Raw genomic sequence first — 56,059 nt, forward strand, 5'->3', positions numbered from 1 at the left:
TGGCAAGGGCTTGCTGGATTCATCCCGCACGGCACGTCCTTTCGGAAAAGTGACTGCAGGATGATGATAGCTTAGCTTGTCGTGGACGAGAAGCGCGCAATCTCCAGTTTGGCGATGGCGTTGCGGTGCACTTCATCCGGCCCGTCGGCCAGGCGCAGGGTGCGGTTGCCCGCCCACTGGTAGGCCAGCGGGAAATCGTCCGATACGCCGGCCGCGCCGTGGGCCTGGATCGCCCAATCGAGCACCTGTTGCGCCACATTGGGCGCCAGCACCTTGATCATGGCGATCTCGGACTGGGCGACCTTGTTGCCGACCGTGTCCATCATGTAGGCCGCTTTCAGGGTCAGCAGGCGCGCGGTATCGATCCTGATGCGCGATTCGGCGATGCGTTCGCGCCACACGCCCTGGTCCGACAGCCGCTTGCCAAATGCAACTCGCGAGGTCAGGCGCTGCACCATCAGTTCCAGCGCACGCTCGGCGACACCGATGGCGCGCATGCAGTGGTGGATGCGGCCCGGACCGAGGCGGCCCTGGGCGATTTCAAAGCCGCGCCCTTCGCCGAGCAGGATGCTGGAAACAGGCACGCGCACGTTTTCGAACACCATTTCGCAGTGGCCGTGCGGCGCGTCGTCGTAGCCGAAGACCGGCAAGGGACGCAGCACCGTCAGGCCCGGCGCATCGGCCGGCACCAGGACCATCGACTGCTGCGCGTGGCGCGGGGCGCTGAAATCGGTCTTGCCCATGGCGATATACACCTGGCAGCGCGGATCGCCGGCGCCGGAGATCCACCATTTGCGGCCGTTGATCACGTAGTGGTCGCCGTCGCGCTCGATGCGCGTTTCGATATTGGTCGCATCGGACGATGCCACCGCCGGTTCGGTCATCGCAAAGGCGGAGCGGATCTCGCCGCGCAGCAGCGGTTCCAGCCAGCGCTGCTTGTGTTCTTCCGTGCCGTAGCGCTCAAGCGTTTCCATATTGCCGGTATCGGGTGCGGAGCAGTTGAACACTTCCGCCGCCCACGGTACGCGGCCCATGATTTCGCACAAAGGGGCGTAATCGAGGTTGGACAGGCCTTCCGGGGCGCGGCTGGAGCGGGGCAGGAACAGGTTCCACAAACCCTGCTCACGGGCCAGCGGCTTGAGGCGGTCAATCAGCTCGGTGGGAATCCAGCGGTTGCCTTTCTCGCGGCCGTTGCGGTCCACCTCCTCATGGAAGGCTTTCTCGTTCGGGTAGATGTGCTGGTCCATGAAGGCCAGCAGGCGCGCCTGCAATTCCTTGGTTCGCGGGGAGTAGTCGAAGTCCATGCCGATTCCTTATTCGATTGCCTTGCCCTGGGCATAGACCCAGCCCATGGCCGCCATCGGGTGGGCCAGCTTGCCTGATTCCAGTGCCTGGGCGCTGGATGCCGTGCCGTCCACGTAGCGCTTCATGATGCCCTGCATGATGCTGGCCAGGCGGAACATATTGAAGGCGAGGTAGAAGTTGAAGTCCTCCAGGCGGATTGCCTTGCCGGTGCGTTCGGCGTAGCGCGCGATGTATTCGCGCTGCGAGGGAATGCCGAGCGCCTTCAGGTCCAGGCCGGCGATGCCGCGGAACTTGCCCGGCTCGATGTGCCAGCTCATGCAGTGGTAGCTGAAGTCCGCAAACGGATGCCCGAGCGTCGACAGTTCCCAGTCCAGCACTGCGAGGATGCGCGGCTCGGTCGGATGGAAGATCATGTTGTCGAGGCGGTAGTCGCCGTGCACGATCGAGGTGTCCTCGCCGGGCGGGATGTTGGCAGGCAGCCAGGCGATCAACTGGTCCATCGCCTCGATGGTCTCGGTCTCGGATGCCTTGTACTGCTTGCTCCAGCGTTCGATCTGGCGCTGGAAGTAGTTGCCCGGCTTGCCGTAATCGCCAAGCCCGATGGCGTTGTAATCGATGGTGTGCAGCTGCGCGATGACGCGATTGAGTTCATCGTAGATCGCAGCACGTTCGGCAGGCGTCATGCCGGGCAGGGACTGGTCCCACAGCACGCGGCCTTCGACAAATTGCATCACGTAGAAAGCGCGGCCGATCACTTCTTCGTCCATGCACAGGCAGTATTGGCGGGCCGCCGGGAAGCCTGCCTTGTGCAGCGCGTCCATGACGCGGAATTCGCGTTCGATGGCGTGGGCGGATGGCAGCAGCTTGGCCGCCGGAGCCGGCTTGGTGCGCAGGACGTACTGCTGGCCGCCGACCGTCAGCTTGAAGGTGGGATTCGACTGGCCGCCCTTGAACTGCTCGACCTTCAATTCGCCCTGCGGATAGCCTTCCACGTGCTGGCGCAGGTATGCGTCCAGCGTGGCGGTGTCGAAACGGTGGCGCTCCGACACCTCCTTGGTGCCCATGAATTCTTCGAACATAATGCCTCCTTCCGAACGATCGTACTATTTTTATGGGCGGGAAAGCAAGCGGGATTTGGAATATTCCTTGAACAACTGCTCCATGGTGGTGCTGCGGGTGGCCGCTTGCAGTGGCGCGGGCGGGGCGAAGTTCGAAAACCGCACGATCCAGTCGTGCCGTTCCTGGCCCACGTCGAGGGCGTTGATGCAGCCGGCAGCCTGCGACAGGTTGCCGAGGAAAAGGCGCTGGCCACCGGTCAGGGCATAGGACAGGATGGCGCGATTGACGCCGCCGTGCAGGACCAGCAGCACGGTATCCCAGCCATCGTCGGCCAGCAGCCTGGCGATGGCGGGATGGATGCGGTCCATCAGCTCGCCGACCGATTCGCCGCCGAGGAAGCGGCGCTGCTCCGGCACCACGCCCTCAAAAGCGCCGGTGAAGGCTTCCCGCAGTTGATCGTCCGGGATGCCGGACAGCTTGCCGCCGCGGATTTCGGCCAGCTCGGGCCAGGTTTCGAGCTGTACCTGCTGGCCGGTTTCCGCCAGCACGCGCTGCGCAGTTTCGACCGTGCGCGGCAGGCCGGAGACGATGACGCGGTCGAACTTGATGCCATCGGCGGCGAAGGCCTGGCCGGCGGCCGCAGCCTGCGCGCGGCCGGCCTCGTTGAGGGGGACGGTTTCGGGCAGGTAGGGTTTGCCGGCCTGGTCGAAATAGGTGACGCTGCCATGCCGCATCAGGAAGATGCGGCGCCGTTCAGGGTTTGCTGTCATAGGTCCGTTAGAAGAAGATTGCGAGACGCGTAATGATGGTTCCGTTATTAGTATAAGGCCCAGTTGCGCGCACGTTGCCGGAATCGGGTTTGCCGTCATCCAGCTTGGCGTCGATCTGCTCGGCAAAGGTGTCGGGCAGGTTGTCGAAGCGGATGCCGTTGCCGCCACGGCCACCCACGACGTCGTTGTAGATGTACACCGCGCCGCCCTGGGCGCTGGTCATGAAGTCGGTGGTGCCGTTGTAGGAACCGGTGATCAGGCCCGCCAGTGCCAGATGCTGCGGCGCCAGCTGGTATTCCGTGATCTGGCCGTCGCCGTTGCCGTTGCCGGCCGCGCCGGGAACGTGGGTGGTGGCCAGGATATCGTCGCCGGGCAGGGCGCGGAAGCGGTCCTGGTAGGAGTTGACGGCCGCCTGCAGGGCAGTAGCCTGCTGGATGATGCTCTTGACCTTGGCGCTGTCGATCAGGGCCTGGCCTTTCAGCACGCCGCCCAGCAGCAGGCCGATGATGACCAGGACGATGGCGATTTCAACGAGGGTAAAGCCGCGGTGTCTCATGGCGCTCTCCTTGGGTTGCATGTCATGGCAGCCTTTGCGCTGCGAGCATTCGATTGAACAGGATGTTGGGCGACAGCCAGACGACGATGTCGTCGTAGGCGCCGCCCGCGGCGGCGGGATTGTCGGCGCGGTCGCGTGCAATGAACATGCGGCCGTCGGCCTGGAAGTTTGCCTTTTCGTCGACATTGCCCTGGCCCATGTCGGCCGCCTGCACGCCGACGTCGCTGAAGGCGCCGAAGCCATTGCGCCCTTGCGACAGCACGACCGCGGGAATATCGTTCTGCCCGCTGGCCGGCACCAGCGCGCCGCTGGCATCGCGGCTGGCAATGGTGATGTCGCGCGGGGTGCTGAGGCGGAACAGGGCGCCGCTGTCGCTGAAGGATGGCGTGACGCTGTACAGGTAGAGGTGTTGCCAGGCGTCGAGCTTCGGCAGGCCCAGGGTTGCCCACGGCAGGAATCCGAGACGTCGTTCGTTGCTGCAGCGCGTGCCGCTGCGGTCTTCCAGGCCATTCGAGGCGGAGATGGCGGGGCAGGGAAGGTAGCCGTTGCGGGCGGCGAATCCGGCCAGCGCATCGCGCGCTTCTTCCAGCGCCCTGCTGGTGTCGGCGGTGCGCCGTTGTTCCATCTGCGCCGACAACGGGGCCAGCATGCCGCCCAGCAGCAAGCCGACGATGACCAGCACGATCGCCATTTCAACCAGGGTGAAGGCTGTCTGCTTTCTCATGGCAGGGTCTTGGCGGCGGCCATCCTTTCATAGAGTGCTTGCAGCGGCACGGCGGCGAGCAGGTCGTCGAAGGCGCCGCCGGGAGCATTCGCCTGCGCACTTCGCGGGCGCTGCATGAAATCGGTGGCGGCCTGCAGGTTGCCGGCTTCGTCCTGGCTGCCAGGCACATCGCTGGGGCCACGCGAGAAGATGACGGCCGGTGCGCACTGTGCGGCCAGCGAGCAGTTATCCTGTCCGGCGACGAAGAACAGCGTGCCGCTCGCGTCGCGCGACAGCACGCGTTTGCTGGCGATGAGCGCAGTGCGTGCCAGGGGCGCGACCGTGAATGCTGGCGTTACGCTGTAGCGCAAATGGCGGCCCCAGTTGTCCGCGGCCGGCAGCCCGAGATCCATCCATGGCAGGAGGCCGGTGCAGTCGGCCTCTGTGGCGCAGGGCGCTGTCCGTTCGCGCCCGGCCTCGCCCATCCCCGGCGCGGGTGCGGCCGGTGCGGGACGCGGCAGGCGGCCATGGGCCGCGGCGAAGCCGACCAGCGCCTCGCTGGCCTGCGCCAGCAAGGCGTGGGTGCGCTCTTCGCGGGCGCGCTCACCGCTGCCGCCGCTGAATGCCGACAGCAAGACCGCCGACAGCGCCACTGTGGCGATCAGCAATAGCGTCAGGAGCGCTGCGCCGCGCTGTCTAGCGTGCCGCTTCATGGACCTCTCCCGTTGCCGGGTCATAGCGCTGGCCGGGCTTGAGCACGACGGACCGCCCGTCCGCCTGCAAGGTGACCGAGCCGCGCATCACCCCGCCCGGCGGCGCGGCTTGCGCTTCGCCGTTCACAATGATCATCGTGGGCCCATTGCTGCGGCGGATCACGCCCCCCAGACGAAGCCCGGGCGGCGCAGTCTCGCCAGCGCCTGGGCCCCCAGGCGTTTCGGCTGCCGCCGTGCCAGGCGCCGCAGCCGGCGGACATCCAGGCGCAGAGCCAGGCTGGCAATGCGCCGATGCCTCCATTCCCGGTGCGACAGGAACCGGGCCGGCTGCTTGGGCGTTGCCTCCCGGTGCCGGGACGGCCGCCGCTCCGGGAAGAGTGCCCTGGTTGCGCTGCGTATCGAGCTGCGCACGTTCGTCCGGGATGGTAAACAACCTTCCCATGCTGACGAAACCCTGCGCGCCGGCCTGCGTCGCCAGCAGCAGGAGAAGTGCCGGCAATCCCGTTTTCATGACGACCCTCGCTGCGGCTTGGCCGAAGCGGAAACCGGCGTCAGCGTCAGCCAGTTCAGGGTGCAGTCGGCATTCAGGGTCGGCGACAGCACGCCCGCCACAGGCGCGGCGCCGGCGGCGCGGCGGATGACGCAGTCCTGGACCGCAAAGGTGCCTGACAGCCGCAGATCCGACAGGAAGTTCAGCAGATCCAGTTCATGAAGGAGATCCATATGCAAGGCCATCCTGCTGCCCAGCAAGGCATACTCGCCCGTCGGCAAGCTCGTCTCGAGCCGGTACGGTTGCTGCACCTCGATCTCGTAGGTCAGGGGCAACAGGCGCCGCTGTTCCTGGATCTGCCGGATCGCCTCCACCCAGTCGAGCCGGCGTTCGGGTCCCACCAGGCCCCGGCGCCGCAATTCGACGAACTGCGGCTGGTACTGGCGGATTTCTTCCTTTTCCGTTTCGGCATGGGCAAGCCGCAAGCGCGCGGCATCACGCTCCAGCAGCGCCGCAGCCTCCTCGAAATGAACGCGCCTCAGGTGCCACGAGCTCGCGAAGACCGCGGCAAGCGACACTGCCAGCGTGCCAAGGAACGCCAGCACGGCGTTGCGCAGCAAGGAGAACTCGCGTAACACCGTCATGGCGACCACCTGAGATTCAAAGTGAATTTGGCGCGCTCGCCCAGCCCAGCCGGCGAACCGGCCTTGCCGCTCAGCTTCACGTTGGGCCGTATATCGAAGGGCAGCTGTTCGATTTCCACCACCATGCCGGGCGTGCGCGCCAGTTCCTGCGCAAAGCGGTTCATGCTGAGCAGCACGCTGCGATAGTCGTCCTGCTCCACCAGGACCTCGGCCTGCAGCCGCACCTGCTGCGGCGGCGCCTTCGGTATCCCGATCAGCATGGACGATTGCGGCGCCACCAGGGCCGGCGTGGTGGCCGCACCGGGAAAGGCGCTGCTGGCGGTCACCGGCACGACGCCCGGTGCGTTGACCCGCCAGTCGAGCTGCGTGAGACGGATCTGCGGCGAACGCTCCAGTGCTTCGCTCAGGATGGCCATCGCTGCCTGCGGCCATGGCCCCTGGCGAGCCACCATCTGCGCGATCTGTACGGCCGCCTTCATGTTGGCGGTCTTGTCGACAGCCGGCGGCATGCTCGACATGCTGCGTCGATAGGCAGCCGTGAACCCCTGCGTCTCCTGCTGCAATGCCTGCGTATGGCTGCGCGCCAGCGAGTAGCCGGCAATGTTTGCGCCGGTCCACAGCAGGCAGCAGGCCGCCATGACCGCACTTGAAGCGTACAGGCTTCGGCGTGTGCGCCACAGGCTGTAGTAGCGCCGGCGCGGCCCGAGCGGATAGTGGCTGGGCGGCGCCGTGCGCGCGGCCAGGCCAAGGAATACTTCATCGGGATTGTCGCAAGCAGCCAGCCGTTGCAGTGACGCCGCTTCTCCCAAAGGCATGACCCGCCAGTCCAGCAGCGGCGAAAGATTTGCCGCCGGTGGCGACGCGATCCGTGCCAGCGGTAGCAGGGCCAGCACCTGCAAGGGCACGTCGCGCCCCAGCATGTGCGCGCCGACGAGGAACTGCCGGGTGCGTTCGGCTTCCTGCTCGGCGTTGACTGCCGCCTGGGCGAGCCGGGAGAAGCGCACCTTGCCGTGCTGGAAAAAGGTCTGCCGTATGCCGCTGCCATGCTCGGTCACCAGCAACAGTTGCGCCTCCTGCCGCGCCTGTTCCGGCAGCAAGGCGCCACTGAGGAGGGCAGGCGTATACAGCGCCGCCAGCGGCATGCGCTGGCTTTCCAGCGCGTCGAGCCAGGGCGCCAGGGTGGCCGGGTTGGTCAAGGCCGAAAGGAGCACGATATCGTCGCGCCGGCCGCCTTCCTCGCGGCCCTGGATGTGCGCGCAGCGGAAAGGCGTGTCGCGCCATGACTGCGCCAGGCGGCGTTCGCGCATGGCCAGGCCTGCGCGGCCGGCAACGTGCGGCAGCAGGTGGCGCTGGAAGTCCTCTTCCACCAGGTCGGCCAGCATCAGGGCCGGCGTGTCCTGGCGGCCATCGAGCCAGGTGGCGAAACTTGCCCAGCCATCCGGCGACGGATCGAAGCACGGCCCCGTCCCGAGCCTGCCGCGCTCCCAGAGCCAGCAGCACAGCCGCTCGCCGGTCAGGTGGAGGAGGAGTTTGCGGGTCATGGCATCAGATCCTGATTGAGCTGATGGTGTCGTAAATCGGGCCGAGCACGGACAGCATGATCCATCCCAGCAGGATGCCGAGGATGACGGTCATCGCCGGTTCGATCATCGATTGCATGCGTTCGATCCGTTCCCGCACTTCGCGGTTGTAGAAGTAGGCCACGTTGCGCAGCGTCGCATCGAGAGCGCCGGTCGATTCCCCGACGCGCAGCATGCGCACCACCAGCGGCGGAAACAGCTCGACCTGCCTGAAGGCTGCCGCAACGCTGTGTCCCTCCGAAATCAGTTCGCGCGCGCGGCGCATGGCGGCTGCCACGACGCGGTTGCCTGCTATTCCCTCCGAGAGCCGTATGCATTCGAGCACGGGAATTCCCGCGGCATACATCAGCGCAAAATAGGTCGCAAAGCGCGCCATGATCAGCTTTTGCAGAACCGGGACGGTACGTAGAAGCAGGCGGTCGAAGGCGAAGGCCGTGCGCTCGTTGGTGCGCAACTGCCAGCGCAGGAGCCACCAGGCCGCAAAGGGCAAAGCCAGCAGCAGATACCAGTAATGGATGAAGATGTCCGACAAGGCAATCAATGCGCGCGTGTGCAGCGGCAGTTCCTGGCCCATGTTCTTGATGAAGGCTGTCAGCTGTGGAACCAGGTAGATCATCAGGAAAAACAGTACGCCGCTGACGATCACCAGTACGAAAGCAGGGTAGGTGATGGCCTTGCGCGCCTGTGCCGCCAGCTCGTCCTGCCACTTCAGGTTCTCGGCCAGGTCGCGGAAGATCTCGTTGACCTTGCCGCTTTGCTCGCCGGCCCTTACCAGGCTGGTAAAGCCCTGGTCGAATACTTCCGGATAGGAGGCCAGGGCGTTGGAGAGCTGCAGGCCGCCTTCGATCTTTTCGACCAGGTCGGTGATGATTTCCCGCAGCCGCAGGTTGTCGGCGCTGTCGCGCAAGTCGCGCAAGCCGTCCAGCATCGGCACGCCGGCACTGCTCATTTGCTCCAGGTGGAAGCAGAAGTTGATCAAGTCGCGCCGCGTCACGCGCTGGCCGCCGATGCGCAGCTTGCGCCGGCGTGTTTCGCGGTAGTCGATCAGGTCGAGCGCCATGCGCTGCAAGCGCAACTCGAGGTCCGGCACATTATGCGCGTCCATATTCCCCGGCACGATGCTGCCGTTGGCGTCCATGGCGCGGTAGATGAACTGGGGCATGTCAGCTCAACCTGTCAGTGAGGTCGACCACGCGCGAGACTTCGTCCAGCGTGGTCAGGCCTTCCATCACACGGCGCATGCCGTCGTCGACCAGCGAATGCAGGCCGGCGGCGCCGGCTGCATTGCGCAATTCGCGGGCCGGCGCCCGGCGCGCCACCATGTCGTCGAGTTCACCGTTCATGCGCAGCAGCTCCATGATTGCCATGCGCCCTTTGTAGCCCTGGTGGGCGCAGCGGTCGCAGGCGCCGGCGCGGTAGATGGTGGCCGGCGGATGGTCGGCCGGAAGCCCCAGCAGCCGCCGTTCCAGCTCGTCCGCTTCGACTGCCTGCCGGCAGTGGGGGCACAGCTTGCGCACCAGCCGCTGGGCGATGATGCCGATGATATTGCCGGCCAGGACGTCGGCTACCACGCCCAGGTCAAGCAGGCGCGGGATGGCGCCGACGGCGGAATTGGTATGCAGCGTGGAATAGACCTGGTGGCCGGTCATGGCTGCGGCCAGCGCCATGTCCGCGGTTTCCTTGTCGCGGATCTCGCCGACCAGGATCACGTCGGGGTCTTGCCGCATCATGGAGCGGATGCCGTCTGCGAATCCCAGCTTGGCCGATTCGTTGACCGAGGTCTGGCGGATCTGGTGCATCGGGTATTCGACCGGGTCCTCCATCGTCATGATGTTCACGGATTCCGTGTTGATGTGGTTCAGGATCGAATACAGGGTGGTGGTCTTGCCGCTGCCGGTGGGCCCGGTGACCAGGATCAGGCCGTCGGGACGGGCGATCATCAGTTTGAGCACATCGAGTTCGTGCTCGGCCAGGCCCAGCTTTTCCAGTGGGACGATCCCTTTTTGCCGGTCCAGCACGCGCAGCACGATGTTTTCGCCGTGGGTGGTGGGCTGGCTGCTGGCGCGGAAATCGATCTGGCGGCCTGAGAACTGGATCGATATGCGCCCGTCCTGCGGCGCGCGCGTTTCGGCGATGTTCATCTGGCTGATCACCTTCAGGCGCACCGCCATCGCAGGCCAGTAGGAGCGGTGCAGGCTGCGGATCTGGCGCAGGATGCCGTCGATGCGGTAGCGCACGCGCAGGAAGCTGTGCTCGGGCTCGAAGTGGATGTCTGAGGCGCTGTTCTGTACGGCGTCGGCCAGCAGGGCGTCGATCAGGCGCACCATGGGCTGGCTGTATTCGTCGGAGGAAGCGTCCAGCGTGACCTCGCCGGTTTCGATTTCATGCAGGATGCCGTCGATCGACAGCTCGAAGCCGTAATAGTGGTCGATCGCGTACGCAATGTCGGAGTCGTTGACCAGCAGCGGCACCAGCGTGATGCCTTTGACCAGCATGGCGCTGATCTGGTCCAGCGCGACGATGTTGGTGGTGTCGGACATGGCCAGCACCAGTTCGTCGGTGGCCCGTTCATACACGATGGGGAAGACGCGATAGCGCTTGGCCACCTCCTTGGGAATCAGCTTGAGCGCGACGGCGTCGACCACCAGGCTTTTCAGGTCCGCCGAGCGTGTATTGAGCTTTTCGCTGAGCGCCTCGCGCATCGTCGCTTCCGTCACGAAGCCGAGCGCGATCAGCAACTTGCCCAGGGGTTCGTTGTTGCGCGTTTGCTCGGTCAGTGCGATCCGGAGCTGGTCTTGGCTGATGACGCCCTTCTGGATCAGCAGTTTGCCGAGCGGGATTTTCTGCGTGTCGGCCATTGTGCTTTATTGGGGCGGCGTTTCGAGGGCTTGCAATCGCTTGCGGACTGTATCGACATTGAAGCCGGGAGGGCTGGCCTGCGCCAGTTCGAGCGCGCGCCGGTAATAGGTTTGCGCAAGGCGCGGCTGGTTCATGCGGTCCAGGCCAACCCCCAGGTTGAAGGCGTAGTCGGCGTTTTCGGGCATGGCGCTGAAGGCGCGGAAGTAGCTTTGCTGGGCTTCCGGCCAGCGTCCCTGGCGCGCAAACAGGTTGCCAAGGGCGAATTGCACTGGGCCGGAGTCGGGATGCTGGCGCGCCAGCCCGCGCAGCCTGGTTTCATCGGCCTGCAAGTCGCCGGGCCGCAGTTCGGTGAGGCCTGCCAGGGCTTCGGGGTCGTTGGGGTCCAGTTCGAGCAGGCGCAGGTAATTGCCCGATGCCTGCCTGCCATCGTGTTCGCGCAGCGCCACGGCGGCCGATCCGAGCAGCGCGTCGCGGTTGTTGGGGTCTTGCAGCAGGGCGAGATCGTATTGCTGGCGGGCCGTGGCCAAGTCGCCGGACTGCAGGGCAGCATAGCCGTTCTGCACGGCAGGCACAACCTGTACCGATCCTGTCCCGCGTACAAACTGCACCTTGCCTTGCTCGCCGACGGCGGTTTGTACGGTGGCGGCGCGTTCGCTGCCGGCACCTGCTTCGCCCTGGGGCCGGGCAGCCGGTGCCGAACGGCGTACCTTGAAAGTCTCTTCTGCGTGCGCGCGCGTCGCGGCTGATTCATGGGCCGGCGCCGGAGTGCCTTCCGCGCGGACCTGGCGGGCCGCGCGTTCGGCGGCATCGCGCATCGCTTCCGCACGAATCGCGGGGTCCGTGATGGCTGCCAGTTGCTCGGGCGTCGGGATGGTGACATCGGCAGCAGGCCTGGTGGCCGGTGCTTTTGCACCGGGAGCCGTCGCAGTGCCGGTGGCCGCTGCGCTGCTGTCGGGTGCGCCTGTGGCGGCAAGGCTGGCAGTACCGTTCGCAGCTGCGCTTCCGGCGCCTGAGGCTGCGGCCGTGCTGCCGCCTTCGGCTGCTCCGGCGACGCTGGCGGGCGCCGTGGCCGGCAGGACTGGATCAGCGCCCGGCGGCGTGACGTAAGGCGTCACAGGTATCGGTGCTCCCTGCTGCGCGCCGGCTTGTGCTACTGGCGCTGATCCGGGCGCCGGCATCGGAACCATGGGCAAGCGCGCTCCGGGGCCCGGGGCCGACACTGCACGCCAATAGATGAAGGCAAATACTGCAAGCAAGGCAGCCAGCGTCCCTGCCAGGAGGGCAAGCCGGCGCTGGGGCGAGGCGGCTGCACGGGACAAGCCCGGCCTGCGTGCGGGACCAGGACGGGCGGCAGGGTCCCCGCCGGGGCCGACGCCAGGACCGGCGGCGCCAACGCTGTTGCCTGCGGCGTAGCCAGGGGATGCCGATGCGCGCAGGCTGTCGCCGGTGCTGGCCGCTGGCGGCAGGCGGGATTCGGCCGCTGGCCGCATTGGCTCATGGCGTGCCTGCGGCGGTACCGGATCATGCACGGCTTCCTGCGCCGCCATGACAGGCGGCTCGGCATCGAGAGGTTCGAGCCGCCACACATCGGGCATCACGGCAAATGCCGGCCCGCCCTCGATTGGCGGAGGTGATCGCACGGCATCGGCGCCGAACGGCTGCTGCTCCCGCCCATGATCGAGCTCTGCGTCATGACCGTTCCGGGCGCGTTCAGCCTTGCGCAAGGCCTGCATCAGCAAGCTCATAGCTCCCCCGCCGGCCGCGCGGGCATGAGATAGCGGTAGTTGCGGTATTCGCCTGCCAGGCTGGCGTCCTTCACGACGACAGGCCGCAGGAAGATCACCAATTCGGTCTTGCTGGCAGTCTCGTTCCGGTACGAGAACAGGTTGCCGAGCAGCGGCACGGAGCCGATCAGGGGGATGCTGTCCTTCTTGTTGTCGACCGAATCCTGCATCAGGCCGCCCATCACGGCCACCTGGCCGCTCTGGACTTTCAGGATCGATTCCATTTCGCGCGCCTGGATCACCGGCACCCGGCTCTTGACGTTCTGCTTGCTCAGTTCAGGATTGGGGTCTTCCACGTAGTCGACAATCCGTGTAATGGTCGGCCGTACGTTCAGCGTGACTTCGTCCTCTGCCGAGATTTGCGGCGTCACGCTCATGACGAACCCCACGGGCACGGTCTCGACCTTCGATTCATAGGTCGCGGGCGTCGCGATGGTGCCGGTGGACGTCAGCACGGCCGGCGTCACTTTCAGCGTAAAGAAGATGCTGTTGTCAACCACCTTCAGCAAGGCAGTCTGGTTATTCAGCACGCTGATCTTGGGACTGCTCAGCACTTTCACCTTGCCGAATGACTCAAGCAACTGGATGGTAGCCGTGATATTGCCGAAGCGCGTGGTCGGGTTGGCATAGTCGAAGATGAAGATCCCGGCCGAACCGTTCGGCGCCACGCCCGATGGCAGTGGCGTGGTGCCGACCTGTCCCTGTCCCAGCTTGCCGTTGTTGTTGATGCGCGCCCAGTTGATGCCCTGCTGGTACTGGTCGCTGAGCTTGACCTCGATAATGGTCGCCTCGATCAGCACCTGGCGCTTGGCAGTGGACATGATGATGTCGAGGAATTCCTGCACCTTTTCATGCTGCCGGCTGGTGGCGCGCACGGACAACAGGCCGCCTTCGGGATTGGCAATCACCGATGGCGCATTGCGTCCCTGCGAGGCTGGGCTGGCGCCGAAAGCGGTATTGGCGCCCGGCCCGCCGGCCGGGGTTCTTGCTTGCGCGGCAGCCGCCTGGGCGCCGGGATAGCCGGCATCGGGCGAGGCGCCGGCCTGCATCTGCTGGACCATGGCGTTGGCCTGTTCGCGCATCTGCGCAAGAGGGTCGGTGAGCTGGTCATTCAGCGTGGTCGGGCGCAGCATGTCGCGCACGTTCTTTTCCAGGCTGTACCAGAAATTGTTGTCCGAGCGATTGGCAACCGAGGTGGTCGAATTGTTGTTGCCGCCGTTGCCGAGTGAGCTGCTGCTTGCCGGCACCGGGTTGGAAGGCGTGCCGCCGCTGCTGCTGTAGGCCGAGCCGCCCGTGGTGGAAATCTGCGTCGCGATGTTCACGCTGCTGTTGGTACTGCGGGCGATATTGACGTAGTCGATCTTGTAATGGTTCCAGTAAGGCTGGTCCGGCAACACAAGCAGGTTGTTGCCCTGCAATTCGTAGCGCATGTCGACCTGCTTGCTGATCCGTGCCAGCAATTGCGGCAGGGTCTGGTCCAGCGCGTTCAAGGTCACCGTTCCTTCCACGGCGGGATGCACGTCCACATTTAGTCCCGCGTCGCGCGCCAGCGCAAACAGGACCGACTGCACCGGCACGCGGTGCACCGACACGCTATAGGTCTCCTGCCGCGCTGCCGGCCGGGGCGGCGCAAGTGCGGCGCTTTGCTGCACCGGTTCCGGAATCGCACCCGCCACCGGCTCTGGCTCGGCCACATGGGTTGGAGACAAGGGAAGTTTCGGCGCCGCACAAGCCGCAAGCAGGACGCATAACAGGGAAGCCGTCAGGTTCTTCATGCTGATCGCCGCCTGAAGCAAGTTGCCAGGAGTTTATCGAAAACGATCATACTGCGATTGCCCGGAACCGCCGCGCACGAATAACGGCTGTCCTCAATCGCCTGGCGCACGTGGTACGAATTTACAAAAGGAAAATCTTCGGCATAGGCTGCCATCAGCGATTTGTCGGCCAGCACATTGATGCGCCGAACGATGCCCTGCGAGCCGCGTGCGATCAGGCGCACGGCGCCACGGGTGAACAGTTCGGGACCCTGGTAACCGGCGGCCCGCAAGCGATGCGAGAGGAAATAGGGGATCTGGTCGCGTGGCATCGGCGGCACATTGAAGCTGTGCGTGATGCGTTCACGCAGTTGCCGCATGCGCGGCAGTGCCAGGTGCTCATCGAGTTCGGGCTGTCCGAACAGCACGATCTGCAGCAGCTTGCTGCGGGCGGTTTCGAGGTTGGTCAGCAGGCGCACTTCTTCCAGCGTTTCAAGCGGCATGGCTTGCGCTTCTTCCACCAGCAGCACGACCCGGTGCGCGGCCGCGTGGCGGGCGATCAGCTCCGCGTGCAAGGCGCGCAACACCTGATCGGCGCGGCGGCCAGTGGTGTTGAGTCCCAGCTCGGCGGCAATCGCGTGCAGGACTTCCTGCGGGCCGAGCGTGGGATTGACGAGGTAGAGCACGTCGACGCCGCGCGGCAGGCGCGCTTCGAGCATGCGGCACAGCATGGTCTTGCCGCAGCCCACCTCGCCCGTCACCTTGACGATGCCTTCGCCCTGGGTGACCGCGTAGAGCAGGGCGGAGAGGATCTCGCCGCGCGTATTCCCGCTGTAGAAAAAAGCGGGGTTCGGCGTAATGCCGAAGGGGGCCTCGTGCAGGCCAAAATGTTGCTGGTACATGGCGGCGTGCAGGCATCGGGTGGGTTGGAATAGGCCCTGCAATTGGAGCACGTATCGCAAGAATTCGTCGCCCTCCAGCCACGCTATGTGGTGAATCTATTAACGAGTTTTGCTTTGCTTGCACGATTCGTTCGCATACAATGCCAGCAAATATTGGATACGGGGAAGCGGTATGACGAGGCCGGAAAAGGTTCGTTTGGGTGAAATCCTGGTGCAGCAGAAACTGCTGTCGGAAGAACAGTTGGGCATGGCGCTGGCGGAGCAGAAACGCAGCGGCCGAAAACTGGGGCGGGTGTTCGTTGAACACGGCTTTGTCACCGAGGAGCAGATTTCCGGTGCGCTGGCGCGCCAGCTCAATATCCCGTATATCAACCTCAAGTTCTACCAGATCAGTTCGGAGCTGGTGCGGCTGTTGCCGGAGACCCAGGCCCGCCGCTTCCGCGCCCTGGTGCTGGAAGACCGCAAGGGATCGATGCTGGTCGGCCTGTCCGATCCGACCGACCTGTTTGCGTATGACGAAATCTCGCGCCTGCTGAAGCAGTCCATCGAGCTGGCCGTGGTCAACGAAACGGAAGTGCTGGCAGCAATCGACCGCATCTACCGCCGCACCGAGGACATCTCCGGCCTGGCGCGCGAGCTGGAACAGGAAATGGGCGAGGGCTCGGTGGACTTTGGCGCGCTTGCCGCCGCCAGCCCCGGCCTGGAAGAAGCGCCGGTCGTCAAACTGCTGCAATCACTGTTCGATGACGCCGCCCAGGTGCGCGCATCGGACATCCACATCGAACCGCAGGAAAGCAGGCTGCAAATCCGCTTCCGCATCGACGGCGTGCTGCACCTGCAGACGGAAGCCGATATCAAGATCGCGCCCGCCCTGGCGCTGCGCCTGAAGCTGATGTCCGACCTGGATATCTCAGAGAAGCGCCTGCCGCAAGACGGCCGCTTCGCCGTGCGGGTCAGGAACGCGCGCATCGACGTGCGTATCTCCACCATGCCGACGCAGTACGGCGAATCGATCGTCATGCGTTTGCTGAACCAGAGCGGCATGACCTTGCGGCTTGACGCCATCGGCATGCCCAAGCAGCTGCTCGAGCGCTTCCGCGCCATCGTGGCGCGTCCGAATGGCCTGGTCCTGGTGACCGGCCCGACCGGCAGCGGCAAGACCACCACGCTGTATTGCGCACTGGCGGAATTGAATTCGATGGAGAAGAAGCTGATCACCGTCGAAGACCCGGTTGAATACCGCCTGGCAGGCATCAACCAGGTGCAGGTCAATGAAAAGATCGAACTCGATTTCGCGCGCGTGCTGCGTTCGGCCCTGCGCCAGGATCCGGACATCGTGCTGGTCGGCGAGATGCGCGACCAGGAAACCGCGCAGATCGGCCTGCGCGCCGCCATGACCGGCCACCTGGTGCTCTCGACCCTGCACACCAACGACGCCGCAAGCACGCCGCTGCGCCTGATGGACATGGGAGTGCCGCGCTACATGGTGGGCAGTTCGCTGCAAGCGGTGCTGGCACAGCGCCTGTTGCGCGTGATCTGCGAGTCCTGCACCACGCCCTACACCCTGACGCCAAACGAGCACGAATGGCTCAGCCTCGAATTGAAGGACAAGGTCGACCTGGGCAGGTACTTCCATGGCAAAGGCTGCTCGCATTGCAATGGCCTCGGTTATCGCGGACGCACCGGTATCTACGAGCTGCTGGAAATGACCCAGTCCGTGGTCGACGCGGCCAATGATCCCGATCCGGCCACGTTCCTGAAGGCGGCGACGCAACAGATGGCTGGGCAGACGTTGCGGCGCCAGGCGGTACAGCTGGTGGTGCAGGGACGTACCACCGTTTCCGAGGCGATGCGTATCAGTAACCAGCTAGAGGATTGAGTTGCCTTACTTTGCATACAAAGGCCGGAATGGCCGTGGTGAATTGCTCGCCGGCGTGCTGGAAGGGGCCGACAGCGGGGCCGTTGCCGACCAGCTGTTCGCAACGGGCGTGACGCCGGTCGAGATTACGGAAACCGCCGACCGCGCGCCGGGCAAGTCGGGGCTGGCCAACTTGTGGGAACGGCTGACGGAAAAGAGCGTCAATTCGATGGACGTGCAGCTGTTCAGCCGCCAGATGTACACCTTGCTGAAATCGGGCGTTCCCATCATGCGCGGCCTGGCAGGCTTGCAGGAATCGGCGATCAGCAAGGCCTTTGGCCGCGTGATCGCGGACCTGCGCGAGTCGCTCGATGCCGGCCGCGAACTATCGGCGTCCATGCGCCGTCATCCGGAAGCGTTCACGCCGTTTTACCTGTCGATGATCCGGGTCGGCGAAATGACCGGCCGGCTGGACGAAGTCTTCCTGCGCCTGTTCGACCACCTTGAATTCGAGCGCGACATGAAAGAGCGCGTGCGTACCGCCTTGCGTTATCCGACCTTCGTGATGATCGCGATGGCCGTGGCGATGGTGGTGATCAATATGTGGGTGATCCCCGCTTTCGAAGGGGTGTTTCGCAGCTTGAATGCCGAGCTCCCGCTGATGACGCGCATCCTGCTGGCGACGTCGAATTTCACCGTGCAGTACTGGCCGTTCTTCGCGGCGGCGCTGGTGGTTGCCGGGTTTGGATGGCGCTCATGGATCGCAACCGAAAAAGGGCGCTATAAATGGGACCGATGGAAGCTGCGCCTGCCGATCGCCGGCAAGATCATCCACAAGGGCACCATGTCGCGCTTTGCGCGGAGCTTTTCGCTGTCGGCCCGCAGTGGCGTGCCGATCGTGCAGGCCCTGACGGTGGTGTCGCAGACGGTGGACAATGCCTACCTGGCGGCCCGCGTTGAGCAAATGCGCGATGGCGTCGAGCGCGGCGAAAGCATCCTGCGCACTGCGGTGGCGGCAAACGTGTTTACACCTGTGGTGCTGCAGATGATCGCCGTCGGTGAAGAGACCGGATCGCTGGATGACCTGATGGAAGAAATCGCAGCGATGTATGAGCGCGAGGTCGATTATGAGCTGAAGACCTTGTCGGCACAGATCGAGCCGATCCTGATCACCTTCCTGGGCATCATGGTGCTGATCCTGGCGCTTGGCGTGTTCCTGCCGATCTGGGACCTGGGCAAAGTCGCTTTCAAAAAATGACAAGGCTAAGCAGGTTCCGGCGGTTCGAAGGGTTGGCGTGGTTGATCGTTGGTTTGGCGCTACTGGCGGTTTTCCTCAGCAAGATTCCGTTCTACACTAAAAGCGCAGAAGAGCGGGCAATAGATGTGACGCTGGCACAACTGCGCGCCGCAGTCGAATTGCATCGCCTAAGATCAACCGCAACAACTGATGATCTCGAGGGTAGCAATCCCATGCAATTGCTCGAGGTGAAGCCCGTCAACTACGACGGCGAGTTTGCAAACCGTGGCAGCGCTCCTGCACGACCGGGAACGTGGTTCTTTGATAGGGAGTCGAAAGAGCTGGTCTATGTTTTACTTGCTCCGGAGAAATCTTCATTGAAGCAACAACAAATGCTCTATTTCAAGTTAGAATTGCGCCGCTTGCCCGAACGAATTGTCAGGCCTTCAGAGCTGCCCGCAGAAAATGCCGGTGTTGTTCTGAATCAACTAAATGACTAGCCACGAAGCTGGTCCATATGATTTTTGAACTCATGGGAGAAGTGATGAAAAAGTTTCCAAATTCGATGCCCCGCTCGCAGCAAGCTGGCTTTACCCTGATCGAACTGATCGTTGTGATCGTGATACTCGGCATCCTGGCCGCCACTGCGCTGCCGCGCTTCATGGACGTCGGCAGTGAGGCGCGCGCTGCGAGCGTCGCAGCAGTGCGTGGTTCGCTGAACGCTGCAAATTCGATGGTCCATAGCCGCTGGCTGATCTCGCAAGGGAGCACGGTCAAGATGGAAGGCCTGGATGTCCCGGTTGATACCGCCGGCTATCCAACTGTCTCGGCTACCGTAAATTCCCACATCGCCGACATGGCCGGCATCAATAGCAACGACTATACGACCATCGCCCCAAGCTCGTCGGGGACCACTAGCCCTACGACCTCGAGTAGCGAGGTTGCTTTTGTACCGAAGAGCGTGGCAGGTACCACTAAAGCTGCCAAGTGCTACGTGAAATTTACAGCAGCGATCATCTCTTCGGCGACTCCGCCGGTTGTAACGCCGCCTGCCATTTCGACGGACACGTCCGGCTGCTAAGCCGCCAGGCACTATAAGGAATCGATGGCAACCAGCGGAGCTTCGCCTGGGCGCGGCTTCACAATGGTCGAGCTGATCATTGTGCTGGTTGTTGTCGGCATTCTGTCGGCAGTCGTGTTCGGCCGCTTTTTCGTGCGCGGTGACTACGACGCGGCGGGATTTGCAGCGCAAATGAGGGCGACGCTGCGCTACGGCCAGCAGCAGGCCATTGCGCAGAACCGGCCGATTTATGTGTATCTCGACAGCACGAGCGTGGCGCTTTGCTTCGCCGCCACCTGCAGCGCCGCCAATCACGTGCGCGATCCAGGCGGCGGCAACAGCTTCAGCGGTGGACAGTGCGGCACCGACCGCTCGTGGGCCTGCGTGGCCCCGCCGGCCAATGTGGTCCTGGGACTGTCGCCGGCGGGCGCAGCAAACAACCATTTCTTTTTTGACGCTTCCGGCAAGCCGCAGTTGTCTTCCGGCGCGGAGTTCAGCTCCCTCAACCTTCAGGTGAGTGCCGGCAACACACAGCAGGCCGTCCGGGTGCAATGGGAAACCGGCTATGTCTATTAGACACGATCGCCAGTCGGGCCTGACTTTCATCGAACTGATCCTGTTCATCATCATTGTCGGCATTGCGGCTGCAGCCATCCTGCGCACGCTGGCCAATACCAGCAATGCCAGCGCGGACCCGCTACGCCGCAAGCAGGCCTTGCTGATTGCCGAAGGCTTGCTGGAGGAAGTCGAGCTTGCCGCGTTCACGTTCTGCGATCCGCTCGACACCACGGAAAACCCGACAGCGCCGGCCGACTGTGCGACGCCGGAAGCGGTCGGCAACGAGGGTGGCACACGGCCGTACAACAACATCAATGACTATGTGCCGAGCCTTGGGATGCCATACGCCGCCTTCAATAACGGGGCCGGAAAGCTGGTCGATGCCGCCGGCAACGAGCTGGGCGTGAGCGGCTACGCAGCGACGCTGACCTTGCGCGCCGAGCCGCTGAACGGCATCCCGTCGACCGCCGCCGTGGCGACGCAGGAAGTGCTGCGCCTGACGGTGCGCGTGACGCACGGCCCGCTGGCAAGCGACTTCGTGGAGCTTGACACCTATCGCACACGCCATTCGCCGCAGGTGGCGCAATGAAGCGGGCAGCGGGCTTTACGCTGATCGAGATGATCGTTGTGATCGTCTTGACCGGCATCGTGGCCGGCATGGTTGCCGTATTCCTGCGCGCGCCGGTGCAAGCCTATGTCGACAGCGCCGCGCGCGCCGAGTTGAGCGACGCCGCCGATATCGCGGTGCGGCGCATTGCGCGCGAGGTGCGCAGGGCGCTGCCCAATAGCCTGCGGGTCAGCGGCGGCGGGGCCACCGTGGAGTTCTTTCCGACCAAATCCGGCGGACGCTATCTTGCCGAAGAAGACGACGAAGGCGCCGGCTACCTGGACTTCACCGATAGCACCAAGCGCAGTTTTACCGTAGTGGGCCAGATGCCTTCGCCTGCGATCGTGCCGGGAACCGATTCCATCGTGGTGTACAACCTGGGACCCGGCATCGACCGCGCAGATGCTTATGCTGGCGACAATATCGCCCTGGTCAGTTCCGTGGCGGGCAATGTCGTGACCCTGGCCAGCAATCCTTTCGCCAGCGCGGGCGCCACTGCTCCCATCCTGAGTTCGCCGGCGCGCCGCTTCCAGGTGGTGACCGGCCCGGTCAAGTTCGTGTGCGACCTGGCGAACCGCCAACTGGTCCGGCAATGGAACTACACGCCGCCGGCGACAGCCGATACTGCGATCCTGGCGACCAATGTCACGGCTTGCCGCTTCACCTACGAGGCGAATATCGCCAATACCCGCTCCGGATTGCTGGGCATTAGCTTGACGCTGGCGCGGCCGGACATGCCGGCGGAATCGGTGCAGCTATTCCACCAGATCCACGTGGACAACCCGATATGACAAGCATGCGCCAATATTCGCGGCAGCGCGGCGTGAGCCTGGTAGCGGCCATTTTCCTGGTCGTCGTGCTGGCATTCCTGGCGGTGGCGATCGTCAGCGTCACCTCCACGCAGCAGGCGGCCTTCGGGCTGGACGTGCAGGGCACGCGCGCTTACCAGGCCGCGCGCTCGGGCGTGGAATGGGGGCTGCACCGCCAGTTGCGCAGCAATGCCTTGTGTCCGGCAGCGAGCGGCGCCTCGTCCACGTCGAGCTTTGCCATGCCCGCCAACACTACCCTCAGCCCCTATACTGTCACGGTGACCTGCACCACGACCGTGCTGGGAGCGATCAAGCGCTATCGGATGCGATCGGTCGCCTGCAACCAGCCTGCGGCGGGCGCTTGCCCGAATGCGAACAATAGTTCCGACTACGTGCAACGCGTCATCCAGGTCGATTTCGGAGAATGAAGAAGTGAATAGCCTGTTGTGCCTTCGCCGCCTGCTGCACACTGTCGCCATGCTGATGGCGCTGGTGGCGAGCGCGCACGCTGACACCACCATTTCGCTGTTCAAGAGTTTTGCCGGCAACGTCAATTTTGTCGGGGCCGAAAGGACGCTGCGCAAGGCATCCAATACGACCAATCCTTGCACCATCTATGCGGCCAACGAGACCACGGACGTGACCTTGAGCGGGATTCCAACAACCGCCAAGATCCTCAGCGCCCAGCTTTACTGGGCCGCTTCTGGCACCACCACCGACTACGCCGTGGTGTTCGAAGGCAAGGCGATTACCGCGCCTGCCTCGCGCCAGTACAAGAGCGCTACCGTGGGCTACGATTTTTTCAGCGGCGCCTACGATATTACGGCCGAGGTCACAGCCAAGCGCAATGGCAAATATACGTTTTCCGGCCTGACCATCAATAACTCGGCGAAATGGTGCGATGTGCAGGCCGTGGTTGGCGGCTGGTCAATGGTGGTGGTCTACTCGCTGCCAAGTGAAACATTCAGGGTGCTGAACATCTATGAAGGCTTCCAGTACATCCAGTACAGCAGCGTGAGCCTGTCGCTGTCGAATTTCAAGATTCCGCCGCTGACGACCCAGACCGGTCGTGTGGCGCACATCACCTGGGAGGGCGACGCGACGCTGAGCAGTACTTCGAGCGGCGAATTCCTGACTTTCAACGGCTATTCGATGTCGAATAGCGTGAATCCGCCTGGTAACCAGTTCAATTCGGTCAGCACCATTGCCGGCACGGACTCGGTTTCCTATGGTATCGACTATGACTCGTACACGGTCAGCAGCCCGGTGATCCAGTCCGGGCAGACCAGCGCGACCACCGTGTACCGTTCCGACCAGGACTTGGTGCTGCTGAGCGCGGAGATTATCGCGGTACCGAATACGCCGGTGACCGACCTGGGCATTTCGATCTCGCGCGACCAGGCGCCGACGCTTGGCCAGACCATGGTGTACACGGTAGATGTCACCAATTACGGACCCGCGGCCGAGCCCGGAACCGTGCAGGTGGTCGACAACCTTCCTTCGCAAGTCAGCCTGGTGTATGCGGGCGGCGATGGCTGGACCTGCGCCCAGGCTGGCCAGAAAATTACCTGCAACTACAACACGCCGCTGGATGTGGGCGCCAGTGCGCCGCCGCTGCAACTGACCGTGATGGTCAACGCCGTGACCAATTCGCTCAGCAACACCGTCACCGTCAGCGGAAGCGAGTTCGACAACCAGATGTCGAACAACAGCGACACCGATACCGCTTCGGTCGCCGTCGCGCCTTATGTCTTTACGCAATCGAAGTGCACCAAGGGCGTGGCCTTCGGCAGCACCGGGCAATGCCTGTTCATCGACTGGAAGAGCGTAATCGCCGGCGACGATATTCCGGTCTATATCACGCTGGTCAATTCTTCCGGCGTCCCGACCGCGCCAAGTACGACCTTGCCGACGGTGGTGTCGATGCGCTTTGGCATGTCCTGCCAGGACCCGGTCAAGGGATCGTCGGAGTTCGCATCCTTCCCCGACCGCGCCTCGCTGCTGCCGAAATGCGCCGAGAGCAGCGCCACGCCAAGCGGTGCGCAATGGTCGCTGTACCGTGCCCTAGTGGTCGATGCCAATCAGGCCAGCATCAGCAGCCCGCTGACGTTCAATTATTTCGATGTCGGCCGCATCAAGCTGTTCATGCAGGATTCGACAGGCAAGACCGGGGCCAGCGGGCCGGTGGTCATGCGTCCGTACATGCTGGAGATGGAGGTCTTCAAGACTGCCGCCAATGGCGCCCGCACCGACAATCCGGGCGCCAGCACCGCCAGCGGCGGCAAGTTCGCTGCCGCCGGCGAGCCGTTCACGATCCGCGTCGGCGTGCGCACCCGGGACAAGACCAGCGGCACCAAGTATTTTGCACAGAACTTCGGCAACGAGATTTCACCGCGCAGCGTGAACTTCGATCCGAATCCCAGCGATGGGCTGAGCTTCACCGACATGGTGACGCAGCCAGAGCTGCAAGGCAGCCTCGATCCGTTTTCGCTGGGCCGCTCAAGCGGCACGTTCAAATATCCGGAGGTCGGCATCATTACCGTGAAGGCGACCCTGGCCGGCAACGACTACCTTGGCAGCGGCGGCATCAGCCCGGCCACCACCAATATCGGCCGCTTCGTGCCCGATCATTTCAATACCGCGGTGGAAGCCCCGGATTCGCTGGGCCCAATACTGCCGTGCCCGGCCGACGTTCCTTGCTCCGCCACCAGCGGCATGGTGTATTCGGGGTTGCCGTTTGCCGCCACGGTGACGGCGCATGACGTGGACGGCAACCTGCTGAAGAACTACCGCGGTGCATTTTCCAAAGCCCTTTACATGTGCGGCGCGGGCAACCAGACCCTTGCTCCGCCCAGCGGCGGTGTGTGCCCCGTACTGGTCTTCGGCGCCAGCGCGCCCGACAACGCGCTGCGGCGCGACAAGAAAGCGGCAATGGTGAAAGACAGCGGCGACATCGATTTCGATAACGACGACGGGACCCTGTCGCTATCGGTCGACTACAAGCTGGCGAACCCGTATTCGATTGCCGGCGCCGCAAACACCGGCCGCCAGGCGCCGGTGCTGGTGTACGTACGCGCGACCGATGCCGACGGTGTCAGCTCGCTGTATGGCTACGACGCCGCGCGCGACCTGGTCGAAGGCCAGGTGGTGCTGGTCAACGCGCGCCTGCAGCTGCCGAATCTTTTCGGCTCGGAGCTGCAGTACCAGCCGGTCAACGCGACCGTGCAATATTGGAACGGTACGCGCTGGGCCACCAGCGCCGGGAATTCCATGGCGGACGTGGTCAATCCGGCCTTGTTGCGCTTTACGAACTGCAAGAAAAACCTGCTGTCCGGGACTGCATGCAAGACCGTCCTCGGCGCGACCTCGACCGCGCTGCGGTCCATCAGCAATGGCCAGACGCGCTTCCTGATGAGCGCGCCGGGGGCGGGCAATAGCGGCACGGCGGATTACTACTTCGACCCTCTGCTGGCGCCGGAATGGCTGCCCAGTACCGTGGGCAGGGCAACTTTTGGCATTTATCGCAACACACCTGTCACCTATATAAGAGAACTGTACTGACACCGGGGCTGAACGATGGCAAAATATGGCATATTAATCAAACAATTACGGTTGTTTCTTCATCTAAAAGTTTGAAGACAGGGCGCAATGCGATTCTTTTCGAAAGCTAAAAAGGAAAAAGACGCCTGGCTGGTCTTTGCGCCTTTGCCGCAGGGTATGGCCCTGGCGACGATGCGCCGCCAGGGCGCCAGCACGCCAGTGCTGCTTGGCTGTGTGGAGGCGGGGCTGGAAGGCCAAGGGGCGGAAGAAGCCCTGGCGCGTGCGGCGCGGTCGCGCAACGCCGCGCGATTCCGCTGCAGCACGCTGCTCGCCCCCAGCGATTACCAGCTGTTGACGTTGGAGGCGCCCAATGTGCCGCAAGACGAACTGAAAACCGCGGTGCGCTGGCGCATGAAAGACATGCTGGATTTCCACGTCGATGACGCGACCTTCGACGTAATGGCCATTCCGGTGGAACGCGCCAGCGGCCGCACGCCGAGCATGTTTGTGGTGGCGGCACGCAACAGCGTGATCCGCCAGCGCCAGGAACTGTTCTTCGGCGCCGGGATCGACCTGGAAGTGATCGACATCCCCGAGACTGCCCAGCGCAATGTATCGGCCCTGCTGGAACAGGATGGGCGCGGCCTGGCCCTGCTGTCGCTTGGCCCGCAGGGCGGCCTGTTGACCGTTACCTACCTGGGCGAGCTGTACCTGGCGCGCAGGATCGATGTCACGCCGGCGCTGCTGGAAGAAGGCGATGCCGATCGCCGCCATGCCGCGCTGGATCGGCTGATGCTGGAGGTGCAGCGTTCGCTCGACCACTTCGAGCGCCAGTTCGGCTTTGTTTCAATCTCCAGGATGGTTCTGGCCCCTGGTTGCGGCGAATCGCTGCTGAATTACCTGTCGTCGAATATGTACATGCCCGTGGTCCAATGCAAGCTGGAGGAAGTGATCGACTTGTCCGGGGTGCCTGAATTGCTGGACAGCGCGCAGCAGGCGCATTACTTCTTTGCCCTCGGTGCGGCATTGCGCCAGGAAGTGATCGTGCCATGAGCCAGCAGATCAACCTGTTCAACCCGATCTTCATGCGCCAGCGCCACAGCCTCAGTGCGCGCGGCATGGCGTTGGCCCTGTTGGCCTTGATCGCCGGCACCATTGCGATCGTTCTGTTCGCGGGCCGGCAATTGCAGCCTTTGCGCGAGCAGGCGTCGCAGCAAGAGAGCCGATTGAAGGAGCGGCAGGCCCGCATGCAAGCGGTGGCTGTGGAGTTCGCGCCGCGCGCCAGCGACCCGCTGCTGAAGACGGAGCTCGAGACCAAGGAAGCGCGCCTGAAATCCTTGCGGCAGGCGATGCAGATGCTGCACCAGGCTGAAGGCGAAGGCGGACAAGGCTTTGCGGAATATTTTCGCGCCCTGGCGCGCCAGAGCGTCAACGGCTTGTGGCTCACGGAAGTGACGGTGCAGGGCGAGCGGCGCGAGGTGAGCATGCAGGGCCGTGTGCTGCAAGCGGCCCTGGTGCCTGCCTACCTGTCGCGCCTCGGTGGCGAACCCGTATTGCGCGGCAAATCCTTCCGGACCCTGGAATTGGGTCCTGCGCCAGCGCAGGCGCCGGCTGTCGATGCAGCGGGACGCGTGCCGCTTGGCACGCTGCCTCCGGTAGCAGGCAGCACCGCAGCCAGCGCATTGGCCGCTGCCGCCCCTGCACCGGTCGAAGCGCCACCGGCACGTTTCCTTGAATTCCGGCTGCGCAGCACGGCTGCCGCGCCTGGCGGGGGGAATCCATGAAGGCCGCGCTGCTGAGACTGGAACAACGCATCGATGCGATGCCGCTGCCGCGGCGCGTGGCCCTGTTCGCTGCGGGGATCCTGCTGGTTGCAGGTATCGCATGGTTCGGAAAATTCGGACCCATGCTGGCGGAGCGCCAGTCCCTGCAGGCCTCGATCCAGCAAGGACAGGCCCAAGTCGACGCGATTGACAAGCAGATTGCCGCTGCGCTGAAGGCTTATGAATCGGACCCGAACGCCACCATGCGGCGCCGTCTGGCCGCAGTGCAGGAAGAAGCCCGCGCCACCAGCGAGGATTTACTGAACCGCAAGCAGGGCATGGTGCAGCCGCAGCGCATTGTCCCGCTGCTGCAACAGATGCTGGCCGGGCATCCCGGGCTGAAAGTGGTTGGGATGAAGACTTTGCCGGTCAGCGGCTTGCGGGACGGACAGTTCGACCAGGCCGGCACAGCTGCGCCGGGCACGGGGCCGCAGCCGGCCAGCCAGGCCCCGGCGATCCTGTATCGCCACGGTGTCGAGGTGGTGGTGGAGGGCAGCTATGCCGACCTGCTGGGCTATATGGCAACGCTGGAAAAAGTGACGCCGCGCCTGATATGGGGCAGCGCGCGCCTGAACGTGATCAAGCACCCCGAAACCAGCCTGACATTGACGGTGTACACATTGAGTCTCGACGAAACCTGGGTGCAGATATGAGAAAGATCCTGGCCGCCCTGGCGGTCCTCGCCGCCATCCCGGCGCTGGCGCAAACGGCGTTGCCCGACCCGACCAGGCCGCCGCCGGAAGTGCTGGCGCCGCAAGCGGAGCGCAGCGGCCCGGCCGCGGCAGTGCCTGCCGCCGGACCGCAACTGCAGTCGGTGCTGCTGGCACGCCGCCCGGGCGGACGCAAGCTGGCGGTAATCGACGGCGCCATTGTCCCGCTGGGCGGGAAGGTAGGCGGCGCCGTGCTGGTCGAAGTGCGCGAGGGTGCCGTCGTCCTGCAACGCGGGAAGCAAAAACAAGTATTGAAATTGGTATCATCGGGACAGGATAAGGCGCGACAGCCATGACAGAGAAAACGAGCATCTCGAAAGCTTCACAATTTTGCCGGCTGGCGATGGGCAGCGGCGCATTCGCGATGCTGGCAGCATGTACCCAGACGCCGATGCGCGACACCTACAGTTCCATCAGCAAGGAGGTGAAATCCGCCGCGCAGTCGGCTGCGACCGCGCCCGTCCCGCAGCAGGTTTCGGACGCCTTGCTGCCGTCGGCCGAACAGCTGGCAGGACAGTTGCCCAAGGCACGGCCGGTGCTGGAGGAACGCTTCAATGTGGCGTTCAACGACGTGCCGGCAAACCAGTTCTTCAATTCACTGGTGGCGGGCACCCGTTACAACATGCTGGTGCATCCTGAAGTCAGCGGCAATATCACGGCCAACCTGAAGGACGTCACGATTGCCGAGGCGCTGGAAGCCGTGCGCGAAATGTATGGCTACGATTACCGGATCGAGGGCACGCGCATCACGATCAAGCCGCTGACCATGCAAAGCCGGATGTTCCAGGTGAATTACCTGACCGCATCGCGCCGCGGTTCGTCGAACCTGCGCGTGACGTCGACCTCGGTGCAAAATGCCGGCAACAACGGCAATAACAACAATAACAACGGCGACCAGAACAATAACAACCGCCAGAACCGCAACAACAATAACGGCGATCCGAATTCACCCAATGCCAACGTGCTGGATGAAGCGGCCAATGTCACCACGCGTTCGGAATCCGATTTCTGGGCCGAGCTGAAACTGTCGCTGGAAGCGATCGTCGGCGCCGGCAAGGATGGGCGCGCCGTCGTCATCAGCCCGCAATCGGGCCTGGTGGTGATCCGCGGCATGCCGGAGGACTTGCGCAACGTCGACCGCTACCTGAAAGCGACGCAGCTGGCGGTGGCGCGCCAGGTCATCCTCGAGGCAAAAATCCTGGAGGTGGAGCTGAGCGAAAAGGCGCAGTCCGGCATCAACTGGGCGGCTTTCGGCTCGCGCATTTCGGCCGGCATGGTCGGTCCCGGCACGACGCTGGCGCCGCGCATCAATGGCGTCAATTCCCTGCTGAGCCAGCCGAACGGCATGTCCGGTACGCCCGGCACGACCCTGGCGACGGCCACCAGCGCGGCTGGGTCGCTGTTTGGCCTGGCATTCCAGAATTCCAATTTTGCCGCGCTGATTTCCTTCTTGGAGTCGCAGGGCACGGTGCATGTGCTGTCCAGCCCGCGCATCGCCACGCTGAACAACCAGAAGGCTGTGCTGAAGATCGGCACCGACGAGTTCTTCGTCACTGGTGTGAGCACCACCACCAATACCAATGCGACCGGCAATGGCACGGTGTCGCCGAACGTGACGCTGCAGCCTTTCTTCTCCGGCGTGGTGCTGGACGTGACGCCGCAGATCGATGACAAGGGCAACATCATCCTGCACGTGCATCCCTCGGTAAGCCAGGTGTCGACGGTGAACAAGAATATCAACCTCGGCAATGCCGGCAGCCTGAACCTGCCGCTGGCGGCGTCGGCCACTTCTGAAATGGATAGCATGGTGCGCGGCGAGAACGGCAGCGTGGTGGCGATCGGCGGCCTGATGCGCCAGTCGACCAGTGCCGACCGCTCGCAGATTCCGGTTGCCGGCCGCATTCCCGTGATCGGCAGCCTGTTCCGCAGCACTGCGGACAGCATCCAGAAGCGCGAGCTGGTGGTCCTGATCAAGCCAACGATTGTCGATACGGCCAGCGACTGGAGCCAGGACCTGATGGAGAGCAGCCGCCGCATCGAGCTCCTCGATCCGAAGCAGACCACGGGGCGCCGCTGATATGTACGAGAGCCACTTCGGCTTGCGCGAGGCGCCATTCGGCATTACGCCGGATACCAGCTTTTTCTTCAAGAGCCCGCACTCGCAGGAAGCGCTGAACACCCTGCTGGTGGCTGCGCGCAGCGGCGAGGGCTTCATCAAGATCACGGGCGAAGTCGGCACGGGAAAGACCCTGCTGTGCCGCACATTCATGAAAACGCTGGGCGAGGATTTCGTCACCGCCTATTTGCCCAATCCGCTGCTTGAGCCGCGCACCCTGATGCTGGCCCTGGCCGACGAACTGGAATTGCCGCTGGCGAGCGATGTCGACCAGCACCAGCTCCTGAAGTCGCTGACCGCACGCTTGCTGGAGCTGGCAGGGCAGGGCAAGCGCGTGGTGCTGTGCATCGACGAGGCGCAGACGATTCCGCGCGAGAGCCTGGAGGCGCTGCGCCTGCTGACCAACCTGGAAACCGAGAAGCGCAAGCTGCTGCAGATCGTGTTGTTCGGACAGCCCGAACTCAATGAACACCTGCAGGCGCAGTCGATCCGCCAGCTGGCGCAGCGCATCACATTCCAGCACGACCTGGGCGGGCTGACGCGCGACGACATGGAATACTACCTGGCGCACCGGCTGCGCGTGGCGGGGTTTACGGGCGCGCGCCTGTTCAGCAAAGGCGCGGTGAGCAAGCTGTTTGCCGCCAGCCGTGGCATACCGCGGCTGGTCAACATCATCGCGCACAAGGCCATGCTGGCCGCCTACGGCGAAGGGCGCCAGCGCATTGATGCGCACCACGTCAAGCTGGCCGCCAGGGATACCGCCGTGGCGCGCCAGCGCGGCTGGCCGTGGCTGGCCACGGGTCTTGCCCTGGCCGCACTGGCTGCTGCGGGCGCATTGCTGTCTTACCGGTTGACTTTATGAGCCTGATTAACAAAATGCTGCAAGACCTGGATGCCAGGGGTGGCGCGCCAAAAGGGGCCGGCCTGTCGGATTCCGTGCAGGCAGTCCAGCAACGGTCTTCCCGAAATCATGTGGTCTTGATTGCTGCTGCGGCAGCGATTGTCGTCGTATCGGTGGCCGGTTTTGCCGGCTGGCGCTATCTGCGCAATGCGCCGGCGGATGCGGTACCTGCGCCTGCCACAGGAGTGATCCGGCAGGCGACAGTCGCGGAAAAGCCGCAAGCGACGCCACCTGAACAAATGGTCGATGGCTTGCAACTGCCCGCCGCAAACGAGGCCGCGGCCCCTGCGCCGCCAGCGGCTGGCGCCAGGGAAGGAGCGGAAGCAGGGGCTCCGGCACTGGCCAAACCGCCTGGCGCCAGCCTGGTCAAGCGCGATGACAGCGGCGCGGCAAGCAAGGCTCCGGTGCGCCGTCGCGAAGGCGCCGGACCGGCGGCCGTGCCGTCGCCATTGCGCGCCGCGGCCAATGCCGGTGGTGCGGTGTCGCCTGCATCGCGAGAGGCCGGTTCACAGGCATCAGCGACGGCACTTTTCCAGCGTGCACAGGGCAAGCTCGCGTCCGGGCGCGTAGCGGAAGCCATTGTGGACCTCGAAGCTGCGCTCGACATCGACCAGCGCTACCTGGCGGCACGCGAGACTCTGGTTGGCGTACTGGTGGAGTCCGGCCAGCAGGCCGATGCGATGCGCCATTTGAGGCGCGCACTGGCGCTGAATCCGGAGCAGTCGGGCATGGCCATGCTGCTGGCGCGCCTGCAACTCGAGCACGGCAGCGGCGCCCTCGATACACTGGAACAAAGCCTGCCTTACGCGCAATCGAATCCCGACTACCGCGCGATGATGGCCGGAGTGCTGGAGCGGGCTGGCCGTCATCGCGAGGCCGCCCTGCATTATCAGGCGGCCGTGCAGCTGCAGCCGGCCAATGGCGTCTGGTGGATGGGGCTTGGGATTGCGCTGCAGGGCGACAAGCGTAACGCGGAAGCAAAGCCGGCCTTCCAGAGTGCGCTGGATTCAGGGCGCCTGTCGCCTGAACTGCAAGCCTTCGTCGAACGGCGCCTCCAGCAGCTCAATTAAAGCGCGGCCTGAGCGCCCCAGATCTGCTTCATGCTGAAGCGCAGTTCCGCCTGGTCCTCGGTGAGGGCCTCGAGGATTGCGCATTGCGGCTGGTCGGTGCGGCGTTGCACCGACGCTGGCAGGGCCTTGCCGGCCGCATCGCGCATGCAGTGCACCTCCAGCGCGCCGTCGCCGCTGTCGCGCCCCGTCACCACGCCCAGTTCTCCGTTCGCCAGGCGCACCAGCACGCCGGGCGGGTATTTGCCGAGCTGGCGGTGGAATTGCTCCTGCAAGACCGGATCGGCTGGATGCAGAGGGTCGTGCAGGAGCTTTTCGAGCGCCTCGTCCGGCAGCATGGAGCAGCGGTAATTGCGCGCCGAAACACGTGCGCAATAGCGATCGGCCAGGCTAAGCAGGCGGGCGTTGTGAGTGATCTGCTCGCGAGTCATGCCGGCCGGGTAGCCGCTGCCGTCGTCGTTCTCATGGTGCATCAGGACGCAGGAAATCCACTCGTCATCCTCAACGCCTGCATACTTCAGCATTTCCGCGCTGTCTTCCGGGTGCCGGCGCACGATCGCCATTTCTTCGCTATTCAGCGTGCCGGGCTTGCACTGGAAGTTGTCGTGGTGCCGCAGCATGCCGACGTTCATGGTGAGCGCGGCGGCAGTCAAGGAAATCACTTCATCGGATGCCTTGTCCAGGCCGCGCGCGATCAGGATCACCACGATGGCGGTTTCAATGCAATGGCGTACCGCATACGTGCCGGCGATCTGGTTCAGGAACAGGCAGGCCAGTGCGATGTCGGGGTTCATTTCGACCGCGCGCACCACTTCGCGCGCGATGTTGCGCAAATCGGCATCGGCATTGCGCTCGTTGCGCAAATCCCCCAGCAGCTTTTCCAGGCGCTTGTTGGCGAGGTTGAGTTCATGCAGCACGGACGGAGGCGGCTCCAGCCGCGATCCGCCTTCCATGCCGAGGTCCTGCAAGCTGTTGAGGTACTGGTTCATGGTTTTTCCCCTCGTGTTACACGCGCGCCAGTCGCTTCAATGCAAGCGCCAGCGTCTCGTCCTTCTTGGCAAAGCAGAAGCGCACAATGCCCGAATCCTTGCCGTTGCGGTAGAACGCCGAAACCGGAATGGCGGCGACCTTGATTTCGCTGGTCAGCCATTCCGCGAAGTCCGCTTCCGATTGCGCGGAAATGCGGTCGTAGCGCACGCACTGGAAGTAGGTGCCATCTGCAGGCAGCAACTCGAAGCGGCTGCCTTCCAGGCCTTTGCGAAACAGGTCGCGCTTGTGCTGGTAGAAGGCGGGCAGTCCCACATATGGCGCGGGATCGGCCATGTAGCTGGCAATGCCGTGCTGCATGGGAGTGTTCACCGAGAACACGTTGTACTGGTGGACCTTGCGGAATTCGAGCGACATCATGGCAGGCGCGGCGACATAGCCAACCTTCCAGCCCGTGACGTGATAGGTCTTGCCGAAGCTGGAGACCACGAACGAGCGCTCGGCCAGGTCCGGGTAGCGGCACATGGACTCGTGGCGCTGGCCGTCATAGACCATGTGCTCATACACTTCATCGGACAGGATCAGGATCCCGGTGTCGCGCACGATTGCGCGCAGCGCCTCCATGTCGGCCGCGCGCAGCACGCTTCCGGTTGGATTGTGCGGCGTGTTGATGATGATCATGCGGGTGCGCTCCGTCACGGCTGCATCCACTCGCGGCCAGGGCACGCTGAAGCCGCCGTGCGGCGAAAGGTCCATCTGCACCAGCACCGGCACGCCGCCGGCCAGTTCGATGGCGGGCAGGTAGCTGTCGTAGGCTGGCTCGATCACGATCACTTCGTCGCCGGGGTGCACGCTGCACAGGATGGCCGTGGTCAGCGCTTCCGTCGCACCCGGCGTGACGGTGATCTCGGTGTTGACGTCGTAATGGTGGCCGTAGACGCGGCTGATTTTCTCGGCGATGGCCTGGCGCAGTTCGAGCGCGCCGATGCCGGGCGGGTACTGGTTAAAGCCTTCGCGCATGGCGACGGTGACCATGTCGACCAGCTTGGGGTCGCAGGCGAAATCAGGAAAGCCCTGGCCCAGGTTGACCGCACCGTGTTGTCCGGCCAGGGCCGACATGCGCGAAAAAATAGTGGTACCAATGTGCGGCAGCCGGGAAGTCAGTTGTTTCATCGTGCTTAGGAAAAGGACATTTTTTCCATTCTAGCGCAGCGGAATAAAACAAGTGTTGCCCCGAGGGTAAAACTGGAATGTCAAGCCTCCAGGCTCCATTTTTCCGGCTGCATGACCTTGAACATGCCGGCTTTCGCGAGTCGCTTGGCAAGTTTGAGCAGGGCCTTGTCCTTGGTGATCAGGATGTCGGCCTGGGCGTCGCGCGCCAGCTCCAGGAACTTCTGGTCGTCGCGGTCGGTGCAAACCGGCAGCCGCGCGCCCGATTCCGGTGGCTGCACTACCTTGATGTACTGGTCGAAACGGGCCGCGCTGGCAGGGCGCGTGCTTTCATCGAGCGGCAGGTGAGGGTAGTTCAGGACGAACAGGTATTCGGCGCGGCAATCGGCGCGGGTGATCGCTTCGACCGCGCCGCTTTCGATTGCCGCCAGCAGCGATGCCCAGCGCGGATCCTGGAAAACGAACAGGTCGAGGCAGACATTGGTGTCGATGACGATGCGCTTCGGAGCATTTTGCAGTGGAACAGGTATCATGTCGGGGTTTTTCGTTTTGAATATTGAATCTTATGCTGATTGTGCTGTCGCCTGCCAAAAGTCTTGACCTGGAAACTCCGCCAACCACCAAACTCGCAACGCAGCCTGCGTTCCTTGATCATTCGGAGCAGTTGATCGAGCGCCTGCGTGGCTTTTCGCCAAATGAACTGGGCGAGCTGATGGACCTGTCCGATGCCTTGTCGACGCTGAACGTGGCCCGCTATGCTTCATGGACCAAAGATACCAGCGAGGCGCGCCAGGCAGTCATGACCTTCAACGGCGACGTCTATGACGGTCTTGATGCGCGCAGCATGTCGGCGAAACAGCTCGATTACACCCAGTCGCGCATCCGCATCCTGTCCGGCCTGTACGGCATGCTGAAGCCTTTGGACCTGATTCACCCGCACCGCCTGGAAATGGGCACCCGCCTGCAAAACCCGCGCGGCAAGAATCTCTACGAATTCTGGGGCGACATGATCACCGAGGCGCTGAACAAGGAAGGCTCGCCGGTGCTGGTCAACCTGGCTTCGGACGAGTATTTCAAGTCGGTCAAGCCGAAGAAGCTGGATATGCCGGTCATTACGCCAGTCTTCGAAGACTGGAAGGGCGGCAAATACAAGATCATCTCGTTCTTCGCCAAGCGCGCACGCGGCATGCTCGCGCGCTATGCGGCGGTGAACAACATCACCGATCCGGTCAAGCTGAAGAAATTCGATGTGGATGGCTACAAATTCGAAGCTGACGCCTCGAACGATACTACCTGGGTATTCCGCCGCAAGATCGCAGCCTGACAAGGGCTTGGGGTCTGACCCTATGGGTCCGACCCCGGTTTGCCGGTTTTACCAAATGTTATACCAGGCCTTCTTCTTGAGCCCGTCATCTGCCAGCATCTTGCTTTCAGGGAAGTTCTTGTCGAAGACGCGCTTGGTGTCATCGCGCAGGGTCGTGTTGCCCATCTTATCGTAGCCGCGGTACATGATGGCCAGCGCTTCTTCGATCGAAGGCGAGTCCGCGTAATCGGTCAGCACGCCCTGTGCACGGTTGATCGCTGCCAGGTAGGCGCCGCGGCGGTAGTAATAACGCGCCACATAGACTTCATACTTGGCCATCGCGTTGATCAGGTACTTCATGCGATCGATGGCGTCCGGCGTGTATTTGCTTTCGGGAAACTTTTCAACCAGTGCCTTGAAGGCGGCGAACGCTTCGCGCGTTGCTTTCGGGTCGCGTTCCGCCGGGTCCTGCTCATACAGGAAGTTCAGCAAGCCGATCGAATCGTTGAAATTCACCAGGCCGCGCAGGTAGTACATGTAGTCAACGTTCGGATGGTTCGGGTGCAGCTTGATGAAGCGCTCCACGGCTGCCAGCGCCTGGGCCTGGTCTTGCGCCTTGTAGTGGGAATAAGCGATTTCCATTTGCGCCTGCTGCGCATACGTGCCGAACGGGTAGCTGGATTCAAGGCGTTCGAAGAGCTGGACGGCACGTTCATAGTTGCCGCTAGCCTGTTCATCCTTGGCCTCCGAGTATAATTTCGTTGCGGACCAGCCTCGAGTCTCGTCTGCACGTTCTGGTAACAGGCCACAAGCTGACAAACTAAACAGTACGACTGTTGCTGCAACTACTGATAATTTTTTTTGCATGTTGATGTGCAAGGAATCGTTAACCAAAATACTAAACTTGGCTGATTATAGCCGATGGGAATGCTGTGATATTGAAACCTGAGATGAATTCGGCAGAACAAGTGCCTGATAACGATTTTGACGCCGATTTTGAAGGTGATTTAACGGCCGATCCCCTCGCGCCGATCGAACTCGAACTGAGTAAATCCGATTGCGGTGAGCGCCTGGACAAGGTGGTGGCGCGCATGGTGCCCCAGTTTTCGCGCGGCCGCCTGCAATCCTGGATTGAAGAGGGCCATATTACCGTCGACGGCAAGCCGGCCAAAGTGCGCGCCACCGTGTATGGCGATGAAAAGATCCTGGTCATCCCCCAGCCGGCGCCGGAAGACGTGGCATTCACCCCGGAAGACGTGCCGCTGGATATCGTTTTCGAAGACGATAACCTGCTGGTGATCAATAAACCGGCAGGCCTGGTGGTCCATCCGGGCGCCGGCAACTGGTCCGGCACCATGCTGAATGGCTTGCTGCACCGTTGGCCGCAACTGGGCGGCGTGCCGCGCGCCGGCATCGTGCACCGCCTCGACAAGGATACCAGCGGCCTGATGGTAGTCGGCAAGGACTTGCCGACCCAGACCGACCTGGTGCGCCAACTGCAAGCGCGTACCGTGAAGCGCGTGTACTGGTGCATCGTTTGGGGCACTCCGCGCATGAGCGGCACCATCGATGCGTCCATGGGCCGCGACCAGAAGGATCGCGTGAAAATGGCGGTGTCGACCAGCATGGGCTCGAAACCGGCGATTACCCATTATCAGCGCCTGGCCGAAGGCGTGCTGGACGGCCGTCCGGTATCGCTGGTGCAGTGCCGCCTGGAGACAGGCCGCACCCATCAGATCCGCGTGCACATGGCGCATTTGGGCTTCTCGCTGATCGGCGACCAGGTCTACGGCAAGCAGCATATGGCCAGCGTGTTCCCGCGCCAGGCGCTGCAGGCGCGCCGCCTCGGCCTGGTGCACCCTGCGACCGGCGAACAGATGGAATGGGTAGTGCCGCTGGCGGATGACTTCAAGGAGCTGATGGACCGGGCCGGCATCGAGGAGCCGGACGAGTCGGTACTGTCGGCCGCCGCGGCGACGCACGGGGAGTTTGAAGACTACGATATCTACGACGACGAATTCGACGACGAATAATGCAGCAATCTTTCCAGGGAGCGCAATGGCTGGTGCCTGACTGGCCCGGTGCTCCGGCCAATATCGGTTTTGTCTGTACCACGCGGCGCGGCGGCGTGAGCCCCGATCCTTATGGGCCGGGCCCGCAGGCCATCGCTACCAGTGGCGGCGGCCTGAACCTGGGTGTTCATGTCGGCGACGATCCATCGAATGTCGCGTTCAACCGGGCAATCCTGCGCGGGCGCTTGCCGACGGAGCCGGCGTGGCTGTCGCAGGTGCATGGTGCGGCGGTCGTGCGTGCGGATCGCCTGGGGCGCGGCAGCACCCCGGAGGCCGATGCCAGTATCGCGGCCATGCCGGGCGCAGTGTGCGCCATCCAGACGGCGGACTGCCTGCCGGTGCTGTTCACCGACCGGGCCGGCACGGTCGTGGGCGCAGCCCATGCGGGCTGGCGTGGCCTGGCGGGCGGCGTGCTCGAGGCGACGGTCGACGCCATGCGCGCCGAGGCCGGCGAAGGCGAGATCATCGCCTGGCTTGGCCCGGCAATCGGTCCGCAAGAATTCGAGGTCGGCGAGGAGGTGTTGGCAACCTTCCTGGCCGGTGCTGCTTCGGCGGGCGAACGGGCGGCGGGCGAGGCTGCCGTGCGTGCCGCCTTCGTGGCGCGGCCGGAACAGCCTGGCAAATACCTGGCGGATATTTACGCACTGGCCCGGCTTGCGCTGCGCCGGGTCGGCGTAACAGATGTCAGCGGCGGCGATTTATGTACAGTCACCGACGCCAGCCGCTTCTATTCCTACCGCAGGGACAAGGTCACTGGAAGGCAGGCGAGTTTGATCTGGATCAAGGAGTAGGTGGTTCATTGCGACGGGCGGCTTCGGCTGCCCGTTTGCGTTTGCGGCGTTTGCCGCCTGTTAGATAAAATAGTATTCCTAATGGCAACAGGCCATACAGCAGGAAGGTCATGATGCCCGCGACCACGGTTGGTTCCGTGAAAGCCATCAGGATTGTGACGTAGAGCCAGGCAACAGCAACAATCAACATTTTTTTCCAAAATTGTATTTTTAACGGACTCAAAAAATGAACATGCCCGACCCGCAAGCCTTCGCAAACGCATGGATGACGCAAATCAGCGATCCTCAGCAATGGCAATCCTGGTTCAAGATGATGCCGGAGATGGATGCTGTCCCAGGCGCCGCCCTGCTGCGCGATGCAGGTGCAACCGTCCGCCCGGAGGCGATGGAGCAGCTGCGTAACGAGTATATGGGCGAGTTCGGCGCGCTGTGGCAGGAATTCCTGGCCGGTAAGGCGCCTTCCCTGAAGGACCGCCGCTTTTCGTCCGAAGCCTGGCAGGGCAATCCGGTGTCCGCGTTCAATGCGGCATCATACCTGCTAAATAGCAAATTCCTCATGCAAATGGCGGAAGCCGTTGACGCGAGCCCTCACCAGAAACAGAAAATCCGCTTCGCCGTCCAGCAGGTGGTCGATGCCATGTCGCCGGCCAACTTCCTGGCGACGAACCCGGAAGCGCACCAGAAGCTGATCGAGACCAAGGGCGAAAGCCTGACCAAGGGCTTGGCCAACCTGCTGGGCGATATCCAGAAGGGCCATATTTCCCTGTCCGACGAGAAAGCGTTCGAAGTAGGCCGCAACTTGGCCACGACCGAAGGCCAGGTAGTGTTCGAAAACGAGCTGTTCCAGCTGATCCAGTACACGCCGCTGACCAAGACCGTGCATGAGCGGCCCTTGCTGATGGTGCCGCCTTGCATCAACAAATACTACATCCTCGACCTGCAACCGGAGAATTCCCTGGTGCGTTATGCGGTGGAGCAGGGCAATACCGTGTTCCTGGTCTCCTGGCGCAATCCCGACCAGTCGCTGGCCGGCACCACCTGGGATGACTATATCGAGAAAGGCGTGATCAACGCGATCAACATCGCCCGCGACATCACGAAGCAGGACAAGCTCAATGTGCTCGGCTTCTGCGTCGGCGGGACCTTGCTGTCGACAGCACTGGCGGTGCTGGCGGCGCGCGGCGAACAGCCGGCGGCCGGCATCACGCTGCTGACCACCTTCCTCGATTTCAGCGACACCGGCGTGCTGAACGTCTTCGTCGACGAACCGCAGGTGCAATTGCGTGAGCAGACCCTGAAGTCGGGCGGCCTGATGCCGGGCCGCGACCTGGCCAGTACCTTCTCCAGCCTGCGCCCGAACGACCTGGTGTGGAATTACGTGCAGTCCAACTACCTGAAGGGCAATGAGCCGCCGCCGTTTGACCTGCTGTACTGGAATTCCGACTCGACCAACCTGCCAGGCCCGATGTTCTGCTGGTACCTGCGCAACACCTACCTGGAAAACAGCCTGAAAGTGCCGGGCAAGCTGACCGTGGCGGGCGAAAAAGTCGACTTGTCGAAAATCCAGGCGCCAGCTTTCATCTACGCTTCGCGCGAAGACCACATCGTGCCATGGAACTCGGCCTACCTGTCGACCAGGATCCTGAACAACAAGAATCCCGAGCTGAACAAGTTCATCTTGGGCGCCTCCGGCCATATCGCCGGCGTAATCAATCCGGCCGCCAAGAAAAAGCGCAGCTACTGGACCAATGACGCCCGCCCGGCCTCGCATGAAGAGTGGTTCAGCGGCGCGGCCGAGCATCCGGGAAGCTGGTGGGGCGAGTGGTCGGAATTCCTGGCGGCGCACGGCGGCAAGGGCGTCAAGGCGCGCACCAAGCTGGGTAATACCAGATACGAACCAATTGAGGCGGCACCTGGGCGATATGTAAAAGCTAAGGCTGATTGATTTTTGGTAACGTTAAGTTGCAATGCAATATTGTCGTGCCAAAAGCTTTTTTTTCGCCCTATAATGGGCTAGCAAATATTATCAACGGGACACAGCGATGAGTAGTGCAAAGAAAAGTACTGAACGTTTGATTAAGAAATACCCAAATCGCCGTCTTTACGATACCCAGACCAGTTCCTACATTACGCTGACGGACGTTAAACAGCTCGTGCTGGATGCCGAGGAATTCACGGTCGTCGACGCCAAGACCAATGAAGACCTGACCCGCAGCATCCTGCTCCAGATCATCCTGGAAGAAGAGGCGAGCGGCGTTCCGATGTTCTCTACGGATGTACTTGCACAAATCATCCGTTTCTACGGCCATGCAATGCAAGGCATGATGGGTTCTTACCTGGAAAAGAATATCCAGGCATTTACCGATATCCAGCGCAAATTCACGCAAGGCGCTGCAACTTTCGATGGCAAGACTTTCAGCCCCGAAATGTGGACCCAGTTTATGAATGTGCAAGCGCCTATCATGCAGGGCATGATGAATAACTACATCGACCAGTCGAAGAGCCTGTTTGTGCAAATGCAGGAGCAAATGCAAAACCAGAGCAAGAATATCTTCGGCACTTTCCCGTTTGCTGCACCGCCAACAGATAAAAAGTAAGGCCAAAAAGAGGGGCGTCCAGCCCCTCTTTTGCTATAATGGTGGATTGCCCTGAATCATCATCAGCACTCTGCCATGCAATCCAAGCAAATCACCCGCATCACTCCCGCCGACGGCGCACCAGCTCCAAAAGTAGGTTTTGTTTCCCTCGGCTGCCCTAAGGCGCTGGTCGACTCCGAACAGATCCTGACCCAGCTTCGCGCCGAAGGCTATGAAACCGCCAAGTCCTACGACGGCGCCGACCTCGTGATCGTGAACACCTGCGGCTTCATCGACGCCGCCGTGCAGGAATCGCTGGATGCCATCGGCGAAGCGCTGGCTGAAAACGGCAAGGTGATCGTGACCGGCTGCCTGGGCGCCAAGAAGGACAAGGACGGCGACGACATCATCCAGAAGGTGCACCCGAAGGTGCTGGCCGTGACCGGCCCGCATGCCGTGGGCGAGGTGATGGCACAGGTGCATACCCACTTGCCTAAGCCGCACGAGCCGTTCATCGACCTGCTGCCGCCGCAGGGCATCAAGCTGACCCCCAAGCATTACGCTTACCTGAAGATTTCCGAAGGCTGCAACCACCGCTGCTCGTTCTGCATCATCCCTTCGATGCGCGGCGACCTGGTGTCGCGCCCGATCGCTGAACTGATGCTGGAAGCGGAGAACCTGTTCAAGGCCGGCGTGAAGGAACTGCTGGTGATCTCGCAGGATACTTCCGCTTACGGCGTGGACGTGAAGTTCCGCTCCGGTTTCTGGAATGGCCGTCCGGTGAAGACCCATATGACCCAGCTGACCCAAGCTCTGGGCGAGCTGGCCAGGCAGTACGGCGCGTGGGTGCGCCTGCACTATGTTTATCCTTACCCGCACGTGGATGAAATCATTCCGATGATGGGCGACGGCCATGTCCTGCCTTACCTGGACGTTCCGCTGCAGCACGCGCATCCGGATGTGCTGAAGCGCATGAAGCGTCCGGCTTCCGGCGAGAAGAACCTGGAGCGCATCCTGAAATGGCGCGAGATGAATCCTGAGCTGGTGATTCGTTCGACCTTTATCGCCGGTTTCCCTGGCGAGACCGAGGCTGAATTCGAGTACCTGCTGGACTTCCTGAAGGAAGCGCAGATCGACCGCCTGGGTTGCTTCGCATACTCGCCGGTGGAAGGTGCTACTGCGAATGAGCTGGCGAATCCGGTGCCGGATGAAGTGCGCGAAGAGCGCCGCGGCCGCGTGATGCTGCTGCAGGAAGAGATTTCGCGCAACCGGCTGAAGGCCAAGGTTGGCAAGACCGTGAAGGTGCTGATCGATGAGCTGACGCCTAGCGGTGCGATTGGCCGTTCGGCTGCGGATGCGCCGGAGATTGATGGCGTGGTGCACGTCAAGCGTCCGTTTGATCCGAAGAAGAAGCTGGCGGTTGGCCAGTTCTACGATGTTGAGATCACCACTGCCGATGCTCACGACTTGTGGGGTGAAGCGCAGTAAAACCGGTAAACCAGGGTCCGACCCAAGGGTCAGACCCAGTCTGTTCAGCGGCCGCGGGTCAAAAGCGCACAAGCAAACTGATACCGGCTGAGCCGAGAGTGTCAGACCCTTGGGTCTGACACTGGTTTACCGGTTTTGGCTAGAATAGGTGCCATGACCTCCAAAAAGCACCTCCAAACCCAGATCATCCACACGGACTACGTGCCGCCCGAAGGCTTCGCCGCCTTCCCCAGCGCGATCCACCACGCGTCCACGGTCCTGTTCAAGAACGTCGCCGCCATGCGTTCCGGCGACTGGAAAGAAAAGAACGCCTATACCTACGGCCTGCACGGCACGCCCACCACCTTCACCCTCGAAGCGCGCCTGGCTGAAATCGAAGGCGGCCAGCACTGCCTGCTGGCCCCCAGCGGCCTCGCCGCCATCGCCATGTGCGACTTCGCACTGCTGAAATCCGGCGACGATGTGCTGCTGCCCGATAACGTCTACAGTCCCAACCGCGATCTCGGCAAATGGCTGACCGCCGATTTCGGCATCACCGCGCGCTTGTACGACCCCATGATCGGCGCCGGCATCGCAGAGCTGATTCAGCCCAACACACGCCTGATCTGGACCGAAGCCCCCGGCTCTGTATCGATGGAAGTGCCTGACCTGCGCGCGATCTGCGACGCGGCCAAGCAGAAGGGCGTGCTGGTCGCACTCGACAATACCTGGTCCGCCGGCCTGGCCCTGCGCGGTTTCGACCTCGGCGTCGACATCGTGATGCAGGCGCTGACCAAATACCAGTCGGGCGGCTCCGACGTGTTGATGGGTGCCCTGGTCACGCGCGATCCGCTGTTGCACGAGCGCCTCAGCATGGCCCACATGCGCCTGGGCATGGGCGTCAGCGCCGACGATACCTACCTCGTGTTGCGCAACCTGCCGACGTTGAAGATCCGCTTCGAGACCCACGACGCCTCCGCGCGCAAGGTTGCAAGCTGGCTGAAGGCCCGTCCGGAAATCCGCAAAGTGCTGCACCCCGCCTTCGAAGATTGCCCCGGCCACGAAAACTGGAAGCGCGATTTCACTGGCGCGGGTGGCCTGTTCTCCGTGCTGTTCGACGAGAAATTCACTGAAGAGCAAACCGACCGTTTCGTCGACTCGCTCAAACTGTTCGGCATTGGTTACAGCTGGGGCGGCGCGCACAGCCTGTGCATCCCCTATCGCATCCAGGCCATGCGCAAGAACTGGAAAGAGAAGGGCACCCTGGTGCGTTTCAACATCGGCCTCGAAGATCCCGAAGACCTGATCGCCGACATCGAGCGCGCGCTGGCAACCATGTAGCTAGTTAGCTATCTATGCGATTGATCAATACTATGGCGTGCGCGTATTGATCGATCATCTCTACTTGCTTACATTGGTCGGACATCAAGCAGGGGAGACCGTCATGCAAATTCTGAAGATTGCAGCAGGCGCCGTGCTGTGTGGCGCTACGTGTTTGATTTCTGCGGCGCCGCCATCCAGCTATATGCCCGTGGTGGCGAAGGAAGATTTCCAGACTACATTTGAACGGATGAAGGCTGCGCGGGCAGGCCTGATGCGCGAACAGGCGGCTTTTCTTGAGAGCCGGTATGACTTGTCGAACAAGCCGGCGAATGGCGTCACCATGTTTCGCGGTAAGCCGGTGCAAGAGGGGATACGGGTCAAACTGCCGCGCGGGGCCACCTGGGACAAGCTGGGCGCAATGAGCCCGGATGAAATCCGCGAGAAAGGCCTGTACCCGCATGGCTTCCTGCCGCTGCCGCACCCGAATCATCCGGAAGGCGGCATGCTGTTCCCGCAGTTCCACATCGACGAAATCAAGAAACAGGAGCAGCGCGACCTGAATCGCTTCGACCTGGCATTCGATTTCCCTGACCACCTGCTGCCGGAATTCCCGGCGCCGATCTTCCTGACCACGCGTCCCGACCTGGGCGACGTATCGAAGGGCAAGCTGCTGACCATCGACAATTTCCACCAGATGTTCAACGGGATACTGAATCCAAAGCAGCTTGAAGGCCTGCGCCTGTTGCTGACGCCGTTCCCGCAGCAGCAGTTCAACCAGACCGAAGACCGTCGCTCCGAACGTCCGAGCCGCGGCGTAACCTGCTTCGACTGTCACGCGAACGGACACACCAACGCCTCAACCCACCTGGCCGGCGACGCGCGGCCGCAGGCATTCCGGCACCGGATCGATACGCCATCGCTGCGAGGCGTGAACCTGCAACGGCTGTTCGGTTCACAGCGCGCATTGAAATCGGTGGAGGACTTTACGGAATTCGAGCAGCGGGCCGCGTATTTCGACGGCGACCCCGTGATCGCAACCAAGAAGGGCGTGAATGTCCTTGAGCGCGGAAGCCAGGTGCATTTCATGGCCGAGTTCCAGGAACTGCTGGATTTCCCACCTGCGCCCAAGCTGGGCGTGACCGGCAAGCTCGATCCGCGCAAGGCCAATGAACAGGAACTGCGGGGCCAGGCGCTCTTCTTCGGCAAGGCCCAATGCGCCACCTGCCATATGCCGCCGCATTACAGCGACAACATGATGCACAACCTGCACACGGAGCGCTTCTTCAAACCGCACGAAGTGAAGGGCGCGATGATGGTGGGCGACGGCCCGATCAAGACTTTCCCGCTCAGGGGCATCAAGGAATCGCCACCCTATCTGCACGACGGGCGGTTGTTGACGCTCGAGGATACGGTGGAATTCTTCAACCTGATCCTCGAGACGAAAATGACAGCGGCAGAGAAGGCCGACCTGGTGGCCTTCCTGCGCACTTTATGAATTGCCGACAGGGACGTTGTTATTCAGGGCGGTGATGCCGCGAATCAGGCGGTAGATCTTCCACAGCCAGGCTCCGACCCAGACCAGCCAGGCCAGTGGAATGCCGAAAATGGTGATGAAAAGGAGCCAGCCGACGGCGATCCACACCAGGTACCACCAGAACGAGCGGATCATCCAGCCATGGTGGCTGTGGACGAAGGTGCCGGCGCTGTCATCGCGTTTGATGTAGTTCAAGATCAGTGGAATAAAGGACGCGGCCCCGAGCGTGAAGAACACGCTCAGGCCGTGGCCGAGGTAAAGCCAGAAAGCCCAATCCTTGGCGGAACGGGTCTGGTCATCGAAAACGAGTTCTTGTGCCATATCGGCTCCTCACAGTTTGCGACCGTCGTAATGCTGGACAGGGTAGGCGTCCAGTTCGATGTCCTCCAGTACGCGAGCGTTGACGGCAGCCATTTCGCTGCCATTTGGAGCAGTGCCCTCGCCGTAGGTGTGGATGCCGCACTTAGGGCAGAAGCGATGCTTGATCACGTGCTTGTTGAAGACGTAGCTTGCCTGGTCTTCTTCGGGCGTCAGCAGTTTCAGGCTGGTGCGCGGAATGAACCACATCAATGCGCCTTTGCGCTGGCAGATGGAGCAGTTGCAGGCTACCAGCCCTTCGATATCGCCTTCTGCTTCAAATTTCACATTGCCGCAATGGCAGCTTCCCTTGTACAGCATTTTTCTCCTCCGGTTAGAATAATTAGCTTGGCGCTAATGATAATGTAATTGCAAGAGGAGTGGGCAAAATGGCGGGTCCGTTGCAGGGAATTAAAGTTATCGAGATTGGAACGCTGATTGCGGCGCCGTTTGCGGCGCGGCTGATGGCGGAATTCGGGGCGGAAGTGATCAAGATCGAGGCGCCGGGCGAGGGCGATCCGATCCGCAAATGGCGCAAGCTGCATAAAGGAACCTCGCTGTGGTGGTATCTGCAGTCGCGTAACAAGAAGTCCATCTCCATCAACCTGAAGGCGCCGGAGGGCATCGCGCTGGTCAAGCAATTGTGCGCGGATGCCGATGTGCTCATCGAGAACATGAAGCCAGGCGCGCTCGAGAAGCTTGGCCTTGGCTGGGATGTGCTGCATGCGCTGAATCCCAAGCTGACCATGGTGCGCATTTCCGGCTACGGCCAGACCGGCCCGTACAAGGACCGGCCGGGCTTCGGTGCCATTGGTGAGGCGATGGGCGGGATTCGCTATACCACGGGCGAGGCGGGCGGCGTGCCGGCACGCGTGGGCGTAAGCCTTGGCGACTCGCTGGCCTCCTTGCATGCCGTGATGGGGGCGCTGATGTCTGTGCTGCGGGTGAAAATGGGAAATGGCGATGGCCAGGTGGTTGATGTGTCGCTGGTCGAGAGCGTGTTCAACCTGATGGAATCCCTGGTGCCCGAGTACGATCTGCTTGGCCATGTGCGCGAGCGCAGCGGCGGTGCGTTGCCCGGTATCGCACCTTCCAATACTTACCCGACGCGCGACGGTTCGTACGTGGTCATTGCCGGTAACAGCAACCCGATCTACAAGCGCCTGATGCACGCAATCGGCCGCGCCGACATGGCGGAAGACCCCCAATTCGCGCAAAACGACGGCCGCGCGGCGCAGGAAAAGCTGATCGATGCTGCGATCGCCGGCTGGACTTCGGCGCATACGATCGACGAAGTACTGGCAATACTGGAGCGCGCCGAAGTGCCTGCGGGCCGCATCTATTCGGTAAAGGATATCGTCGCCGACCCGCATTACCAGGCGCGCGATATGCTGCTGGATACCGAGTTGCCGGATGGCGTGCATGTGAAGATGCCGGGCATCGTGCCCAAGCTCTCTGAGACGCCTGGCGAAGTGCGCTGGCAGGGACCGACGCTGGGTGAGCACACCGACAGCGTGCTGTCTGTGTTGGGCATGACGACTGCGGAAATTGCCTCGCTACGTCAACGTGGCATCGTAGCGTAACTGACGACCGGATCACCGTTATGTTTACATTATTTCGCACGCCTTCGTGGCCTGGCCAGTCGCTGCTGCGCCGTTGCGGCTACATTGAGTCGAAACTTCCGGCGAGCCCGCTTTATAGCTTTGCACCCGGCGACCTGGTGTTTCGACGAAGTGCCAACCCTGACACTAAGATTACTTCGTAAGCAGTTTTATGAGAAAGCTTAAGGATTCGGTCGGAGTCGTGGCCAAAATCGACTTCATTCGTGGCTACGACGCATATGCCGGGATGCTGGAAGGTACGCCGTACCTGGCACGTCGGTTCCGACTGCTTCAGGAAAAGAAGGTCATGGAAGGGCGGGGCCAATTTGTGTATGGCCTGGAGTTGCTCGAACAGGAAATCGCTGTGCTTCCTAAAGACACTGGACGCTGGGCACCCAACGAACGGTGGTCGGCCAAGCTGGTTTGGGACGAGGATTTCCAGCGTGCGGTGCGGCGCTACGTCATCGTCCATTGGTACCAGGAAGCCGACGATCCGATGCAGCGATTGGCTTATATCGTCGAGTCCATGGCCCTGAATGACTACGGCAATGAAGAAGCTTTTGAGATCGACTAGGCGAGAAGGGGAGACGATTGATCGCAATGAATTCCAACGAGGCTTGTCATCCGCTTCGACTTCCTCCAAACATCCCTGCCGAATTGGAGGGGTACGAGTGGGTGCCTAATACTGTTGGTCAATCTGGGGGGGCGGTCTACCGCCTTTGCGGTAAGGAGGGGACTCCTGACATGTTTTTGAAGTATGGCGAAGGTGTACTCGCAGACGATATAAGTGACGAAATGGCGAGACTACGCTGGCTGGGCGGACATGTGCCCGTGCCGAAAGTCGTGCATTTCGTTCGCACTTCCAATGAGGCATGGCTACTGATGTCTGAGGTGCCCGGAGAAAGCGCCTACCAGGTCATGGCGTCGTGTCCGGATCACCGCATCGCGATCGTCGACGCCATTGCGAAGTTTCTGCGGCGGCTACACGCAATCCCGATCGGTGACTGCCCGTTCACAAGCAATCACGAATATCGACTGCTCCGTGCGCGAGCACGCATCGATGCAAACCTGGTGGACGAAGACGATTTCGATGAGGATCGCGAAGGCTGGACTGCTGAACAGGTTTGGGGTGCCATGCAAAGTCTGCTGCCGCTCGCGCCTGATCCAGTCGTCACCCACGGTGACTTCTCACTGGATAACATTCTCCTGCAGGACGGGAAAGTCGTTGGCTGCATTGACGCCGGCCGGGCCGGCATCGCTGATCGCTACCAGGATCTTGCCATCGCCTGGAATTGTCTTGGAGAGTTCGGCACGCCGCTCCAGAGACGATTTCTGGCGCAATATGGCGTGCACGATCCTGATCCATCAAAACTGCAATTTCATTTGATGCTGGATGAGCTATTTTGAGTCGGACGCAGATCGAAAGCCGGGGTCAGGTCTGGCAATCGGACATCTTTTCCGTAATGCGAAAAGGATGGCGGATTGCCAGACCTGACCCCGACTTTTAATGCGCTAGCAGGTTGAGGATGCCGTCCAGGCCGACGAAGTTGAGGGCGACGTTGGCTTGTTCGCGGACCACGGGCTTGGCGCGGAAGGCGACGGACAGGCCGGAAATGCCCATCATCTTCAGGTCGTTGGCGCCGTCGCCCATGACGATGGCTTGCTCGGGGAGGATGCCGATGGCAGCGCAGACGTGTTCGACGGTGCTGCGCTTGACTGTGGCGTCGACGATCTCGCCGATCACTTTGCCGGTCAGCTTGCCGTCGACGATTTCCAGTTCGTTGGCGCGGGTGAAGTCCAGGCCGAGGCGGGTTTTCAGGCGTTCGGTGAAGAAGGTGAAGCCGCCTGATACCAGCAGGGTTTTCAGGCCGGCGGCTTGCACGGCTTTCAGCATCTCTTCGGCGCCCATCGACAGGCGCAGGCGTTCGTTGTAGACGCGCTCCAGGGCGGAGGCGTCAAGGCCTTCCAGCAGCGCTACGCGGCGGCGCAGGCTTTCGGAGAAATCGAGTTCGCCGCGCATGGCGGCTTCGGTGATTTCGGCGACTTGCGGCTTCAGGCCCTGCATGTCGGCGATTTCGTCGATGCATTCGATGGTGATCAGGGTCGAGTCCATATCCATCGCCACCAGCTTGAATTCGTCCAGGCGGCGCACGCCCATCATGTAGGTGGCGTCGAGCTGGGCTGCCTGGGCTGCGATCTCGATGGTTTGGCGCAGCGCTGGCGTGAAGCTGATTCCTTCGCAGCGCAGGGCGTTGTCGGAAACGGTTACCACGTTTTTCGGCGCAGTCAGGGCGGCAATGCGCTGCAGGCGGGCGGCGCAGTCGCCGACGCCCTGCAGCACAAGGTTCATGGTCATGTCGTTGTTCATGTCAATTGTTTGATGGCGGTCTTGATCTGGTTCACGCGGGCCGCCAGGTCAGGCATGTTCGCTGTGATCTTGAGCTTGTCCTGTCCGTTCAGCTTGATGTGGCGCTGGTTCTGGATCAGGTGGATGATGCGCATCGGGTCGATCGGCGGCTTGGGCATGAACTGCAGGTTGACCGCTTCGGTGTGGGCATCGATCTTGACGATGCCGACGGTCTTGGCGGCGATGCGCAGGCGGTGGGTTTCCACCAGGGCCTTGGCGGAATCGGGCAGTTTGCCGAAGCGGTCGATCAGCTCCTCTTGCAGGTCGTCGATTGCGTTCTGGGTTTCGCAATTGGCCAGGCGTTTGTAGATCGACAGGCGTTCGTGCACGTCGCCGCAGAAGTCCGCTGGTAGCAGGGCTGGCGTGTGCAGGTTGATTTCGGTGGTTGTGGCAAGCGGTGCGGCCAGGTCGGGCTCTTTGCCGGCCTTCAGTGCGCGCACTGCTTCGTTCAGCATGTCGGTGTAGAGCTGGAAGCCGACTTCCAGCATTTCGCCGGACTGGTTTTCGCCCAGCACTTCGCCTGCGCCGCGGATTTCCAGGTCGTGCATCGCGAGGTAGAAGCCGGAGCCCAGTTCTTCCATCTGCTGGATGGCGTCGAGGCGGCGCTGCGCCTGCTTGGTCAGGCCTTGCACGTCGGTCACCAGCAGGTAGGCGTATGCCTGGTGGTGCGAACGGCCCACGCGGCCGCGCAGCTGGTGCAGCTGTGCCAGGCCGAACTTGTCGGCGCGGTGCATGATGATGGTGTTCGCGGTCGGCACGTCGATACCGGTTTCGATAATCGTGGTACAGAGCAGGATGTTGTAGCGCTGCGCCACGAAGTCGCGCATCACTTTTTCCAGGTCGCGTTCGTGCATCTGGCCGTGGGCGACGGCGATGCGCGCTTCGGGCAGCATTTCCGTCAGCTTGGCCAGGCGGTTCTGGATGGTTTCGACTTCGTTGTGCAGGAAGTAGACCTGGCCGCCGCGCTTCAATTCTCGCAGCACGGCTTCGCGGATGATGGAGTCGTTCTCGCTGCGCACAAAAGTCTTGATGGCCAGTCGCTTTTGCGGCGCGGTGGCGATCACGGAGAAGTCGCGCAAGCCTTCCAGCGCCATACCGAGCGTGCGCGGGATCGGCGTGGCGGTCAGGGTCAGCACGTCGACTTCGGCGCGCAGCGATTTCAGCGCTTCCTTCTGGCGCACGCCAAAGCGGTGTTCTTCGTCGATGATGACCAGGCCGAGGCGGTCGAACTTGACGTCGTCCGACAGCAGCTTGTGGGTGCCGATCACGATGTCCAGCGTGCCGTCCTGCATGCCCTTGATGGCGTTGGCGATTTCCTTGCCGGTGCGGAAGCGCGACATTTCGGCGATGCGCACCGGCCAGTCGGCAAAGCGGTCGGCGAAGGTCTGGGCGTGCTGCTCGGCCAGCAGCGTGGTTGGCGCCAGCAGGGCAACCTGCTTTCCGCCCATGACGGCGATGAAGGCCGCGCGCAGCGCCACTTCGGTCTTGCCGAAGCCGACGTCCCCGCATACCAGGCGGTCCATCGGCTTGCCGGAGGTCATATCCTTGATCACGTTGCCGATGGCGGCTGCCTGGTCCGGCGTTTCGTCGAAGCCGAAGCTGTCGGCGAAGCGTTCGTAGTCGTGCGAGGAGTATTCGAACGAGTGGCCCTGGCGCGCGGCGCGGCGGGCGTACAGGTTGAGCAATTCGGCGGCAGTGTCGCGTACCTGTTCGGCGGCTTTGCGCTTGGCCTTGTCCCACTGGCCGGAACCGAGGGTGTGCAGCGGTGCGTCGTCCGGCGAGGCGCCGGAGTAGCGCGAGATCACGTGCAGCTGCGACACCGGCACGTACAGCTTGCTCTCCTTGGCATATTCCAGGTGCAGGAATTCGGTCTCGCCTTCGCCCAGGTCCATGCTGACCAGGCCCATATAACGGCCGATGCCGTGGTTGATGTGTACTACCGGGTCGCCGATCTTGAGTTCGGACAGGTCGCGCACCATCGATTCGACTTGCGTGACCGCTTCCTGTTTCTTGCGGCCGGCGCGGCGGCCGCTGCCGGCATACAGCTCGGTTTCAGTGATAAAGGCGATGCCGTCGTCCAGTTCGAAGCCGGCGTGCAGGGGCGCGACGCCCAGCACCAGCCTGGCGTCGCTGGCCAGGAAGCCGTCGAAGCCTTCGACCAGGGCTGGCGACAGGTCGAACTCGGCGAAGTACTGCTGCAGCGTTTCGCGGCGGCCGTTGGTTTCGGCGCAGATCATCATGCGCCGGCCGGACTGCATCAGGTAGGCGCGCAGGTTGGTCAGCGGGTCGTCCAGGTGGCGGTTGACGGCGATGTTCGGGATCGGCGCCGACAGTTCAGACGACGGCAGCGACATGTCGCGCGAGATGGCAATGCGCGGATGCGGCTTGGCCAGCACGAAGAATTGTTCGTCGCCGAGGAAGATGTCCTGCGGCGGCAGGATAGGGCGCTCGCGGTCGGCCTTCAGGAATTTGTAGCGCGATTCTGTGTCGGCCCAGAAGCGCTTGATGGCGGCGTCGATATCGCCCACCATTGCCACGCTGGCTTCTGCCGGCAGGTAGTCGAAGAAGGTCGCGGTTTCGTCGAAGAACAGCGGCAGGTAGTATTCGATACCGGCGGAGGCGATGCCGCTGCTGATGTCCTTGTAGACCACGGCGCGCGACGGGTCGCCTTCAAAAGTCTCGCGCCAGCGGCTGCGGAAAGCGGTGCGCGATGCTTCGTCCATCGGGAATTCGCGGCCTGGCAGCAGGCGCACTTCCTTGACCGGATACAGCGAGCGCTGGGTGTCGGCGTCGAAAGTGCGGATGGTTTCGATGGTGTCGCCGAACAGGTCCAGGCGGTACGGCAGGGCGGAACCCATCGGGAACAGGTCGATCAGGCCGCCGCGCACGGAATATTCGCCGGGCGACATCACCTGGCTGACGTGGGTGTAGCCGGCCAGGGTCAGTTGCGACTTCAGTTTGGCCTCGTCCAGCGATTCGCCCTGCTTGAAGAAGAAGGTGTAGGCGGCCAGGAAAGAGGGCGGCGCCATGCGCACCAGCGCGGTGGTGGCAGGAATGATGGCCACGTCGCACTGGCCGGTCTGGATCTCATGCAGGGTTGCCAGGCGCTCGGATACCAGGTCCTGGTGCGGCGAGAAGGCGTCGTAAGGCAGGGTTTCCCAGTCGGGCAGAAGGTGGCAGCGCAGGCCGCCATTGGCGAACCAGGGGATTTCGGCCAGCAGGCGCTGGCCGTCGCTGGCCTGGGCCACGACCACGGCCAGCATCTGGCCGCGTGCTTTCAATTCGAGTGCCGTTTGCGCCAGCGCGTAGGCGTCACCGGAGCCGAACAAATTGGGCAACGCGAAGCGGTTGCCGGGCTTGGGAAGTGCTTTTTTGAAGTCGAAGGGCATGCAAACGTGGCGCTAACTGAGGAGACACTAATATGCTGGCCCCACATTATAGTGCAAGCACCTATTCGTAGGCGCCCAGCCGTTTTTGTTCCGATGATGTAAAAAGATTATCACGCAGCTGCTGGATTGCAGCCTGGTTTTCGCCCAGGCCGGCGCTGGCAGCACGGTAGGCGGCGATCCGGCGCAGCCAGGCGGCCTGTTCGCGGTCGAGTTGGGCCAGCCGGTTGGCGGCTTGCGGGTCGAATGCTGCTGCGCGCAGCCGGAAGATATCGTCTTCGCTGGCGCCGCCATTGCGGGCGGCTTCGACCTGCTGTTCCAGGTTCAGCACGCGCTGCGGGGCGGCCCGCTCTTCCTGCAGGGCGGGCGGCAGCTTGCGGTCCAGCTCTGCCAGCTTTTGCCGGCGCTGGGCGGGCGTCAGCGACTTGTCGTCCACCAGTTCCAGGCGGGCGATGGCATCCTGGTCGCGGGCATCGGTATCGCCGAACAGGCCGGCGGCTTCGGCCGGGCTGAAATAGCGCTTGCGCAGCTCCTGCATGGCGAGCAGGCGCTGGCGGGCGGCGGCGGCGAATGCGGTGCCGGCAGCGGGCGCGTTCACGTCCTGGCCTGCCTCGGCCAGGGCGCGTTTGTAGGCCAGGTATTGGCCAAGCAGGCGCCTGGCTTCGGCCGCCGCAGCGGGCTTCAGGCGCCGCGCCAGCTCTTGCTCGATGCCGGCGCGGATGGCCGGCAGCTCCGCTTCGCCCAGCGCGGACAGGTAGTAGTCGAACAGGTGGCGCAATTCGGCGTCGACCTTCAGCGCGTCGCCGGCGGCGCCCAGCCGGCCGTCCGGCTCGGTGCCGGCCATGGAGGGAACGAAGGGGACCGGCGCCGGACCGGTCCCCTGCGGCATAGGCGGCGCGGCGGCCACGGGCGATTGCGCTGGCGGCGTGCTGCCGCCAGTCGCCCAGAGTGCGAGCGCGCCGCTTGCGGCCAGCGCGAATGCCATCAAGCCCGCCCGGCCGCGGGCGCTCACAGGCCCATTCCTTGCAGGCGGTTGGCGTGCTGGCGGAACAGCGTCACCGGGCTGGTCTCGAACAGGTGGGTGATGCCGACCATCTGGTTGACTTCGTCGAGGTGGTTCATCCAGTAGTCGTCGCGGATCACGCGGCCGAGGTGGGATGAGCAGCTCGCGACCAGGCCATCGTTTTTGGCGCCGCCAAAGGCGATCGAAGTGATTGCGAGGAAGGGATCGGCGGGATCGAAGACGTTGGTATAAGGCGTGGCGCCGCTCCAGGAGAAGTAATACACGCCGTTGGCCTGGTGCGCGCCTTCGCCGCAGCTTGTCGTCGGCAGGCCGGCGGGATGGCGGGCATTGAAAGTCGCGGTGCCGGCAGTGCTGAGCGACTGGGCCGCCGCGTAGGCGTCCTGGGGCAGCGGCGGGCTGCCGGAAATCAGGCCGAGGAAGCCGCCCAGCGCGTTGCCGACACTGTAGACCAGGTCCGGGGCCGCGCCCACCAGCACGTCCGCCACCTTCGAGCCCTTGTTCACGCCGCCGATGCTGGTCACCGAGGCCACCAGGTCCGGCCGCACCGAGGCCACATAGCGCGAGGTCGGGCCGCCGTGGCTATGGCCAATCAGGTTGACCTTTTCCGCCCCCGTAGCCGCCAGGATCTGGCGCACCTGGAACAGGAGCTGTTCACCGCGCACTTCCGTGCTGTTGGCCGCCGAAACCGACGTCACATAGACCCGCGCCCCTCCGCTGCGCAGCGCGCCGGGAACGCCGTAAAAGTATTCGAGCGGGCCCAGGCTGTCGAAGCCGAACAGGCCGTGGACCAGGACGATGGGGTAACGGGTTTGCGTGTAGCCGGTTGCGGAAGCGGGGATTGCGACGATTGCGGTGATCGCGATGAACAGTACCGAGAGCAGCTGCCGGACGAACTTCTTCATAAAGCCTCCTGTGCTGATGGGTTGTTGGAGAGCCCAATCTAGCATCGGCGGCGCGGCGCGCGACAACATCGCTGAATTAGCACGGTGGGTTCCTTCAGTGCCAAAGCACTTTGTTGCGTAGAAGGCGCGCGGAAGCGGTATTTCGTTGGCGAAGGGGAATATTTCAGGCCGGGTAAAGCAACAGGATGGCCGTGATGTTATCGCGGCTGCCATCCTGCTTGGCTTTTTCGACCAGGGCGGCACAGGTTTCTGGCAGGTTATCCGGTCCGGCCTGGGACAGCAGCGCGGACAGGGACTCCTGCTCCGAGGCGCCATACAAGCCGTCACTGCACAACAGGTAAAGGTCGCCCGGGGCCGGCTTATGCGAGAACACGTCCGGCCGCACCTCTTCGCCCGGCCCGATCGCCTGCAGCAGCAGGTTGCGCGGCGGCAGGATGCCCTTCATGCCGGCTTCCAGCGCCTGCTGGTACAGGGTCTGGTCGTGCGTAAGCTGGACCAGTTGCCCGTTGCGGTAGCGGTAGATGCGGCTGTCGCCGACGTGGAAAATGAAGGCTGGACCGTCTGCGTGCGGCTGCCACATGCCTGTCAGCGTCGTCCCCATGCCATAGCCATCTGCCAGGCCAGCGGCCGCATTGTTGCGGAACAGGGTGGTGTTGGCAAACAGGACTGCCTCATGCAGCTGGCGCAGCGCCTCGGCATCGCTGCCCGGTACATGCTGGGCGCGCAGGTGCTTCCACACCAGCAGCAAGGCTTCGGTGCTCGCGATGTCGCCGCCGACATGGCCGCCCATGCCGTCGGCGACGGCAACAAGGTGCAAGTCCGGCAGCAGGAGCAGGTTGTCCTGGTTGCTGGGGCGTACAGTGCCGACGTCTGTCAATCCATAGGCCAGGCCCATGGTCATCTGCTGCAATACCGGCGGCGACAGCGGGATCATTTGATTTGCTCCGCAAACTGCAGCACGCGGGCCGGCGGCATCATGCCGAGCTGGCGTGCCACGTCCATGTTGACGAGGTAAGAGTAGCTGCCCGGCGTTTCGATCGGAAGCGCGGCAGCCTTGACGCGATGGTACAGGATCTGGGCCGCTTTATGGGCAGTCAGGCGTCCCACGTTCGCATATCCGGCGACCAGGCCAAACAGGGCGCTGCCGTCGCGCAGCGCCACTTCAGCGGCGGAAAATACCGGCAGGCCAAGCGCCAGGGCGGCTTCCGTGACCAGGATGCGCTGCGAAGCGATGAAACTGTCGGGGCCAATATAAAGCAACTGCGCCCTGTGTTCCGCCAGGTCCGCCAGCAGGTCCGGAATCACGTCGGCGCGCGGCTGCCCTTGCGCGTCCAGCGGAAGCGGATGGGAGGTGAATTCGGCGCCCACCCGCTCTGCTTCGGCGCGCATTTCGCGCATGGCGACCCGTGCGTTCACTTCGTTGGGATTGAAGATTGCTGCGATGCGGTCGAAACGGCGGTAGCTGCGGATGGCGGCCATTTGCTGGCGCGCCGGCACCACGTGGCTGACGCCGGTCAGGTTGCGCCCGGACGAGGCGAGGTTTTGCACCAGCCCGGCCGCGATCGGTGCGGAGACCATGGTGAACACGATGGGAATGTCAAATTCCCGGGCCGCCGCCGCCAAGCTTACCGGCGTGCCCCAGGTGTAGATCAGGTCCGCATGCCAGGCGCGGGCTTCTTCGAGCAGGGCCGGCACGCGAGAGGCGTCCATGTCAACGCTGCGCACCACGAATTCAGGCTGCAGGCGCTTGTCCT

Annotated in this window: 55 protein-coding genes (2 of these 55 cut by a window edge); 27 read left to right on the top strand and 28 right to left on the bottom strand. The window is 62.9% G+C overall.

Going from position 1 to position 56,059, the window contains the following annotated elements; all coding sequences use genetic code 11:
• The 15 genes in view from ACN9M3_RS15315 to ACN9M3_RS15385 are tightly spaced (at most 41 nt apart) and all read right to left on the bottom strand, a layout consistent with a single transcriptional unit that may run on beyond the window.
• Positions 1–30 carry the start of a PAS domain-containing protein gene (locus ACN9M3_RS15315; protein ID WP_426323560.1) on the bottom strand. The gene continues 4,401 nt to the left of window position 1, outside the view, so only the first 30 of its 4,431 coding nucleotides appear in the window; its start codon is at positions 28–30; its stop codon lies beyond the left edge, outside the window.
• Between the two features lie 41 nt (positions 31–71).
• Positions 72–1,304, bottom strand: a complete 1,233-nt coding sequence (locus ACN9M3_RS15320) for an acyl-CoA dehydrogenase family protein (RefSeq protein WP_426323562.1) — start codon at positions 1,302–1,304, stop codon at positions 72–74.
• A 9-nt stretch (positions 1,305–1,313) separates the two neighbouring features.
• Positions 1,314–2,384, bottom strand: a complete 1,071-nt coding sequence (locus ACN9M3_RS15325; RefSeq protein WP_426323564.1) for a phosphotransferase — start codon at positions 2,382–2,384, stop codon at positions 1,314–1,316.
• A 30-nt stretch (positions 2,385–2,414) separates the two neighbouring features.
• A complete protein-coding gene (locus ACN9M3_RS15330) occupies positions 2,415–3,134 on the bottom strand; it encodes a histidine phosphatase family protein (protein ID WP_426323566.1) in 720 nt (239 codons plus the stop codon).
• Between the two features lie 7 nt (positions 3,135–3,141).
• Entirely contained in the window at positions 3,142–3,690 is a 549-nt protein-coding gene (locus ACN9M3_RS15335; RefSeq protein WP_426323568.1) for a prepilin-type N-terminal cleavage/methylation domain-containing protein, read from the bottom strand.
• 22 nt (positions 3,691–3,712) lie between these two features.
• Positions 3,713–4,414: a type II secretion system protein gene (locus ACN9M3_RS15340; protein ID WP_426323570.1), complete on the bottom strand. Its 702-nt coding sequence runs from the start codon at positions 4,412–4,414 to the stop codon at positions 3,713–3,715.
• The gene (locus ACN9M3_RS15345) at positions 4,411–5,106 is read right to left on the bottom strand and encodes a hypothetical protein (protein WP_426323572.1); all 696 of its coding nucleotides are present in this window, start codon (positions 5,104–5,106) and stop codon (positions 4,411–4,413) included. The genes ACN9M3_RS15340 and ACN9M3_RS15345 overlap by 4 nt, the downstream gene beginning before the upstream one ends.
• Positions 5,090–5,617, bottom strand: coding sequence for a hypothetical protein (locus ACN9M3_RS15350; protein WP_426323574.1), 528 nt, complete (start codon positions 5,615–5,617; stop codon positions 5,090–5,092). The genes ACN9M3_RS15345 and ACN9M3_RS15350 overlap by 17 nt, the downstream gene beginning before the upstream one ends.
• Positions 5,614–6,240: a hypothetical protein gene (locus ACN9M3_RS15355; protein ID WP_426171969.1), complete on the bottom strand. Its 627-nt coding sequence runs from the start codon at positions 6,238–6,240 to the stop codon at positions 5,614–5,616. The genes ACN9M3_RS15350 and ACN9M3_RS15355 overlap by 4 nt, the downstream gene beginning before the upstream one ends.
• The gene (locus tag ACN9M3_RS15360; protein WP_426323577.1) at positions 6,237–7,781 is read right to left on the bottom strand and encodes a hypothetical protein; all 1,545 of its coding nucleotides are present in this window, start codon (positions 7,779–7,781) and stop codon (positions 6,237–6,239) included. The genes ACN9M3_RS15355 and ACN9M3_RS15360 overlap by 4 nt, the downstream gene beginning before the upstream one ends.
• A 4-nt stretch (positions 7,782–7,785) precedes the next feature.
• Entirely contained in the window at positions 7,786–8,982 is a 1,197-nt protein-coding gene (locus ACN9M3_RS15365) for a type II secretion system F family protein (RefSeq protein ID WP_426171972.1), read from the bottom strand.
• Position 8,983: 1 nt separating this feature from the next.
• A complete protein-coding gene (locus ACN9M3_RS15370; RefSeq protein ID WP_426171973.1) occupies positions 8,984–10,678 on the bottom strand; it encodes a GspE/PulE family protein in 1,695 nt (564 codons plus the stop codon).
• 6 nt (positions 10,679–10,684) lie between these two features.
• On the bottom strand, positions 10,685–12,424 hold the full coding sequence (locus ACN9M3_RS15375; protein ID WP_426323580.1) for a hypothetical protein: 1,740 nt from the start codon (positions 12,422–12,424) through the stop codon (positions 10,685–10,687).
• The gene (gene mshL / locus ACN9M3_RS15380) at positions 12,421–14,238 is read right to left on the bottom strand and encodes a pilus (MSHA type) biogenesis protein MshL (RefSeq protein WP_426323582.1); all 1,818 of its coding nucleotides are present in this window, start codon (positions 14,236–14,238) and stop codon (positions 12,421–12,423) included. Before mshL (ACN9M3_RS15380) ends, ACN9M3_RS15375 begins: the two co-directional genes overlap by 4 nt.
• Positions 14,235–15,119: an ExeA family protein gene (locus ACN9M3_RS15385; RefSeq protein ID WP_426323584.1), complete on the bottom strand. Its 885-nt coding sequence runs from the start codon at positions 15,117–15,119 to the stop codon at positions 14,235–14,237. Before ACN9M3_RS15385 ends, mshL (ACN9M3_RS15380) begins: the two co-directional genes overlap by 4 nt.
• A gap of 172 nt (positions 15,120–15,291) precedes the next feature.
• Between ACN9M3_RS15385 and ACN9M3_RS15390 the strand changes: the two genes are divergently transcribed.
• The 16 genes from ACN9M3_RS15390 to ACN9M3_RS15465 all read left to right on the top strand — a co-directional run bounded on the left by ACN9M3_RS15390 (position 15,292) and on the right by ACN9M3_RS15465 (position 31,408).
• Entirely contained in the window at positions 15,292–16,998 is a 1,707-nt protein-coding gene (locus tag ACN9M3_RS15390; protein WP_426323586.1) for a GspE/PulE family protein, read from the top strand.
• A 1-nt stretch (position 16,999) separates the two neighbouring features.
• Positions 17,000–18,235 (top strand): type II secretion system F family protein, encoded by a 1,236-nt coding sequence (locus tag ACN9M3_RS15395; RefSeq protein ID WP_426171981.1) that lies wholly within the window; start codon positions 17,000–17,002, stop codon positions 18,233–18,235.
• A gap of 32 nt (positions 18,236–18,267) precedes the next feature.
• Positions 18,268–18,714 carry a hypothetical protein gene (locus ACN9M3_RS15400; RefSeq protein WP_426323588.1) on the top strand — a complete coding sequence of 149 codons (447 nt, stop codon included), beginning with the start codon at positions 18,268–18,270 and terminating at the stop codon, positions 18,712–18,714.
• Between the two features lie 44 nt (positions 18,715–18,758).
• Positions 18,759–19,295 (top strand): type II secretion system protein, encoded by a 537-nt coding sequence (locus ACN9M3_RS15405; protein WP_426171985.1) that lies wholly within the window; start codon positions 18,759–18,761, stop codon positions 19,293–19,295.
• A gap of 24 nt (positions 19,296–19,319) precedes the next feature.
• Positions 19,320–19,850 carry a prepilin-type N-terminal cleavage/methylation domain-containing protein gene (locus ACN9M3_RS15410; protein ID WP_426323591.1) on the top strand — a complete coding sequence of 177 codons (531 nt, stop codon included), beginning with the start codon at positions 19,320–19,322 and terminating at the stop codon, positions 19,848–19,850.
• A complete protein-coding gene (locus tag ACN9M3_RS15415) occupies positions 19,840–20,421 on the top strand; it encodes a type II secretion system protein (RefSeq protein WP_426323593.1) in 582 nt (193 codons plus the stop codon). Before ACN9M3_RS15410 ends, ACN9M3_RS15415 begins: the two co-directional genes overlap by 11 nt.
• Positions 20,418–21,230 (top strand): PulJ/GspJ family protein, encoded by an 813-nt coding sequence (locus tag ACN9M3_RS15420; RefSeq protein ID WP_426171990.1) that lies wholly within the window; start codon positions 20,418–20,420, stop codon positions 21,228–21,230. Before ACN9M3_RS15415 ends, ACN9M3_RS15420 begins: the two co-directional genes overlap by 4 nt.
• A complete protein-coding gene (locus ACN9M3_RS15425) occupies positions 21,227–21,676 on the top strand; it encodes an agglutinin biogenesis protein MshP (RefSeq protein ID WP_426323595.1) in 450 nt (149 codons plus the stop codon). Before ACN9M3_RS15420 ends, ACN9M3_RS15425 begins: the two co-directional genes overlap by 4 nt.
• A 4-nt stretch (positions 21,677–21,680) precedes the next feature.
• Positions 21,681–24,809, top strand: a complete 3,129-nt coding sequence (locus ACN9M3_RS15430) for a DUF6701 domain-containing protein (RefSeq protein WP_426323597.1) — start codon at positions 21,681–21,683, stop codon at positions 24,807–24,809.
• Positions 24,810–24,896: 87 nt separating this feature from the next.
• Complete coding sequence (gene pilM / locus ACN9M3_RS15435) at positions 24,897–25,841, top strand: type IV pilus biogenesis protein PilM (RefSeq protein WP_426323599.1); 945 nt, start codon at positions 24,897–24,899, stop codon at positions 25,839–25,841.
• The gene (locus ACN9M3_RS15440; protein WP_426323601.1) at positions 25,838–26,572 is read left to right on the top strand and encodes an MSHA biogenesis protein MshA; all 735 of its coding nucleotides are present in this window, start codon (positions 25,838–25,840) and stop codon (positions 26,570–26,572) included. The genes pilM and ACN9M3_RS15440 overlap by 4 nt, the downstream gene beginning before the upstream one ends.
• Positions 26,569–27,264 carry a hypothetical protein gene (locus tag ACN9M3_RS15445; RefSeq protein ID WP_426171999.1) on the top strand — a complete coding sequence of 232 codons (696 nt, stop codon included), beginning with the start codon at positions 26,569–26,571 and terminating at the stop codon, positions 27,262–27,264. The genes ACN9M3_RS15440 and ACN9M3_RS15445 overlap by 4 nt, the downstream gene beginning before the upstream one ends.
• A complete protein-coding gene (locus ACN9M3_RS15450; RefSeq protein WP_426172001.1) occupies positions 27,261–27,617 on the top strand; it encodes an MSHA biogenesis protein MshK in 357 nt (118 codons plus the stop codon). Before ACN9M3_RS15445 ends, ACN9M3_RS15450 begins: the two co-directional genes overlap by 4 nt.
• Complete coding sequence (gene mshL, locus ACN9M3_RS15455; protein ID WP_426323604.1) at positions 27,614–29,398, top strand: pilus (MSHA type) biogenesis protein MshL; 1,785 nt, start codon at positions 27,614–27,616, stop codon at positions 29,396–29,398. Before ACN9M3_RS15450 ends, mshL (ACN9M3_RS15455) begins: the two co-directional genes overlap by 4 nt.
• Position 29,399: 1 nt before the next feature.
• A complete protein-coding gene (locus ACN9M3_RS15460; RefSeq protein ID WP_426323606.1) occupies positions 29,400–30,299 on the top strand; it encodes an ExeA family protein in 900 nt (299 codons plus the stop codon).
• Positions 30,296–31,408, top strand: coding sequence for a tetratricopeptide repeat protein (locus tag ACN9M3_RS15465; RefSeq protein ID WP_426323608.1), 1,113 nt, complete (start codon positions 30,296–30,298; stop codon positions 31,406–31,408). The genes ACN9M3_RS15460 and ACN9M3_RS15465 overlap by 4 nt, the downstream gene beginning before the upstream one ends.
• On the opposite strand, the gene ACN9M3_RS15470 is transcribed toward ACN9M3_RS15465, so the two are convergent.
• The 3 genes from ACN9M3_RS15470 to ACN9M3_RS15480 all read right to left on the bottom strand — a co-directional run bounded on the left by ACN9M3_RS15470 (position 31,405) and on the right by ACN9M3_RS15480 (position 34,095).
• Positions 31,405–32,394, bottom strand: a complete 990-nt coding sequence (locus ACN9M3_RS15470) for an HD-GYP domain-containing protein (RefSeq protein WP_426323610.1) — start codon at positions 32,392–32,394, stop codon at positions 31,405–31,407. The genes ACN9M3_RS15465 and ACN9M3_RS15470 overlap by 4 nt on opposite strands.
• A gap of 16 nt (positions 32,395–32,410) precedes the next feature.
• Positions 32,411–33,565, bottom strand: coding sequence for a pyridoxal phosphate-dependent aminotransferase (locus ACN9M3_RS15475; RefSeq protein WP_426323612.1), 1,155 nt, complete (start codon positions 33,563–33,565; stop codon positions 32,411–32,413).
• A gap of 80 nt (positions 33,566–33,645) precedes the next feature.
• Complete coding sequence (locus tag ACN9M3_RS15480; protein WP_426172011.1) at positions 33,646–34,095, bottom strand: putative toxin-antitoxin system toxin component, PIN family; 450 nt, start codon at positions 34,093–34,095, stop codon at positions 33,646–33,648.
• 32 nt (positions 34,096–34,127) lie between these two features.
• Here ACN9M3_RS15480 and yaaA point away from each other — a divergent pair, with 32 nt between their 5' ends.
• Positions 34,128–34,886 (top strand): peroxide stress protein YaaA, encoded by a 759-nt coding sequence (yaaA, locus tag ACN9M3_RS15485; protein ID WP_426323615.1) that lies wholly within the window; start codon positions 34,128–34,130, stop codon positions 34,884–34,886.
• 48 nt (positions 34,887–34,934) lie between these two features.
• Here yaaA and ACN9M3_RS15490 read toward each other — a convergent pair whose 3' ends face one another.
• Positions 34,935–35,732: an outer membrane protein assembly factor BamD gene (locus ACN9M3_RS15490; protein WP_426172014.1), complete on the bottom strand. Its 798-nt coding sequence runs from the start codon at positions 35,730–35,732 to the stop codon at positions 34,935–34,937.
• An 83-nt stretch (positions 35,733–35,815) separates the two neighbouring features.
• Between ACN9M3_RS15490 and ACN9M3_RS15495 the strand changes: the two genes are divergently transcribed.
• Both ACN9M3_RS15495 and pgeF read left to right on the top strand, forming a co-directional pair.
• Entirely contained in the window at positions 35,816–36,898 is a 1,083-nt protein-coding gene (locus ACN9M3_RS15495; RefSeq protein ID WP_426172016.1) for an RluA family pseudouridine synthase, read from the top strand.
• Positions 36,898–37,728 carry a peptidoglycan editing factor PgeF gene (gene pgeF / locus ACN9M3_RS15500; protein WP_426323617.1) on the top strand — a complete coding sequence of 277 codons (831 nt, stop codon included), beginning with the start codon at positions 36,898–36,900 and terminating at the stop codon, positions 37,726–37,728. Before ACN9M3_RS15495 ends, pgeF begins: the two co-directional genes overlap by 1 nt.
• On the opposite strand, the gene ACN9M3_RS15505 is transcribed toward pgeF, so the two are convergent.
• Positions 37,718–37,918, bottom strand: a complete 201-nt coding sequence (locus tag ACN9M3_RS15505) for a hypothetical protein (protein WP_057265381.1) — start codon at positions 37,916–37,918, stop codon at positions 37,718–37,720. The genes pgeF and ACN9M3_RS15505 overlap by 11 nt on opposite strands.
• Positions 37,919–37,954: 36 nt before the next feature.
• Between ACN9M3_RS15505 and phaC the strand changes: the two genes are divergently transcribed.
• From phaC to ACN9M3_RS15530, 5 genes are all read left to right on the top strand, one after another.
• The gene (gene phaC / locus ACN9M3_RS15510; RefSeq protein ID WP_426323619.1) at positions 37,955–39,673 is read left to right on the top strand and encodes a class I poly(R)-hydroxyalkanoic acid synthase; all 1,719 of its coding nucleotides are present in this window, start codon (positions 37,955–37,957) and stop codon (positions 39,671–39,673) included.
• 97 nt (positions 39,674–39,770) lie between these two features.
• Positions 39,771–40,325, top strand: a complete 555-nt coding sequence (phaR, locus tag ACN9M3_RS15515) for a polyhydroxyalkanoate synthesis repressor PhaR (protein WP_426172021.1) — start codon at positions 39,771–39,773, stop codon at positions 40,323–40,325.
• A 75-nt stretch (positions 40,326–40,400) separates the two neighbouring features.
• Complete coding sequence (gene rimO, locus ACN9M3_RS15520) at positions 40,401–41,792, top strand: 30S ribosomal protein S12 methylthiotransferase RimO (protein WP_426323622.1); 1,392 nt, start codon at positions 40,401–40,403, stop codon at positions 41,790–41,792.
• 153 nt (positions 41,793–41,945) lie between these two features.
• Positions 41,946–43,112 (top strand): cystathionine beta-lyase, encoded by a 1,167-nt coding sequence (locus ACN9M3_RS15525; RefSeq protein WP_426323624.1) that lies wholly within the window; start codon positions 41,946–41,948, stop codon positions 43,110–43,112.
• Positions 43,113–43,215: 103 nt separating this feature from the next.
• Complete coding sequence (locus tag ACN9M3_RS15530; protein WP_426323626.1) at positions 43,216–44,589, top strand: hypothetical protein; 1,374 nt, start codon at positions 43,216–43,218, stop codon at positions 44,587–44,589.
• Here ACN9M3_RS15530 and ACN9M3_RS15535 read toward each other — a convergent pair.
• Both ACN9M3_RS15535 and ACN9M3_RS15540 read right to left on the bottom strand, forming a co-directional pair.
• Complete coding sequence (locus ACN9M3_RS15535; protein WP_426172028.1) at positions 44,584–44,949, bottom strand: DUF4870 family protein; 366 nt, start codon at positions 44,947–44,949, stop codon at positions 44,584–44,586. The genes ACN9M3_RS15530 and ACN9M3_RS15535 overlap by 6 nt on opposite strands.
• A 9-nt stretch (positions 44,950–44,958) precedes the next feature.
• Complete coding sequence (locus tag ACN9M3_RS15540; RefSeq protein ID WP_426323628.1) at positions 44,959–45,306, bottom strand: GFA family protein; 348 nt, start codon at positions 45,304–45,306, stop codon at positions 44,959–44,961.
• A 68-nt stretch (positions 45,307–45,374) separates the two neighbouring features.
• On the opposite strand from ACN9M3_RS15540, the gene ACN9M3_RS15545 reads away from it, so the two are divergent.
• The 3 genes from ACN9M3_RS15545 to ACN9M3_RS15555 all read left to right on the top strand — a co-directional run bounded on the left by ACN9M3_RS15545 (position 45,375) and on the right by ACN9M3_RS15555 (position 47,993).
• A complete protein-coding gene (locus ACN9M3_RS15545) occupies positions 45,375–46,568 on the top strand; it encodes a CaiB/BaiF CoA transferase family protein (protein WP_426323630.1) in 1,194 nt (397 codons plus the stop codon).
• A gap of 220 nt (positions 46,569–46,788) precedes the next feature.
• Positions 46,789–47,160, top strand: coding sequence for a hypothetical protein (locus tag ACN9M3_RS15550; protein ID WP_426323632.1), 372 nt, complete (start codon positions 46,789–46,791; stop codon positions 47,158–47,160).
• Positions 47,161–47,186: 26 nt separating this feature from the next.
• Positions 47,187–47,993 carry an APH(3')-I family aminoglycoside O-phosphotransferase gene (locus ACN9M3_RS15555; RefSeq protein ID WP_426323634.1) on the top strand — a complete coding sequence of 269 codons (807 nt, stop codon included), beginning with the start codon at positions 47,187–47,189 and terminating at the stop codon, positions 47,991–47,993.
• 97 nt (positions 47,994–48,090) lie between these two features.
• Here ACN9M3_RS15555 and serB read toward each other — a convergent pair whose 3' ends face one another.
• The 6 genes from serB to ACN9M3_RS15585 form a co-directional block, all read right to left on the bottom strand.
• Complete coding sequence (serB, locus tag ACN9M3_RS15560; RefSeq protein WP_426323764.1) at positions 48,091–48,936, bottom strand: phosphoserine phosphatase SerB; 846 nt, start codon at positions 48,934–48,936, stop codon at positions 48,091–48,093.
• 14 nt (positions 48,937–48,950) lie between these two features.
• Entirely contained in the window at positions 48,951–52,382 is a 3,432-nt protein-coding gene (mfd, locus tag ACN9M3_RS15565; RefSeq protein WP_426323636.1) for a transcription-repair coupling factor, read from the bottom strand.
• A 61-nt stretch (positions 52,383–52,443) separates the two neighbouring features.
• Positions 52,444–53,391 (bottom strand): lipase secretion chaperone, encoded by a 948-nt coding sequence (locus tag ACN9M3_RS15570; protein WP_426323638.1) that lies wholly within the window; start codon positions 53,389–53,391, stop codon positions 52,444–52,446.
• Positions 53,388–54,305 carry an esterase/lipase family protein gene (locus tag ACN9M3_RS15575; protein ID WP_426323640.1) on the bottom strand — a complete coding sequence of 306 codons (918 nt, stop codon included), beginning with the start codon at positions 54,303–54,305 and terminating at the stop codon, positions 53,388–53,390. The genes ACN9M3_RS15570 and ACN9M3_RS15575 overlap by 4 nt, the downstream gene beginning before the upstream one ends.
• Positions 54,306–54,468: 163 nt before the next feature.
• Positions 54,469–55,239, bottom strand: coding sequence for a PP2C family protein-serine/threonine phosphatase (locus tag ACN9M3_RS15580; protein ID WP_426323642.1), 771 nt, complete (start codon positions 55,237–55,239; stop codon positions 54,469–54,471).
• A protein-coding gene (locus tag ACN9M3_RS15585; RefSeq protein WP_426323644.1) for an ABC transporter substrate-binding protein crosses the window boundary here: on the bottom strand, positions 55,236–56,059 show its 3' portion. Its footprint extends 175 nt past the window's final position; 824 of the gene's 999 nt are visible here — the last part of the coding sequence; its start codon lies beyond the right edge, outside the window; its stop codon occupies positions 55,236–55,238. Before ACN9M3_RS15585 ends, ACN9M3_RS15580 begins: the two co-directional genes overlap by 4 nt.

Source organism: Pseudoduganella sp. R-43 (assembly GCF_049913255.1).
GTDB lineage: Bacteria > Pseudomonadota > Gammaproteobacteria > Burkholderiales > Burkholderiaceae_D > Rugamonas.

Bases quoted from the DNA above. Each gene is read 5' to 3' on its own strand.
- rimO (WP_426323622.1), top strand. From the start codon at position 40,401: ATGCAATCCAAGCAAATCACCCGCATCACTCCCGCCGACGGCGCACCA.
- ACN9M3_RS15365 (WP_426171972.1), bottom strand. From the start codon at position 8,982: ATGCCCCAGTTCATCTACCGCGCCATGGACGCCAACGGCAGCATCGTG.
- ACN9M3_RS15350 (WP_426323574.1), bottom strand. From the start codon at position 5,617: ATGAAAACGGGATTGCCGGCACTTCTCCTGCTGCTGGCGACGCAGGCC.
- mshL (WP_426323582.1), bottom strand. From the start codon at position 14,238: ATGAAGAACCTGACGGCTTCCCTGTTATGCGTCCTGCTTGCGGCTTGT.
- mshL (WP_426323604.1), top strand. From the start codon at position 27,614: ATGACAGAGAAAACGAGCATCTCGAAAGCTTCACAATTTTGCCGGCTG.
- ACN9M3_RS15525 (WP_426323624.1), top strand. From the start codon at position 41,946: ATGACCTCCAAAAAGCACCTCCAAACCCAGATCATCCACACGGACTAC.
- ACN9M3_RS15495 (WP_426172016.1), top strand. From the start codon at position 35,816: ATGAATTCGGCAGAACAAGTGCCTGATAACGATTTTGACGCCGATTTT.
- serB (WP_426323764.1), bottom strand. From the start codon at position 48,936: ATGAACCTTGTGCTGCAGGGCGTCGGCGACTGCGCCGCCCGCCTGCAG.
- ACN9M3_RS15545 (WP_426323630.1), top strand. From the start codon at position 45,375: ATGGCGGGTCCGTTGCAGGGAATTAAAGTTATCGAGATTGGAACGCTG.
- ACN9M3_RS15480 (WP_426172011.1), bottom strand. From the start codon at position 34,095: ATGATACCTGTTCCACTGCAAAATGCTCCGAAGCGCATCGTCATCGAC.
- pgeF (WP_426323617.1), top strand. From the start codon at position 36,898: ATGCAGCAATCTTTCCAGGGAGCGCAATGGCTGGTGCCTGACTGGCCC.
- yaaA (WP_426323615.1), top strand. From the start codon at position 34,128: ATGCTGATTGTGCTGTCGCCTGCCAAAAGTCTTGACCTGGAAACTCCG.
- ACN9M3_RS15555 (WP_426323634.1), top strand. From the start codon at position 47,187: ATGAATTCCAACGAGGCTTGTCATCCGCTTCGACTTCCTCCAAACATC.
- ACN9M3_RS15415 (WP_426323593.1), top strand. From the start codon at position 19,840: ATGTCTATTAGACACGATCGCCAGTCGGGCCTGACTTTCATCGAACTG.
- phaR (WP_426172021.1), top strand. From the start codon at position 39,771: ATGAGTAGTGCAAAGAAAAGTACTGAACGTTTGATTAAGAAATACCCA.
- ACN9M3_RS15445 (WP_426171999.1), top strand. From the start codon at position 26,569: ATGAAGGCCGCGCTGCTGAGACTGGAACAACGCATCGATGCGATGCCG.
- ACN9M3_RS15420 (WP_426171990.1), top strand. From the start codon at position 20,418: ATGAAGCGGGCAGCGGGCTTTACGCTGATCGAGATGATCGTTGTGATC.
- ACN9M3_RS15375 (WP_426323580.1), bottom strand. From the start codon at position 12,424: ATGAGCTTGCTGATGCAGGCCTTGCGCAAGGCTGAACGCGCCCGGAAC.
- ACN9M3_RS15360 (WP_426323577.1), bottom strand. From the start codon at position 7,781: ATGACCCGCAAACTCCTCCTCCACCTGACCGGCGAGCGGCTGTGCTGC.
- mfd (WP_426323636.1), bottom strand. From the start codon at position 52,382: ATGCCCTTCGACTTCAAAAAAGCACTTCCCAAGCCCGGCAACCGCTTC.
- pilM (WP_426323599.1), top strand. From the start codon at position 24,897: ATGCGATTCTTTTCGAAAGCTAAAAAGGAAAAAGACGCCTGGCTGGTC.
- ACN9M3_RS15390 (WP_426323586.1), top strand. From the start codon at position 15,292: ATGACGAGGCCGGAAAAGGTTCGTTTGGGTGAAATCCTGGTGCAGCAG.
- ACN9M3_RS15425 (WP_426323595.1), top strand. From the start codon at position 21,227: ATGACAAGCATGCGCCAATATTCGCGGCAGCGCGGCGTGAGCCTGGTA.
- ACN9M3_RS15540 (WP_426323628.1), bottom strand. From the start codon at position 45,306: ATGCTGTACAAGGGAAGCTGCCATTGCGGCAATGTGAAATTTGAAGCA.
- ACN9M3_RS15345 (WP_426323572.1), bottom strand. From the start codon at position 5,106: ATGAAGCGGCACGCTAGACAGCGCGGCGCAGCGCTCCTGACGCTATTG.
- ACN9M3_RS15330 (WP_426323566.1), bottom strand. From the start codon at position 3,134: ATGACAGCAAACCCTGAACGGCGCCGCATCTTCCTGATGCGGCATGGC.
- ACN9M3_RS15325 (WP_426323564.1), bottom strand. From the start codon at position 2,384: ATGTTCGAAGAATTCATGGGCACCAAGGAGGTGTCGGAGCGCCACCGT.
- ACN9M3_RS15490 (WP_426172014.1), bottom strand. From the start codon at position 35,732: ATGCAAAAAAAATTATCAGTAGTTGCAGCAACAGTCGTACTGTTTAGT.
- ACN9M3_RS15460 (WP_426323606.1), top strand. From the start codon at position 29,400: ATGTACGAGAGCCACTTCGGCTTGCGCGAGGCGCCATTCGGCATTACG.
- ACN9M3_RS15405 (WP_426171985.1), top strand. From the start codon at position 18,759: ATGAAAAAGTTTCCAAATTCGATGCCCCGCTCGCAGCAAGCTGGCTTT.
- ACN9M3_RS15530 (WP_426323626.1), top strand. From the start codon at position 43,216: ATGCAAATTCTGAAGATTGCAGCAGGCGCCGTGCTGTGTGGCGCTACG.
- ACN9M3_RS15580 (WP_426323642.1), bottom strand. From the start codon at position 55,239: ATGATCCCGCTGTCGCCGCCGGTATTGCAGCAGATGACCATGGGCCTG.
- ACN9M3_RS15535 (WP_426172028.1), bottom strand. From the start codon at position 44,949: ATGGCACAAGAACTCGTTTTCGATGACCAGACCCGTTCCGCCAAGGAT.
- ACN9M3_RS15470 (WP_426323610.1), bottom strand. From the start codon at position 32,394: ATGAACCAGTACCTCAACAGCTTGCAGGACCTCGGCATGGAAGGCGGA.
- ACN9M3_RS15440 (WP_426323601.1), top strand. From the start codon at position 25,838: ATGAGCCAGCAGATCAACCTGTTCAACCCGATCTTCATGCGCCAGCGC.
- ACN9M3_RS15410 (WP_426323591.1), top strand. From the start codon at position 19,320: ATGGCAACCAGCGGAGCTTCGCCTGGGCGCGGCTTCACAATGGTCGAG.
- ACN9M3_RS15320 (WP_426323562.1), bottom strand. From the start codon at position 1,304: ATGGACTTCGACTACTCCCCGCGAACCAAGGAATTGCAGGCGCGCCTG.
- ACN9M3_RS15340 (WP_426323570.1), bottom strand. From the start codon at position 4,414: ATGAGAAAGCAGACAGCCTTCACCCTGGTTGAAATGGCGATCGTGCTG.
- ACN9M3_RS15475 (WP_426323612.1), bottom strand. From the start codon at position 33,565: ATGAAACAACTGACTTCCCGGCTGCCGCACATTGGTACCACTATTTTT.
- ACN9M3_RS15505 (WP_057265381.1), bottom strand. From the start codon at position 37,918: ATGTTGATTGTTGCTGTTGCCTGGCTCTACGTCACAATCCTGATGGCT.
- ACN9M3_RS15370 (WP_426171973.1), bottom strand. From the start codon at position 10,678: ATGGCCGACACGCAGAAAATCCCGCTCGGCAAACTGCTGATCCAGAAG.
- ACN9M3_RS15335 (WP_426323568.1), bottom strand. From the start codon at position 3,690: ATGAGACACCGCGGCTTTACCCTCGTTGAAATCGCCATCGTCCTGGTC.
- ACN9M3_RS15575 (WP_426323640.1), bottom strand. From the start codon at position 54,305: ATGAAGAAGTTCGTCCGGCAGCTGCTCTCGGTACTGTTCATCGCGATC.
- ACN9M3_RS15385 (WP_426323584.1), bottom strand. From the start codon at position 15,119: ATGTACCAGCAACATTTTGGCCTGCACGAGGCCCCCTTCGGCATTACG.
- ACN9M3_RS15465 (WP_426323608.1), top strand. From the start codon at position 30,296: ATGAGCCTGATTAACAAAATGCTGCAAGACCTGGATGCCAGGGGTGGC.
- ACN9M3_RS15355 (WP_426171969.1), bottom strand. From the start codon at position 6,240: ATGACGGTGTTACGCGAGTTCTCCTTGCTGCGCAACGCCGTGCTGGCG.
- ACN9M3_RS15450 (WP_426172001.1), top strand. From the start codon at position 27,261: ATGAGAAAGATCCTGGCCGCCCTGGCGGTCCTCGCCGCCATCCCGGCG.
- phaC (WP_426323619.1), top strand. From the start codon at position 37,955: ATGAACATGCCCGACCCGCAAGCCTTCGCAAACGCATGGATGACGCAA.